This window comes from Fibrobacter sp. (assembly GCA_012523595.1).
In the GTDB taxonomy this organism is placed as follows: Bacteria; Fibrobacterota; Chitinivibrionia; order Chitinivibrionales; family Chitinispirillaceae; genus JAAYIG01.
Genome location: JAAYIG010000058.1, coordinates 1 through 57,671 on the forward strand (window position 1 = coordinate 1; position 57,671 = coordinate 57,671).

55 protein-coding genes (1 of these 55 running past the window's edge) are annotated in these 57,671 nt (G+C 44.7%); 25 read left to right on the plus strand and 30 right to left on the minus strand.

Translation table 11 applies throughout. The annotated features are described in order from the left end of the window. Window positions 1–243, minus strand: a 243-nt coding sequence (locus tag GX089_03280; protein ID NLP01491.1) for a hypothetical protein, incomplete at its 3' end; no start/stop codon positions are given. A gap of 406 nt (window positions 244–649) precedes the next feature. On the opposite strand from GX089_03280, the gene GX089_03285 reads away from it, so the two are divergent. From GX089_03285 to GX089_03295, 3 genes are all read left to right on the plus strand, one after another. Beyond that, entirely contained in the window at window positions 650–1,330 is a 681-nt protein-coding gene (locus GX089_03285; protein NLP01492.1) for a PEGA domain-containing protein, read from the plus strand. After that, window positions 1,327–2,076, plus strand: coding sequence for a formylglycine-generating enzyme family protein (locus tag GX089_03290; protein NLP01493.1), 750 nt, complete (start codon window positions 1,327–1,329; stop codon window positions 2,074–2,076). Before GX089_03285 ends, GX089_03290 begins: the two co-directional genes overlap by 4 nt. 83 nt (window positions 2,077–2,159) lie before the next feature. Next, the gene (locus GX089_03295; protein ID NLP01494.1) at window positions 2,160–2,789 is read left to right on the plus strand and encodes a hypothetical protein; all 630 of its coding nucleotides are present in this window, start codon (window positions 2,160–2,162) and stop codon (window positions 2,787–2,789) included. Here the strand turns inward: GX089_03295 and GX089_03300 are convergent. Next, complete coding sequence (locus GX089_03300; GenBank protein ID NLP01495.1) at window positions 2,743–3,009, minus strand: hypothetical protein; 267 nt, start codon at window positions 3,007–3,009, stop codon at window positions 2,743–2,745. The two genes, GX089_03295 and GX089_03300, sit on opposite strands and share 47 nt — an antisense overlap. 394 nt (window positions 3,010–3,403) lie before the next feature. Here GX089_03300 and GX089_03305 point away from each other — a divergent pair, with 394 nt between their 5' ends. From GX089_03305 to GX089_03315, 3 genes are read left to right on the plus strand one after another with little or no spacing between them, the layout of a single operon-like run. Further along, complete coding sequence (locus GX089_03305; GenBank protein NLP01496.1) at window positions 3,404–5,188, plus strand: hypothetical protein; 1,785 nt, start codon at window positions 3,404–3,406, stop codon at window positions 5,186–5,188. Continuing rightward, window positions 5,185–8,634: a DNA polymerase III subunit alpha gene (locus GX089_03310; protein ID NLP01497.1), complete on the plus strand. Its 3,450-nt coding sequence runs from the start codon at window positions 5,185–5,187 to the stop codon at window positions 8,632–8,634. Before GX089_03305 ends, GX089_03310 begins: the two co-directional genes overlap by 4 nt. Beyond that, the gene (locus GX089_03315) at window positions 8,610–9,368 is read left to right on the plus strand and encodes a 1-acyl-sn-glycerol-3-phosphate acyltransferase (protein ID NLP01498.1); all 759 of its coding nucleotides are present in this window, start codon (window positions 8,610–8,612) and stop codon (window positions 9,366–9,368) included. The genes GX089_03310 and GX089_03315 overlap by 25 nt, the downstream gene beginning before the upstream one ends. Window positions 9,369–9,647: 279 nt before the next feature. Here the strand turns inward: GX089_03315 and GX089_03320 are convergent, their stop codons facing one another. The 6 genes from GX089_03320 to GX089_03345 form a co-directional block, all read right to left on the minus strand. After that, window positions 9,648–10,304, minus strand: a complete 657-nt coding sequence (locus GX089_03320) for an HAD-IB family hydrolase (GenBank protein NLP01499.1) — start codon at window positions 10,302–10,304, stop codon at window positions 9,648–9,650. A gap of 22 nt (window positions 10,305–10,326) precedes the next feature. Continuing rightward, window positions 10,327–11,337 (minus strand): diacylglycerol kinase family lipid kinase, encoded by a 1,011-nt coding sequence (locus GX089_03325; GenBank protein ID NLP01500.1) that lies wholly within the window; start codon window positions 11,335–11,337, stop codon window positions 10,327–10,329. Window positions 11,338–11,454: 117 nt separating this feature from the next. After that, window positions 11,455–13,995, minus strand: a complete 2,541-nt coding sequence (gene ligD, locus GX089_03330) for a DNA ligase D (protein NLP01501.1) — start codon at window positions 13,993–13,995, stop codon at window positions 11,455–11,457. 11 nt (window positions 13,996–14,006) lie between these two features. After that, window positions 14,007–14,795: a Ku protein gene (locus GX089_03335; protein NLP01502.1), complete on the minus strand. Its 789-nt coding sequence runs from the start codon at window positions 14,793–14,795 to the stop codon at window positions 14,007–14,009. Between the two features lie 139 nt (window positions 14,796–14,934). Beyond that, window positions 14,935–16,329 carry a hypothetical protein gene (locus tag GX089_03340; GenBank protein NLP01503.1) on the minus strand — a complete coding sequence of 465 codons (1,395 nt, stop codon included), beginning with the start codon at window positions 16,327–16,329 and terminating at the stop codon, window positions 14,935–14,937. Continuing rightward, complete coding sequence (locus tag GX089_03345; GenBank protein NLP01504.1) at window positions 16,313–16,840, minus strand: L,D-transpeptidase; 528 nt, start codon at window positions 16,838–16,840, stop codon at window positions 16,313–16,315. Before GX089_03345 ends, GX089_03340 begins: the two co-directional genes overlap by 17 nt. Window positions 16,841–16,922: 82 nt before the next feature. Here GX089_03345 and GX089_03350 point away from each other — a divergent pair, with 82 nt between their 5' ends. The 3 genes from GX089_03350 (at window position 16,923) to GX089_03360 (ending at window position 20,408) form a co-directional block, all read left to right on the plus strand. After that, complete coding sequence (locus tag GX089_03350) at window positions 16,923–17,615, plus strand: TIGR00730 family Rossman fold protein (GenBank protein ID NLP01505.1); 693 nt, start codon at window positions 16,923–16,925, stop codon at window positions 17,613–17,615. A 207-nt stretch (window positions 17,616–17,822) separates the two neighbouring features. Beyond that, window positions 17,823–18,065 (plus strand): hypothetical protein, encoded by a 243-nt coding sequence (locus GX089_03355; GenBank protein NLP01506.1) that lies wholly within the window; start codon window positions 17,823–17,825, stop codon window positions 18,063–18,065. Between the two features lie 159 nt (window positions 18,066–18,224). Further along, window positions 18,225–20,408, plus strand: coding sequence for a S1 RNA-binding domain-containing protein (locus GX089_03360; protein ID NLP01507.1), 2,184 nt, complete (start codon window positions 18,225–18,227; stop codon window positions 20,406–20,408). On the opposite strand, the gene GX089_03365 is transcribed toward GX089_03360, so the two are convergent. The 6 genes from GX089_03365 to GX089_03390 form a co-directional block, all read right to left on the minus strand. Next, window positions 20,395–21,087 carry a hypothetical protein gene (locus GX089_03365; protein NLP01508.1) on the minus strand — a complete coding sequence of 231 codons (693 nt, stop codon included), beginning with the start codon at window positions 21,085–21,087 and terminating at the stop codon, window positions 20,395–20,397. The two genes, GX089_03360 and GX089_03365, sit on opposite strands and share 14 nt — an antisense overlap. 1 nt (window position 21,088) lies before the next feature. After that, a complete protein-coding gene (gene rsfS, locus GX089_03370) occupies window positions 21,089–21,466 on the minus strand; it encodes a ribosome silencing factor (protein NLP01509.1) in 378 nt (125 codons plus the stop codon). Beyond that, window positions 21,463–21,870 (minus strand): LytR C-terminal domain-containing protein, encoded by a 408-nt coding sequence (locus GX089_03375; GenBank protein ID NLP01510.1) that lies wholly within the window; start codon window positions 21,868–21,870, stop codon window positions 21,463–21,465. Before GX089_03375 ends, rsfS begins: the two co-directional genes overlap by 4 nt. Window positions 21,871–21,882: 12 nt before the next feature. Next, complete coding sequence (locus tag GX089_03380; GenBank protein NLP01511.1) at window positions 21,883–22,221, minus strand: aspartate 1-decarboxylase; 339 nt, start codon at window positions 22,219–22,221, stop codon at window positions 21,883–21,885. A gap of 152 nt (window positions 22,222–22,373) precedes the next feature. Beyond that, complete coding sequence (locus tag GX089_03385; GenBank protein ID NLP01512.1) at window positions 22,374–22,946, minus strand: bifunctional nuclease family protein; 573 nt, start codon at window positions 22,944–22,946, stop codon at window positions 22,374–22,376. A gap of 111 nt (window positions 22,947–23,057) precedes the next feature. Then, window positions 23,058–24,350, minus strand: a complete 1,293-nt coding sequence (locus GX089_03390) for an adenylosuccinate synthase (GenBank protein NLP01513.1) — start codon at window positions 24,348–24,350, stop codon at window positions 23,058–23,060. A gap of 384 nt (window positions 24,351–24,734) precedes the next feature. Here GX089_03390 and GX089_03395 point away from each other — a divergent pair, with 384 nt between their 5' ends. Next, window positions 24,735–26,405, plus strand: a complete 1,671-nt coding sequence (locus tag GX089_03395; GenBank protein ID NLP01514.1) for a DEAD/DEAH box helicase — start codon at window positions 24,735–24,737, stop codon at window positions 26,403–26,405. A gap of 4 nt (window positions 26,406–26,409) precedes the next feature. On the opposite strand, the gene GX089_03400 is transcribed toward GX089_03395, so the two are convergent. The 3 genes from GX089_03400 to GX089_03410 all read right to left on the minus strand — a co-directional run bounded on the left by GX089_03400 (window position 26,410) and on the right by GX089_03410 (window position 28,166). After that, window positions 26,410–27,222, minus strand: a complete 813-nt coding sequence (locus GX089_03400) for a DUF116 domain-containing protein (protein ID NLP01515.1) — start codon at window positions 27,220–27,222, stop codon at window positions 26,410–26,412. A 27-nt stretch (window positions 27,223–27,249) separates the two neighbouring features. Next, the gene (locus GX089_03405) at window positions 27,250–27,471 is read right to left on the minus strand and encodes a NifU family protein (protein NLP01516.1); all 222 of its coding nucleotides are present in this window, start codon (window positions 27,469–27,471) and stop codon (window positions 27,250–27,252) included. Window positions 27,472–27,587: 116 nt separating this feature from the next. Further along, entirely contained in the window at window positions 27,588–28,166 is a 579-nt protein-coding gene (locus GX089_03410; GenBank protein NLP01517.1) for a phosphoglycerate mutase family protein, read from the minus strand. 326 nt (window positions 28,167–28,492) lie between these two features. On the opposite strand from GX089_03410, the gene GX089_03415 reads away from it, so the two are divergent. The 3 genes from GX089_03415 to lnt all read left to right on the plus strand — a co-directional run bounded on the left by GX089_03415 (window position 28,493) and on the right by lnt (window position 33,286). Next, window positions 28,493–28,750 (plus strand): flagellar biosynthesis anti-sigma factor FlgM, encoded by a 258-nt coding sequence (locus GX089_03415; protein NLP01518.1) that lies wholly within the window; start codon window positions 28,493–28,495, stop codon window positions 28,748–28,750. A 160-nt stretch (window positions 28,751–28,910) separates the two neighbouring features. Then, entirely contained in the window at window positions 28,911–31,673 is a 2,763-nt protein-coding gene (locus tag GX089_03420) for a PKD domain-containing protein (protein NLP01519.1), read from the plus strand. Then, window positions 31,661–33,286: an apolipoprotein N-acyltransferase gene (gene lnt, locus GX089_03425; protein ID NLP01520.1), complete on the plus strand. Its 1,626-nt coding sequence runs from the start codon at window positions 31,661–31,663 to the stop codon at window positions 33,284–33,286. Before GX089_03420 ends, lnt begins: the two co-directional genes overlap by 13 nt. A 31-nt stretch (window positions 33,287–33,317) precedes the next feature. Here lnt and GX089_03430 read toward each other — a convergent pair whose 3' ends face one another. The 6 genes from GX089_03430 to GX089_03455 form a co-directional block, all read right to left on the minus strand. After that, window positions 33,318–34,109 carry a polysaccharide deacetylase family protein gene (locus tag GX089_03430; protein ID NLP01521.1) on the minus strand — a complete coding sequence of 264 codons (792 nt, stop codon included), beginning with the start codon at window positions 34,107–34,109 and terminating at the stop codon, window positions 33,318–33,320. Then, on the minus strand, window positions 34,087–34,887 hold the full coding sequence (locus GX089_03435; protein NLP01522.1) for a hypothetical protein: 801 nt from the start codon (window positions 34,885–34,887) through the stop codon (window positions 34,087–34,089). Before GX089_03435 ends, GX089_03430 begins: the two co-directional genes overlap by 23 nt. After that, on the minus strand, window positions 34,887–36,050 hold the full coding sequence (locus GX089_03440) for a beta-ketoacyl-[acyl-carrier-protein] synthase family protein (GenBank protein NLP01523.1): 1,164 nt from the start codon (window positions 36,048–36,050) through the stop codon (window positions 34,887–34,889). Before GX089_03440 ends, GX089_03435 begins: the two co-directional genes overlap by 1 nt. Window positions 36,051–36,058: 8 nt before the next feature. Continuing rightward, window positions 36,059–36,319, minus strand: coding sequence for an acyl carrier protein (locus GX089_03445; GenBank protein NLP01524.1), 261 nt, complete (start codon window positions 36,317–36,319; stop codon window positions 36,059–36,061). Between the two features lie 85 nt (window positions 36,320–36,404). Further along, window positions 36,405–37,175 carry a hypothetical protein gene (locus tag GX089_03450; protein ID NLP01525.1) on the minus strand — a complete coding sequence of 257 codons (771 nt, stop codon included), beginning with the start codon at window positions 37,173–37,175 and terminating at the stop codon, window positions 36,405–36,407. Beyond that, window positions 37,172–38,254 carry a hypothetical protein gene (locus GX089_03455; GenBank protein NLP01526.1) on the minus strand — a complete coding sequence of 361 codons (1,083 nt, stop codon included), beginning with the start codon at window positions 38,252–38,254 and terminating at the stop codon, window positions 37,172–37,174. Before GX089_03455 ends, GX089_03450 begins: the two co-directional genes overlap by 4 nt. 416 nt (window positions 38,255–38,670) lie before the next feature. Here GX089_03455 and GX089_03460 point away from each other — a divergent pair, with 416 nt between their 5' ends. Together GX089_03460 and rlmD are read left to right on the plus strand one after the other, a co-directional pair. Continuing rightward, on the plus strand, window positions 38,671–40,866 hold the full coding sequence (locus tag GX089_03460) for a glutamine synthetase type III (GenBank protein NLP01527.1): 2,196 nt from the start codon (window positions 38,671–38,673) through the stop codon (window positions 40,864–40,866). A 35-nt stretch (window positions 40,867–40,901) separates the two neighbouring features. After that, complete coding sequence (gene rlmD / locus GX089_03465) at window positions 40,902–42,065, plus strand: 23S rRNA (uracil(1939)-C(5))-methyltransferase RlmD (GenBank protein ID NLP01528.1); 1,164 nt, start codon at window positions 40,902–40,904, stop codon at window positions 42,063–42,065. Window positions 42,066–42,074: 9 nt separating this feature from the next. On the opposite strand, the gene GX089_03470 is transcribed toward rlmD, so the two are convergent. The 4 genes from GX089_03470 to GX089_03485 are packed head-to-tail and all read right to left on the minus strand — an operon-like array spanning window position 42,075 to window position 45,667. Next, window positions 42,075–43,235 (minus strand): FprA family A-type flavoprotein, encoded by a 1,161-nt coding sequence (locus GX089_03470; GenBank protein NLP01529.1) that lies wholly within the window; start codon window positions 43,233–43,235, stop codon window positions 42,075–42,077. Between the two features lie 36 nt (window positions 43,236–43,271). Next, window positions 43,272–43,523, minus strand: a complete 252-nt coding sequence (locus GX089_03475; protein ID NLP01530.1) for a hypothetical protein — start codon at window positions 43,521–43,523, stop codon at window positions 43,272–43,274. Further along, entirely contained in the window at window positions 43,520–44,365 is an 846-nt protein-coding gene (locus tag GX089_03480) for a ParA family protein (GenBank protein NLP01531.1), read from the minus strand. Before GX089_03480 ends, GX089_03475 begins: the two co-directional genes overlap by 4 nt. Window positions 44,366–44,386: 21 nt before the next feature. After that, the gene (locus GX089_03485) at window positions 44,387–45,667 is read right to left on the minus strand and encodes a hypothetical protein (protein ID NLP01532.1); all 1,281 of its coding nucleotides are present in this window, start codon (window positions 45,665–45,667) and stop codon (window positions 44,387–44,389) included. A 149-nt stretch (window positions 45,668–45,816) separates the two neighbouring features. On the opposite strand from GX089_03485, the gene GX089_03490 reads away from it, so the two are divergent. Then, window positions 45,817–46,674: a universal stress protein gene (locus GX089_03490; GenBank protein NLP01533.1), complete on the plus strand. Its 858-nt coding sequence runs from the start codon at window positions 45,817–45,819 to the stop codon at window positions 46,672–46,674. A gap of 108 nt (window positions 46,675–46,782) precedes the next feature. Here GX089_03490 and GX089_03495 read toward each other — a convergent pair whose 3' ends face one another. Both GX089_03495 and GX089_03500 read right to left on the minus strand, forming a co-directional pair. Continuing rightward, window positions 46,783–47,637, minus strand: a complete 855-nt coding sequence (locus GX089_03495; protein NLP01534.1) for a flagellin — start codon at window positions 47,635–47,637, stop codon at window positions 46,783–46,785. A gap of 344 nt (window positions 47,638–47,981) precedes the next feature. Further along, window positions 47,982–48,461, minus strand: coding sequence for a nucleoside deaminase (locus GX089_03500; protein NLP01535.1), 480 nt, complete (start codon window positions 48,459–48,461; stop codon window positions 47,982–47,984). Between the two features lie 156 nt (window positions 48,462–48,617). Here GX089_03500 and ffh point away from each other — a divergent pair, with 156 nt between their 5' ends. The 6 genes from ffh (at window position 48,618) to GX089_03530 (ending at window position 52,960) form a co-directional block, all read left to right on the plus strand. Further along, window positions 48,618–49,952: a signal recognition particle protein gene (gene ffh / locus GX089_03505; protein ID NLP01536.1), complete on the plus strand. Its 1,335-nt coding sequence runs from the start codon at window positions 48,618–48,620 to the stop codon at window positions 49,950–49,952. A gap of 61 nt (window positions 49,953–50,013) precedes the next feature. Then, window positions 50,014–50,361 (plus strand): 30S ribosomal protein S16, encoded by a 348-nt coding sequence (gene rpsP / locus GX089_03510; protein ID NLP01537.1) that lies wholly within the window; start codon window positions 50,014–50,016, stop codon window positions 50,359–50,361. Between the two features lie 5 nt (window positions 50,362–50,366). Next, window positions 50,367–50,900 carry a 16S rRNA processing protein RimM gene (gene rimM / locus GX089_03515; protein NLP01538.1) on the plus strand — a complete coding sequence of 178 codons (534 nt, stop codon included), beginning with the start codon at window positions 50,367–50,369 and terminating at the stop codon, window positions 50,898–50,900. A gap of 24 nt (window positions 50,901–50,924) precedes the next feature. Next, a complete protein-coding gene (gene trmD, locus GX089_03520) occupies window positions 50,925–51,644 on the plus strand; it encodes a tRNA (guanosine(37)-N1)-methyltransferase TrmD (protein ID NLP01539.1) in 720 nt (239 codons plus the stop codon). 38 nt (window positions 51,645–51,682) lie between these two features. Continuing rightward, window positions 51,683–52,015 (plus strand): 50S ribosomal protein L19, encoded by a 333-nt coding sequence (rplS, locus tag GX089_03525; GenBank protein ID NLP01540.1) that lies wholly within the window; start codon window positions 51,683–51,685, stop codon window positions 52,013–52,015. Window positions 52,016–52,246: 231 nt separating this feature from the next. Then, complete coding sequence (locus tag GX089_03530; protein ID NLP01541.1) at window positions 52,247–52,960, plus strand: RNA methyltransferase; 714 nt, start codon at window positions 52,247–52,249, stop codon at window positions 52,958–52,960. A gap of 14 nt (window positions 52,961–52,974) precedes the next feature. On the opposite strand, the gene GX089_03535 is transcribed toward GX089_03530, so the two are convergent. Beyond that, a complete protein-coding gene (locus GX089_03535; protein ID NLP01542.1) occupies window positions 52,975–54,117 on the minus strand; it encodes a sensor domain-containing diguanylate cyclase in 1,143 nt (380 codons plus the stop codon). A 192-nt stretch (window positions 54,118–54,309) separates the two neighbouring features. Between GX089_03535 and GX089_03540 the strand changes: the two genes are divergently transcribed. The 3 genes from GX089_03540 to GX089_03550 all read left to right on the plus strand — a co-directional run. Further along, window positions 54,310–54,693, plus strand: coding sequence for a DUF2294 domain-containing protein (locus GX089_03540; GenBank protein NLP01543.1), 384 nt, complete (start codon window positions 54,310–54,312; stop codon window positions 54,691–54,693). A 417-nt stretch (window positions 54,694–55,110) separates the two neighbouring features. Further along, complete coding sequence (locus tag GX089_03545) at window positions 55,111–56,910, plus strand: phosphoenolpyruvate carboxykinase (GTP) (protein ID NLP01544.1); 1,800 nt, start codon at window positions 55,111–55,113, stop codon at window positions 56,908–56,910. 47 nt (window positions 56,911–56,957) lie between these two features. Next, window positions 56,958–57,671 carry the 5' portion of an acetyl-CoA carboxylase carboxyltransferase subunit beta gene (locus tag GX089_03550; GenBank protein NLP01545.1) on the plus strand. The gene runs 123 nt beyond the window's last position, so the window shows 714 of its 837 coding nt (coding positions 1–714); its start codon is at window positions 56,958–56,960; the stop codon falls past the right edge of the window.

The window sequence follows — 57,671 nt, forward strand, 5'->3', positions numbered from 1 at the left end:
AAAGTTAACCCGCTGCATGAATTTGGAGATGGTTTCTTCGCTGGATTGAACCACCAGGTGATAGTGGTCATCCATGATAGACCAGGAGAAGCATTTAAAGGCATACTTTTCCTTGGAGATAGAGATCTGTTTGAGCAGGAATTTTTTCATTTTCTCACTGGAGAATGCTTTGAGTTCAGGGATGCAGGCGGATCTGATTTGGTAGAAGGCGTTCGGGACGATCATTCTTGGTTTAGTCGCCATGAGTCCTCCTTAGCTTTACAGGTGCTTATCCGGATGATTATTCAAAGTGGAAAAAAGAGTAGCAAAAATCGGGGCTGTTTTAAATCACAGATTTATCTCTGGGGTAGCCTTACCCGGGGATAACTTGCTGCCTTAAGTCTTAGTCACTATTTCATCTCTGAGGTAAAAGTCTCTGAGGTAAAAGTTCACCCCCCTGAGCAAATTCACCTCCAAGATGACCTATTGCTTCAAGACACAATAATGTTTGTCAATCTTGTGGGCGCAATGAAAAACCCCGAAGTAATAAGCAACCCTGAACGCTAAATCACTGAATCACCTCAAAGGGAAAACACGCACATCAATTCTTTTCTCCAAAATCCACCACTTATTGTATATTATTACCAGATTTTTTCTCTCAGGAGTTCTTATGAAACCATCTCTCTTCTCCATCTTTGCTCTGATTCTGGGGGCCTGCCTTAATATCCATGCCCAACCCCTTTCTGCTGACTCCCTTACCCCAGGCGATACATCAGAGGCCATTCCAGAAAAAAGTGTTACCCTGATCATAAAAACTGAACCCGCAGGTGCTGCTGTATACCTTAACGATTCTCTCCGGGGGCTTAGTCCGATTACTGCTGAAGACCTGGATACTGGCAGACATCTCCTTATTCTTAAAAAAAGTGGATACTACCAAAAGAAAGTTGAATTCAGAATAGACACTATCGGGACCACTGAACTGAACATAGTTCTCCAGCAACCTGGTGGATTGTCCATAACAACTGAACCATCAGGGGCAACTTTGTTTATCGATGATAAACAGGTAGGAGTGGCTCCATATTCTGACTCCCGCTTAAGACCAGGAGAGCATCTGGTTAGGGCCATCTTGACTAATCATGAACCCTTCCAAACGAAGGTGAATATTAAAAGTGGGGTTGCTGATCAATTGAAGATCTCCCTTAAGCTTTCCAAAGCCTATACAGATTCTCTTGAAAACGCACGGATAGAGAGTCAGCGCAATCGAAGACGGTTCAGTTCCATTCTGGTAATAGGGGCTTTTGTGGTCTTTGGAATAATCCTTTTCGCAGTTGAAAAACAGACCAGTCAATGAAAAAACTTCTGCTGGTGTTAATAAGTGTTTGTGCGCTTCCCTCTCTTGCGCAGACTGTTACTGTTCCGGCTGGCACTTTTGTAATGGGTGATAAAAATGGTGAAAGTGATGAGCGCCTGGAGCATCCTGTTACCCTTTCTTCATTTAAGATTGATCGATTTGAGGTCACAGAGGCGCAATATGATTCCTGTGTAAAAGCGGGGCACTGCACTCCAGCTCATTATGATGATGGGAAGTGCCTTATCTGGAATGGGAAGGAGTTTCAGAAGACAAGAGTGCCTTCGCAATACCGTAATCCTGGATATCCGGTTCAGTGCGTGACCTGGTATCAGGCGCAGGCATATTGTCGATGGAAGAAGATGAAACTGCCGACAGAGGCTCAATGGGAGTATGCTGCTGGTTGTGGTACAAAGTCCATTTATTCATGGGGAAACAGTACTCCGGATAAAAATAAATGTGTTTTTGCTGGAAACGGGGGGCCCGGACAGACAGGCAGGTGTGCTGCTAACAAATGGGGACTCCATGATATGACAGGGAACGCCTGGGAGTGGACAGCAGATAATTATGAAAAGGATTACTATTCCTATTCTGAGGAAAATAATCCCTCAGGTCCCCCGACAAGCCTCTACAAGGTGATAAGGGGTGGAGGTTGGTACAGCGGACCCATGCAACTGCGAATCACAAACCGTCACTGGTTTTCTCCGGATTTTGCCGAAGCCAGTATCGGGTTCAGATGTGTGCAATGATCTTAATATGGCAACGGATGTGATTTAATCATTGAGTTAGCTCTGAAGCAAAACTCATTTTCTCACAAAAAAGGAAAACTAAAATGTGGAAATTATCTGTTGCCCTCTATTGCCTCTCATTTTCCCTTCTTCTGTTTTCCTTTCCTGTTTTCTCATCTGAATCTTATAACATTGACAAATATGGCCGGCGAATTCAATTGGACGGTTTTCTGCTTGAATGGAGTGCCGAAACATCTAAGAAATGGGGGGATTCCTGGCGGTGGGATGCTCTGAGGACTCCTGAAGGGCTGGCGGGATATCTGCGTTCAGAGGGAAAACTAAAATGTACTGAATGGAAATTCAGTTTTGAAACACAAAAGGGTAATACCATCCCTGTAAGTATTCCCGTTCCTCCGGTCGACTCTGATTATTACAAGGTGGACCGCAAAACTTTAGACAGTCTCCAAACGGTTTCAATTGAATGGGTTATCCCATGGAACCGGATGGACACAACCGGCGCCGGGAAATTTACGCTGCTTGTCAATGGAGTCAGTGCCTGCGGCGATACACTGAAAGAGATAATGCTTACGGGTTCTGAGGAGAATAAAACCGGTATTATTACCTTACCGGTTGTAGTCCAGGGTATACTTATTGTGATTCTGGCTGCAATTTACATTGTTATAAAAATCAGGATTCGGAATCAAACTGCTCGAAAGGGATCGCCTCGTCGATAAGCATTATTGGAATATCCTCCCGGATAGGGTAGAGGTATTTGCGATCCTCTCTGAGCAAACCGGCATCTATCGGTTCACTTATTATCTCTCCCGCACGGTTTTTCAATTCACCTGATTTAATTCTGGAATTGATTGCTTGGATTGTTTTGCCACTGATCAGGACGAGATCCTGTTTTGTTTCAGGACAACATAATATATCCAACAATTCTTTATCGACCATAAGCTCTCCTGTTTAGAATACATAGAAATCTACTTTATTTTTCGTGAATCTGCAATTATAATGGAAGAGGGATGGTTTGTGTCTTAAAGATATATCGTTTTCAACCTTACCTCTGAGCTGAAATTGTGACATAAACCATAGATTCATAAAATTACCTCCGGGGTGAAAAAGTGCCTTAAGGCGTTTTCCCAACCCGGGTTACCTGGTTTGATTTGGTTATAGAGGCGGCATTTATGCCGCCGATATTACGCCACGAATGTGGCGAATAACATCAAACATCACAAATACCACCGAAAAATCCAATTCACCTAAAGTCGCCATTTTCACCGCCCCATACTCTGCCATTTCTTATTTTTACCATTGATGTTTCTTCTGATCGATTGAACGGGACACAGTGAGTAGCCAAATAATCTCCGGATTTGCACAATATATCGGGAAGCTGCCATCAGCTTGGGTTTTTGCCCATTTCCTGAAGGGTTCAGACACATCCAGAAGAATCCTTTCATCGAGCAAAATCGCCCAGGCAGCGGCTGAATTTTCCAGACCGGAATCTCTCAGAGACAGGTACCTCGGATTGGACAACAATAACCAGCTCCGATGTGCTCTGGCTTACCTGACCGGGGATACGGGGCTTGTATTGGAACAGGAGCCATTTGCAGATCCTCTGGTCCTTTCATTTCTGGTTTATGCTGCTAAAAACCAGTCCGGGACTGTACGCATCTTCGGATTTGATGAATTTGAGCAATCTCTGAGACCTTATATGATCAGGACATTGCTTGACAATGCGGCAGAACCGGTTGAAAGCCAGCCTGTCACAACCTGGGTCTGGCGGATGCTCAATGATATCACTGTCATTGCCGGTCTGGGTTTCCAGGGGCAGTTGAAGAAAAAAAAGACGGGTGGGCTCACAAGGACAGCTTCATCTCAGATAAAAAAGTTGACCGATGCAGGCTCGCAGCTTAAATCTGAAAGCGGTGATAGTATCTCCAGGCTGGGAATTGCCTACTGCAGAAGCAGAAAAATTCTTTACGAAACAGAACAGGAATTCCTTTTTAATCAACCAGCCTTCCGGTCATGGCTCGCTGAGAGTCCGGATCAGCGGTACAAAGATCTGGTGGAGTTTACATTCAGGTACTCCGGCGGGTGGCGGCAGGAGATGCTCCATGAGTTGATTAACAACAGCAGTGATAAATGGATCAGGACTTCGGTTTTTCCGGAACAGGACAGGCAGCAGGCAATAAATACGCTGTTGGCACTGAGGTTTTCTGGTGTTCTTGAACTAAGGAAAAAAGGTACCGGTCTTGTTTTTGGTAAGCCCCGTTTCATTGGTCCGGGTGACATCTCCAAAACAGAAATTGTCATCCCTGCTGATTTCACTGTGATTATTCCTCAGGAGGCTGACAGCTCAGATCTCTTCAGTTTCATGCAGGCAGGTGAGCTTGGTACTCTGGACCGGGTCTACAAAGGCAGAATAGAGAAAACGGTCATCGCGGATTCTCTGAGCAGAGGGGTGACTGGAGAGAGCATCCTTCAGTGGCTTACAGGATGGAATGCTCCTGTAAATGTCATAGAGACAGTCCGGGAATGGTTGAGGGAGTTTTATCGTCTTTACATTACAGAAAGAGATCTGCTCGTTTCAGGTGAAAAGAAGATTACCGGGCAGATCGAATCCTATGAACCGCTTCGTTCTCTGCTTGAACCGTTATCTGCTGATGCAGTTTATCTGATAAAAAGAGGCAACGAAAACAGAGTCAGGGAGATTCTTGCGGGGCTGGGGTTTGACTATCGCATGCCTGGACAGGATCAGTTCCCTGCAGTACCGGAGGCTGCTCTTTCCTCCGATCAGTCTCCTGTTCAGGAATTCTACCCTCTTACCCAACCCGATTCAGAGAAGCCGGAACCATCAGTCCAGATGAGGAATACAAAGTATGGAAGAGAACTGAAGCAGCTTGAAACAAGTGAGATGCTGCATGTGGTCGATTATGCGATCCTTACGGGTCAGTTACTGGTATTCGAGTATGAGGGGAGTCCATACATAAAGAAAAATACCTATGTGGTCGATCCCATATCTTGTCAAAAGGGTGTTGAGCCCATTGTGGAGGGAGAAGTCTCTCCCGGCAGATCTAAGAAACAGTTTTACTTGAAAAGAATAAGCAGGATCGGAGTCCTTCCAAAATGAGCGCTAATTTTGTCCATCTTCACAATCATACAGAGTACAGCTTTCTCGACGGGGCTATAAAAATTAAAGACCTGGTCAAGAAGGCTAAAGAGTTCGGAATGCCCGCACTGGCTATTACTGATCATGGCGGAATGTTTGGTGCAATTGAATTCTACGAAGCCTGCATGTCTGACGGTATAAAGCCTGTACTGGGTTTCGAAGCCTATGTGGCAGCAGGTTCGAGACATGACAGAATGATAAGCAAAGATGAACGCTCATACCATCATCTGATTCTGTTGGCCAAAGATAATACCGGATGGAAAAACCTGATGCGTCTCAGCAGTATCGGGTATCTCGAAGGTTTTTATTACAAACCGAGAATTGACATGGAGGTACTCCGGGAATACAGCCAGGGAATAATCGCGACATCAGCGTGTATTGCAGGAGCTATCCCCAGGGCTATTCTTGATGGGGACAGGGAAAAAGCGGTTAAAATCGCTCAGGAATACCTGTCAATATTCGGAGAGGGCAATTTTTATTTCGAGCTGCAGAATCATAATATTGATGAGGAAATTGTGGCCTTTGACGAGATGATAAAACTGGGAAGAGAACTGGGGATTCCGTTTATCGTTGCCAATGATGCTCACTATTTGCGGAAAGAGGACGCACAGTCCCATGAGGTGCTCCTGTGTATACAGACAGGGACAACCATGAACGACCCGAATCGGTTCAGATTCTCATCTGACCAGCTCTACTTCAAATCTCCCCAGGAGATGGCTGCCCTGTTTCCCGATATCCCCGAAGCCATGAGCAATACACTCGAAATAGCTGAGAAGTGTAATGTGACTGTCAAGATCAAGCCGCAACTTCCGGTCCCCGATGTTCCCCAGGGCTTTGAAAATCCCGAGAGCTACCTCTCTTCGATTGCAAAAGCCGGCCTGAAAGAGAAATACGCGCATATTACTCCCGGACTTACGGAACGGCTCGAATACGAACTGAAAGTCATCTGTTCCATGGGATTTGCAGGATATTTCCTGATTGTCAGGGACTTTGTTGCTACCGCACAGAAAATGGGAGTGATGGTGGGTTGCAGAGGGTCGGCAGCAGGAAGCTTGGTGGCCTATGTAATCGGGATTACCAGTGTTGATCCCATTAAATTCGACCTGATCTTCGAGCGTTTCCTGAATCCCGAAAGAGTGTCGATGCCTGATGCGGATATAGATTTTGCTGACCGTGACCGGTACAAGGTGATCGACTATGTTATCGGGAAGTACGGACGGGATGCGGTGTGCCAGATAATAAATTTCGGGCGAATGAAAGCCAAAATGGTGATCAAGGATGTTGCCAGAGCCATGGGTGTGCCTGTTGCGGAAGCCAACCGGCTCTCCTCGATGGTAAATGAGAAGACACTTGACGAATCTATAAAGGCAAACGGTGAACTTGCAAGAACCATCGAGGGAAACACCGTATATCAGGAGCTTTTCCGTCACGCGGGAGTTCTCGAGGGACTAGCGAGACAGGCGGGAATGCATGCCGGAGGAGTGATTATCGCCCCGGGTGAGGTTGTAAACTGGGCTCCGCTTTTCAAGCAGCCTGGTGCCGATACTGTAATGACCCAGTTTGATATGAATTTCGTGGAAAAGGTCGGACTCATCAAGATGGATTTTCTGGGGCTTAGAACCCTCACTGTTCTTCAGGAAACCATCCGGCTGATCAGGAAATACCACGGAAAAGTCATTGACTTGTGGAAACTTCCCGATGGTGACCAGACAACATACGAATTATTCGGTAAAGGAGAGACAACAGGAGTTTTCCAGTTTGAATCGCAGGGAATGCAGGATTACTTAAGAAAGCTTAAGCCGACCTGTGTGGAAGACCTTATCGCCATGGCCGCTCTTTATCGTCCGGGACCGATGGCCAATATCGACACCTTTATCAGACGTAAACACGGCAAAGAGGAAATTGCTTACCTTCATCCTATGCTCAAGGAAATCCTGGAGGTTACCTATGGAGTAATCATCTACCAGGAGCAGGTGATGCGTATTGCACAGAAAATGGGCGGATTCTCTCTTGGTCAGGCTGATGTTCTGCGGAAAGCGATGGGGAAGAAAAAAGCCGATGTTATGGAGGAGATGGGGAGCAAGTTTGTTGAGGGAGCCAAAGCAAAGGGCATCGATGCAAAGGTGGCACGGGAAGTATTCGAGTTGATGGCCAAGTTTGCGGAGTATGGTTTCAATAAAGCTCATGCAACAGTATACGCTCATGTTTCCTATCAGGCTGCTTATCTCAAGGCTCATTATCCCCTGGAATATATGACCGCCAACCTGACATCATGGATAGGAAACCAGGAGAATTTCCTTATAATCAAAAACGAATCTGAACGGATGGGTGTCAGGATTCTGCCTCCTGATATCAACAGAAGCGAAGGTGAATGCAGTATCGATAATGGAAATATCAGACTTGGCATGGAGGCTATCAAGAATGTCGGTAAAGCTGCGGATTCGATTCTTGAAGCACGGAGAACAAAAGGAAAGTTTACTTCGATCTTTGACCTCTGCAAATCGGTTGATCTGCGGATTGTAAATAAGAAATGTCTTGAATCACTGGTCTGTGCAGGTGCGCTTGATTCACTCCCGGGTACCCGTGCACAGCTCTTTGCAGCTATCGATAAAGCTATAGAATATGGCGGGAGCTTTCAGAAAGACCGTATCTCCGGGCAGGAAAACCTTTTTGAGGAACTCTTCACTACTACAGAAAGCGAGCAGCAGGCTTCAATACCGGAGCCTCCCCTTCCCGATGTACAGCCCTGGCCCTACAACCAGCTTCTGCAGCGCGAAAAAGAAGTCCTCAATTTCTATATCAGCGGTCATCCTCTGGACAGATTTCAGGATGAAATAAAGGGCTTCTCATCCATATCTCTGAAGCAGGAAGTATTAGCAGAAGTCAAAGACGGGGCGACTGTGACTGTGGGTGGGATGATAACAAGCCTCAAAACACATATCCAGAGGGACGGCAGACCGATGGCATTTCTGGAGATGGAGGAATTTGACGGCTCGATTGAATTGCTTGTGTTCGGAGATGCTTATGAGAAATTCAAACACCTGCTTGCAGTAGACTCGATGGTACTTGTTCATGGGCAAGTAAGCAAGCGGGAAGGTGATGAGAAGCCTAAACTCAAGCTTGATAACTGCATTTCACTGTCTGAATCAAGAGAGAAGCTTGCTAAAAGCGTGCATATCCGGCTTAACACTGCAGGGCTGGAAAAAGAATTTCTCCAGGAAATACATCAGCAGTGCAGCACTAACAAAGGAGAATGCTCATTGATAATACATATATTGACCGCAGATGGTAACGAGTACAAAATCCGCTCACGGAATACGAAACTGTCATCCGATCCTGAGGTGCTCAAGATGCTGCGAATGAAAATTGGAAAGGATAATGTATGGCTGGGAAAAACAGCGGCTTGAAAGAGAAACTTGACACTTTGCGTGTTCCGGTATTTATCCTGTGGATAGTTTTCAGCACGGTTTTATATGGTGTAATATGTATCATGTTAAGACCCTTTTCCATAAAGGCAGCCAGATTTGTTGCCCGTTTGTGGAATCTGCATCTGCTTGCGATAGGGGGGGTGAGAGTGAAAGTCTCCGGGGCTGAAAAGCTGGACAGATCAAAAAGGTATGTTTTTATTTCAAACCACCAGAGCGCTCTTGATATTCCGGTAATATTCGCCGGCTTGACCCATCCCATCAGCTTTATCGCTAAAAAAGAACTCTTCATGATTCCGTTCTTTGGATGGGGTATAGCAGCTCTGGGTCATATCTGGATTGATCGCAGTAATGCCCGGAAAGCAAAAGCCTCTATCGACAGGGCAGTAAGACATCTTCAGAAAGGAAACATCTCTCTGATTCTCTTTCCGGAAGGGACCCGGAGCGAGGATGGAAAAGTGGGGGGATTTAAACAGGCCAGTTTTACTCTGGCGATTCAGGCAGGTGTTCAGGTCGTCCCGGTGGCAATCAGAAATGCATGCAGTCTGCTGCCGAAAAAATCAGCGAAGATCAGGACCGGTACTGTATATCTGGATATTCTGCAGCCATTGGATGTAACCAAAGAGACTACAAAAACTGAACTGTGCGGCCGGGTTTATGAAATGATTAAAGAACAGGTCGAAGGGAATTTGAACGAATTCTCTGTTGTGGCATAAAGAGTATACAAAAGAAAAGGGGACTCTTTTAAGTCCCCTGTTTCCTTCAGGCTTTCCGCCTGAAACCCCATCATCATCACACACATCTGCCATTCTCATGGCATAACACCTGTCTTTTAACTACAGCAACCATCATGCCATTTACTAAAAAGCCCTAAATATCACATTCTAAGGGGAATGGGCTATAAAGGCTGGTTTATTAGGCTGGGTACAACTTGCTATTTTAGGGCAATATTACCGAAAAAGGTATTTAAGCCAAGGCCTGTAATGGATAATTTTTCATTTCACGTCCAGCATTTCCCAGCCAAGTTTTCTTGCGTAGATGCGTAGTTTTGCGTCTGGATTTACCGCTACAGGTCTCTCTACTGCATTCATGACATACCTGTCGGAAAAGACATTGGCATAGAGCGATGTTCTGTCCCGGTCAAAATGAAAGTTGTTCTTTAAATCACGTAGCACTTCCAGCTTACCGATTCCATAAGGAAGAATTCCTGTGATTCTACCGGTATATTTTCCATCCACAATTTCAAGAGTAGCTGCTCTGTACCCATCAAAACCCAGGACCCGTACAAAGCACTCTGCAATAAGATCCAGTGTCCCGGTCAGAAGAAGCAGTTTATCTCCGCAATTCCGGTGATCCTCAATTATCTCTACCATCCTGGGAAAAACAATCCTACTAATTTGAGGTTCAAAATATCTTCGTGCGGTATTTTGAAGATCCCTGACTCTTTTGTTGCGCAAATATCTCTTGTTGGCCTTTGTCATTTCATGGAGATTTCCTCTGGCGGTCCAGATCGCCGGGATCATCTGCAGCAGGTTAAATATGCTGAGATTCCCTTTCTTAAACAGATGGAAAAAGAATGCTATCTCCGCACTGGTATGTGGGATCAGGGTACCATCCAGGTCAAATATTGCGGCTGAATTCAGATCTGCCATTTAAAATAGACCTTGTTTCAGTTCAGCAAACCACTTTCAGTACAGAATGCTCAACAGTAATCTTTACAGGAGTTCTCCCGTAATACTCACCATCAAGGTGAATAAAATGCCGACCATGCTTTTCAATGTTAATTTCTTTACCCTGATAATACTCCACATCGGGAAGATCTGTCAGATTCCCTTTTCGTAAACTCCAGAGATACCTGATCATGTGAAAAATATTCCTGCTCTTCATGATTACCACATCGAGCTTGCCGTCGTCAATCTCTGCCTGGGGAGAAATTATAAGATTGTTGCTGTAGAATCTGCCGTTACCGATTATTACAATGTAGCCCGAGTGCTTTACAGGTTGAGAGTCAATAGAAAGGTGAATCGTGTGAAATCTGTATCTTATCAGATTTATAAGTCCATTCAAAATGTATGCACCTGCACCTGCTATCTTCTTCAGTCTGGAATCGGCAGTAGCAATCACATAGGCATCAAATCCAATTCCGGCAAGGCAGGAAAAATACTGGGTCTCTGCTTTTCCCAGGTCTATTTTCCTTACTCTGCCTTTTGCAATCAATTCACAGGCTGATCTCAGGTCCAAGGGCAGATTGAGTTGAATTGCGAAAACATTTACCGTACCCAGAGGAATTGCCCCGAAAACGGTTTCTGATCCAGCAAGTCCGTTTATAACAGCGTTTATGGTGCCGTCACCACCGGCTGCGATTACCAGATCATACCCGGAAATACTGCACTGACGGGCAATCCGGAGGGCATCTCCTGCACTGGCACTTTGAGATATCTCTGCTTTAATTCCGTATTCCTCAAGGTACTGCTTTATTTTTTTCTTGTACTGTTCCGATGATTTTAGAATGTCAATTGGACGTATAGGTATGCCAGGAATTCTCTTTATGAAAGAGCTTATTCCTGCATTTTTCCCGGCATAGGGATTAAATATCACCATCACCCTGGAAAAAGTATGATAGAACGGGGCAGAAAGCCTTTTTTGCGCCTCTGCAATTTCCTCATTTCTGCTTGTTCGCAACATATCTATCACCCATTCCAGGCAAGCTTGCCGTGAACAGTGAGCAGAGATGAAAGTAGATTTCTGGCCTCAGCGACAAGCCCGGTTTTTTATTCACGGTTACTACTGTATGAAACCTCCTCATTTCCTCCTATCCTTATCCCATCCGTATTTTTCCCAAAGAGAGGAGAGATACTTCTTCATATCGATCCCATCTCCCAGAACAGGTTTCCACAGGTCACCATATTTTGCCAGCCTGTGCATGACCTCCTCCCTTGTAAACTGCTGAGGATTCAGTCCGGCCTTTACCTCTTCCCAGTTTAACGGTGTTGAGACAGGTGCACCTGGTCTGGGGCGTAAAGAATACACCGAAGCCATCGTTTTGCCTTTTATATTCTGGAGAAAATCCAGATAGACTTTCCTCCTGCGCCTTTCCGGAGGTCGCTCCATGCTGGTAATCGAGGGTTCCATACCATTTACAATGGTACAGATAAGAGCCGAAAACTCACGAGCCTGACTGTAACTGTACAAAGCCCCCAGAGGAACAAATATATGCATCCCTGTTGAACCTGAGGTCTTTACATAATGGGGCATTTCTACACTTTGAAGAACTCTATGGACAACAAGTGCTGTTTCGATGACATCTTCGAAAGGACAATCAAGCGGATCAAGATCAATGACCATGTAATCAGGTCTGTCAAGTCTGCCGACCCTGGAAATCCAGGGATTTATCTCGATTGCGCCCAGATTGACCATGTACACCAGGGACGCCTCATCCTGGCAAAGAAGATACCGTACCCGCCCCTCAGGAATATCTGATTCCACGTATTCTGTTTTAATCCACTCAGGAACATCGCTCATATCCTTATGAAAAAAACTCTTTCCATTTATTCCATCCGGGAACCTGTGCAGGGACTCAGGCCGGTCAATGAGGTGGGGGAGAATAAAAGGAGCCACTTGCCTGTAGTAATCGATAGTGTCGCCTTTTGTGATTCCCTCTCCAGGCCAGTAATACTTGTTTAAATTTGTTAACTTGAGGGTTTTTCCGCTTACCTCCAGAAACTTATCACTGCTTTCGGGAACAGCATATCTTCCAATACCAGCTTTGCTTACTGGTATCTCTCTGCGAATCTGTCTTGCATCGACATCTTCCCTGAATCCCAGAAAAACCGGCTGACGCATCAGTCCTTCCGGTGTCCATTCAGAGAATTTTACTTCACACACAAAAACAGGATCCACCCAGGTAATATTGGTGTCGCTTTTCAGTGACTTTCTGAAAGGGGAGTCTTCTCTGATGAATCTGATTAGCTTCTCTCTTACCAGTGGCAGTTCATCATCTGTAAATCCACTACCCACACTTCCGGCATACACAAGTTCATCATCTTCATAGACTCCGCCCAGAAGCGCTCCTATTCCTGTCCGGCCGCCTCTGGGCTCGGTAAAACCTCCAATAACAATCTCCTGACTGAGAGTGGCTTTTATCTTCTGCCAATGCCAGGTGCGTGTTCCACCCATGTAACTGCTGCTTCCCTCCTTTGCCATTATTCCTTCCAGCCGGTTCTGCTTTGCAAGCTCGAAAAATGCCTTTCCGTTTTCATGAATATGATCGCTGTAACGGATACGGGGAAGAGCAGGAATAATAGTTTTCAGGATGCTCTTTCTTCTAAGTAAAGGCAGGCTGCGCAAATCGTAGCCTTCCAGGTATAAAAGATCGAAAATGTAGTAGGCGAGATCTCCGCTTCCTGTGCGGCGGTAATCCTGCAGGAGGTGAAAGTCAGAACGGCCTTCACTGTCTAACACCACAATCTCACCATCAAAAATCACCTGAAAAGATATCTTCTCAAGATCTCTTGCCAGTGGAGGATAGTCATTTAGAAAACTCTTTCCCTTGCGGGAATAGAGCTTTACTTTTCCATTCATCACCTCGGCTATCGCCCGGTAACCATCCCATTTTATCTCAAAGACCCATCCCTGACGGTCAAATGGTTCCCCAACCAGTTGAGAGAGCATGGGCTGGATTGGACCAGGGGGAGGGGGGGCCTTCTGTGATCCGGAAAGATCTATCTTCGATAAATCAATTGTAAAATTCTCATCCAGATAATCCTGACTGCGTATCTGTTCAAGTGTACGTCCACTCCGTGCGGAAAGTCCCTCATCCGGAATCTCTCTTTCAGTTGCAAACTGGTCATCTTTTTTTATCAGCAGCCAACTATTCTCCTGTGTACCTCTCTTCAGTCTGACCAGGTGAAAGGCCCCTTTGAGTTTCTTACCATCAAGAGTGAAATAAACATTGCCCCGGTCAAGCCCTTTTCTGATCTCTTCCTCTGTTCTTTTCTGTCCATCTGTCCCCGGAACTGAATATGTGCCCTCATCCCAGATCATCACTGTCCCGGCCCCGTAGTTTCCTTCCGGAATAGTGCCTTCGAAATCGCGATACTCCAGCGGATGATCTTCTACCATCACGGCAAGTCTTTTTCTGGATGGATCGAGTGAGGGACCCTTTGGAATAGCCCAGCTCTTTAATACTCCATCGAGCTCGAGTCTGAGATCATAGTGAAGATGGGAGGCTTTGTGTTTATGTACAACAAAACATAATGCACTGCTCTCTTTTTCCTCTCTCTCACCTGCAGGTTCAGGTGTGAGAGAAAAATCACGCTTCTTCCGGTATTTATCGAGTGACATCGGAATTGATTCTAAGCGGCTTTTTTATGCTTGGTCATTTCAAGACTCTGGCTCAGCCTTGAGAAGAGATCTGTAACTGCCTGAGGTACTTCCTCTGGCTTCACCGGCTCAGGAACTCTTCCTTCAACTTTCTGCTTGATAATCTCCTTCAGGTCTTCAAAATAGGTGTCATGATACTGTTCAGGTTTCCACTCCTCGCTTAATTGCTCTATGAGCTTTTTTGCCAGATCAAGCTCACGCTGCGAAACCTCTTCAGTTCCTTTTGCGGGAATGTCAAGTTCAGAGGAACTGCGTAATTCATCCGCAAAACGCATTTGGTTGAGTACCACTACCGACTCTTCCGCTTTTATCAATGCCAGGTGTTCCCTGGTGCGCATCACAAATCTTGCCACCCCTGCCTTCCCGCTCTCTTTCATGGCTTCTCGAAGAAGAACATAGGCTTTTTTTGCCCCCTTTACCGGTTCAAGATAGTATGGCTTTTCAAGAAACTTCTGATCGACATCTGATGCATTTACAAAAGCTACTATATCTATAGTCTGACTCTTATGCACATTCGCCCTCTTGAAATCCTCATCCTCCAGCACTACATAACTTCCTTTACGGTACTGGTAACCTTTTACTATCTGGTCAAAAGGTACCTCCTCACCTGTTTCTCTGCAGACCCTGGCATAGCGGATACGACAGTGATCAGACCTCCTCAGCATGTCAAAATCGATCTGGTGGCTCTTTGTTGCATTGTAAACTTTTACAGGTATATAGATTAAACCGAAACTTAATGCTCCTGACCAGATGGAACGCATTTGATGCCTCCTGGTTTCTTACATGAAACTGAACCCGGCTTCCTGAAGGAGTGTTGGCTAAATATTAAACAGCAAAAAACATGTCGAAACACATTTTTGCGTTTCAGAGGAGCAAAACTCGAGGGAATTCTAAGTCTGCTCAGGCAGTTTGAGTCTTTACGCCGCCAAAAAGTGATGCAATCTGTGATGCAAAGGAGGAAAGTGATGGATCCCGTGCGCCCATAAGTAAAATACAGTCACCCGAAACTACACTCCTCTTGAGCTTCTCAAGGAGTTCTTCACGGCTCTCAGGTGCACTTGCTTCAAACGCAACACTCCCCAGTGCATCGATAATATCCGATGAGGAGATATCCTTCTGGGCTGTGCCGCCTGCATAGTATATTGGAAGTAAATCCAAAGTGTCATCCGGTCTGATCTGGGTACGAAATACCTCTACGTATTCATCTTTCAGGAATCGTGTAGGACCGAAACCATGTGGCTGATAAATGATAAATAGTCTCTGCGAGATTCCTCTGGATGCTTTCACTGCTGCTTTTATTTTCTCTGGATTGTGAGCGAAATCATCCACAACAGTAACACCTCCGGCTGTATGAAGTACCGAAAATCTTCGCGCTACACCTTTGTATGATGAAACAGCTTCGCTTAGTGCGCTCTCATCACATCCAAGATAACGGCATACACTAAGTGCTGCAGTACAGTTTGACAGATTGTGTTCACCTGGGATGGGAAGACAAAAGCGGGTAGACCCAAGGACCATCGATGAACTGCATGGGGAAAGCTCAATATCACTGGCGGAAAAATCTGCCTCTTTGTGAATTGAGAATCTTAGGTCAGCTCTTAACTCTCCCAGTCCTGTATCATCGGCATTTATTACTGATATTTGCGAACGGGAAACAAGCTCCGAGAACATTTTAAGAATTTCAGGAATCGGTTTGTGATCTTTTGAGATATTAAGAAACACACTGATATAGGGAGAGTATTTCACAAGACTTCCATCACTCTCATCAGCTTCCACTACAAGAAGATCTGATTTCCCATAATATGCGTTCCCTGTGAAACCATCGCTCTGAAGACGTAGAAGATTTGCTCCACTTATAAGAGATGGTGATTTCCCGCAGTGGGAAAGAAATTCGAAGATCATGGCTGTGACTGTAGATTTTCCGCTTGTCCCTGCTACTGCTATTGTCTTTCGGGTACTGATTATTGCGGAAAGGAGATCAGAACGATGGATGACAGGAATGTTTAATTTGCGGGCTGCAGCAATATCCGGATTTGAATCCTCGATGGCTGTAGAAACACAGACCGCATCAGTTGATCCGTTTACTCCTGAACCATCCTGAGGAAAGAGAATACACCCGGCATCCTGAAGTCCTTTTTTTATTACGACAGTATCTTTGCTCTCTAACATCCTGTCCGAGCCGCTTACCGAAAGGCCCATCCATCTTGAGAACTGTGCAAGTGCGCTCATTCCGCTGCCAAGAATACCGGTGAAATGAATGCTGTTGCAGGGAGTTTTATTAATCAATAACGACAATCGTTTCCTCCTGTATCGAGTCATACAGCTCTATTATGTCTCTGTTACGCATACATACACATCCATGAGATATCGGTGTTCCGATCAGTTCCTCATGGTTGGTGCCATGAATATAGATATATCTTTCCCATGAATCGATTCCCGGTCCGCTGTTTATACCCGGTTCAAGGCCCCGCAGACGAAGTATACGGGTGAGAATCATGTTTTCTCCTCCCATCGATTCCTGCCAGTCTATACCGGTATCGAGACGGTCACGGAAGATTCTTCCGGACGGAGCACCATCTCCAATCTTCTCTCCGATGCAGTGGATGCCAGTCGGGGTTTGAGATGATCCCTCTTTGTTACCAATGCCTCTGCTCGATGTGGAAACAGGGAAACTCAGGATAGTTTTCCTTCCATTTATCAGATGCATCTTTTGTTCCGTGGTGTCAACCACTATGAATTTCTGAGGAACTGAACCGATTGCCCTTATTAGATTCTCACGGATGGAACGGAATTTTCTGCGATCCATTTCTATACCCTTGTAGACGTTCTTTTACAAAAATAATATAATGATTTTGATAATAGCAGTATTCAGGATTATCCTCTATTAAATGCAAAGAAAGGCGGAAGAAATGGAAAACGCTCTCTTAAATCAAGCAAACACCGAAGATACCTGGAGAATTTTCAGAATAATGGCGGAATTTGTGGAGGGATTTGAAACCCTCTCAAGTGTGGGACCCTGTGTTACTATATTCGGTTCTGCCCGCACTCCTGTGGAGCACGAGTTTTACAGGATGACTGTTGAGACAGCCAGACTTGCCGCCAGAAACGGATATGGTGTCATCACTGGCGGCGGTCCTGGAATCATGGAAGCAGCCAATAAAGGTGCTTCCATGGAGAATGGCATATCTATAGGGCTTAACATCCAGCTCCCCTTCGAGCAGATACCAAACCCGCATATTAAAACGATGCTTAACTTTAAACACTTCTTCTGTCGCAAAGTAATGTTCCTCAAATACACATCGGCAGTTATTATCATGCCCGGAGGTTATGGCACGATGGATGAAATGTTTGAGGTGTTGACACTTGTGCAAACACAGAAAGTTGTGACACTCCCGCTTGTGCTCATGGGTAAGGTTTACTGGGAGGGACTTGTCAATTGGCTGAGAGATACGATGCTTAAATACGGGTATATTGTTGAAACTGACCTCTCTTTGATCAAAGTGACTGATGATCCTGATGAGGCTATCGATTTCATTCTTAAAAGTGAATCAAAGAGAAAAGTGACAGCAAACTTTGTGTGAAAAAAATTACTTTTTCTAAAAAAATATTGACACGGTTTTTTTTTAGCTTATTATTATATCAAGATCAGTAAACAAAAGTGAAGAATTAGACATGAAAAGAAATGAACAAATGATAAAGGGGAGTGAACAAGGCGCAGACCGGATAGTAAATCATCAGGTCTGCATTCTTTTTTACACATAATATTTCCTTCAGAAGGAGGTAGTGAAGTGGTAGTTAAAAAAGCAGCCGCAAAGAAGAAAGCCCCTGCAAAGAAGACCGCGAAGAAAGCGGTAAAGAAAGCTCCGGCTAAGAAAGCGGTGAAGAAAGTTGCAAAAAAAGCTCCCGCGAAGAAAGCTGTAAAGAAAGCTCCAGTGAAGAAAGTTGCAAAAAAAGCTCCAGCGAAGAAAGCTGTAAAGAAAGCTCCGGCAAAGAAAGTTGCAAAAAAAGCGCCGGCAAAGAAGAAAAGGTAAGTTACCGAATTCAAGGGCGGAAAAGAAAAACTTCCGCCCTTGCTTTATTATCTCCACATTTTCTGAATTTCCTCAGTATTTTTTATTGCTTATCTTTTTTGCATCTTCTATTTTTAACTTCCAACAAGGATAAAAATTCTTTCCTCAACATTTGACTTCATGATTGAATTTTCTAAGCAGATTTCTGATAAGTGGAACATAACAACAGCTCTTTCAGAGCTGATCTGTGAGGCATTTGAAAAAGGTGATACTCCATATTACCTCTCAGAGTACAAACCTGAAATTGCCATTGAACTTCCAATTTCCACTCTATGGGAAATTTATGATTTCCTGCAGGGAATAGAGGAACTCTCTACCAAGAAGAAAAGACTTCTTTCTGCTTTGAAAAAAGCTGATAAATTGACTCCGGCTGTGGAGAGACGGGTTAATCTGACCACCAGTTCTTTTGATCTTGATGACCTGATGATTTCACTCAGGCCTAATCCAAGAAGCAAAGGGCAACTTGCCTCCAAAAAAGGACTGGATAGTCTGGCTGATATCATTCAGAAACAAGAGGAGGAAACTGCTCCTGTTGAAGAACTCGCCTCATCTTATATCGGAAAAGATCCTTCACTTAAAACTGCTGAAGATGTTATACAGGGAGTGAAGGATATTCTTGCTGAAAGATTCGCATACGATGAAACTGTAAGGGCCATGGCCAGAGAGTTTGCCTATGACGATGGTTTTATAGAGATAATTCCGAAAAATAAAAAGGATCCCTCATATTCACGCTACATCAATAAAATCATTCCAGTTCAGGAACTGACCAAAGAAGAAATTCTGAAATTCAGTATCGAAGAAGGTCAGAAACTTGTCCGGATGAAACTTGGTGTTCAGCTCTTTAGAATTACCGAACTTCTGCGCCATCATTTCATTCTGAATCCTGACTTCACCGGATTTGATCTTATTTGTGAAGCTATAGATGACAGTTGGATGAGACTGCTTCAGCCGATAGTTGAACGTGATGTCAAACAGCGGCTCAGAGAAGACGCAGAAGAGTGGGCCTGCAAAGTAGTAAGCAGCGAGCTGGAAAAACAGTATGTCTCTGAAAAAGAAAAAGGTCCATTGCTGATTTCCAGCGCCACAGATAAAAGTCTTCTGTTTCTGGCTGTGAATGGACAGGGTGGTCTTCTGGGCACAACTACAGAACGCAAACCTCTCCCTGGAAAGAATATCTCTACGGAAAGATTGCGTCAGTTCTTCTCCAGACATAAACCATCTGTAATTATTATCCCTGAAGGAACCGACGTAGAAAACATTAAAGCGGTTCTTACTCAGGCTGTTTCAGGAATGGAACCAGCTCCGGAGATCTCTACTTTTACTGCAGATACATCAGCATCTGATATCTCGCAATCCCAGTGGATGCAGAAGGGGTTCTCAACTCTTTTTACTGAAGATGCTCAACGTAAATTATATGGAACTGCTATCCAGTATTTGAAACCAATATCATTGATTCCAGAGATCGGTACTGGTTTTTTTCAGGTCCATCATTTGCAAAATTTGATTCCGGAACAGAAATTCATCCGGATTGTCAACAGAATATCAACCAGTGCCGCTCTTAAAGAGGGTATCTCTATAAAGGAAATTACCGATTCCCAGATCAAAGCACTGGATATCTTGAATGATAAAATCATTGCTGCAATCAGGACTGCTGATGCTCAGCGACAGATTCTCAGAAAAAATGATCTGCTGAAGGTTCAGGGCATTTCTGAAGTAATATTCAGGAATATCGCAGGTTTCATAATCATTCCTGGATCAGATGAGGTTCTTGATAAAACTCTTGTTCATCCAGACTTCTTTCCCTGGTTCTCAGATATCTGTGATCAGCTCAATGCCTCCATAGAAACATTAGTAAATGATCCTGCTGCACTAAGAGGATACAGCACAGAAGATTTCACTAAAAAAATCTATATAGAAAAGAAACTTATCGATCACCTCAGTGTCGGCAAACGATTTATATCAGGAGTTTCCCACAGAGTTAAACGCAACCTGAAACTGACAGAAGTTACTGAGGGAGCGATTGTTTCCGGAAAAGTCACCAATATCACCCCATTTGGTGTCTTTGTAAATATCAATGCGGTATGTGACGGCCTTATTCACATTTCGCAGCTTGCAGATGAGTATGTGGAAAGCCCTGAACAGGTTGTTTCGGTGGGGGACAGGGTTGATGTAAAGATTCTTAAAGTAGACGTGAAGAAACGCCGCATCTCTCTCTCCATGAAAAATTTGGGAGCAAAAGGTCCCAAGGTCAAACCCTCAAAAGGACAGCTTGATAATCTGGCTGAGCATTTCAAGAATCGCTGAGCGCTTCTTTCTCAAGTAGAAAACAGAGATGATTGTGAACTGCCCGTACCAGCAGTACGCGCGCACATGTCAGTTCTTCAGAATCAGAAAACACAGGATGTTTCAAATAGAAGTCATTGAAAGCCACCATAAGGCACTTCCGGAAAAAATTCGCCGGTTTCCCTCCCGTGAATGCGTCACTTCCTGATAAGGCAATTATCTTTTCAAGAAGTTTTTCCTCTTTTGTATTAAGGAGATCAAGTCTGGTTGCAGCCATTTTATCTGAGCTTTGAAAGTGCCCGGAGGCCTTCAGCAAAGATACAGTCCTTTCAAGCATTTTGTTGTTTGTACGAAAAGATGGAAGTGGCTTGCCGGTCTCCAGCAGAATCAGATGAAGGTATTCCTTGCTGATACGAAAGTTTAGAAATCCCCTCTTAATTGTCCAGATTAGCATTGGGTCGGGAACCACAAAGGAGTCAGCCCAATTAAAAACCGACATGATCCGTTCGGCTGCAGATTCCGCGGAAATTCCAGCCAACGATGAAATGCGAAGCGGGGCTGGATTGGAAAGATCACATTCCGGCTCTCTGCACAGGTAAAATGAATCGGGTGCAATTGTAAAATTCAGGGGCGGGAATACTGTATCGATTGCTGCTTGAAGACTGCTCCGCAGGTAGCTGCGCAGAGATAAGTTTGTCATTTCAGGCTGATTTTTCAGTAATGTCGGTCCTTATGCCTTTTGACCAGAGTTCTTCCAGGTTGTAGTAGGAACGGACTTCAGGAAGCATTATATGCACAACTACATCGGAGTAATCGATCAGAACCCATCTGCCCTCCTCGTTTCCCTCCTCGCGCCAGGGGCGGGTTCCAAGTTCTCTGGTTCCATCCACAATACCATCGGCAATAGCACTGTTGTGAACTGTATTGTCTCCCTGACAGATGATAAACCAGTCTGTGCTGCCGTGCAGCTTCCTGATATCTATCACAGTTATTTTTTCAGCAAGTTTGTCTCTGGCAAATCTCACAACTGCATCGACCAGTTCTTTCCCTGTCAGCAATTTTTCGCTGTCTTTTTTCACTTTATCCTCTCTGTAAAATCCGGTCCGATAATTACCGTGACATCGTACATGCTTTCATTGTTTCGCATGATAATTCTTTTATCGGTCTTCAGGGCATTTGAAACCTGAAAGGCTACTGTAGTGTCAAGGCTTCTGGAAATTACCATCGTGTAGGGATAATTCCAGGTCTGTGCGTTTCCAATATTCTTTACGTCAAAATTCCTTGAGCGCAGGAAATCAGCTACCTTGTTAGCAGCGCCTTCAATACCGCAACCATTGAGAATCTCTACTCTTCCGATATGAGGAACTGTGAGCTGAACCGTTTTTTTTTCAACTGGTGAGGGTCTGTTGGATAACACGGTTCCTATAAGTATCGACAATCCGGAAAAAAGTATGATCAATATCAGAGTAAAAACATTGTTCATACCGAAAAAATATTATTTACCGGGATTCACACACACGACTGTTGGCTTATGAGTGACTATTTCCTCAGGAGAAAGCATGGTGTATGTGAGAACCATGATTCTATCTCCAACCATTCCAAGACGGGCAGCCGGACCGTTAAGCTCAACTATACCAGAACCCCGTTGACCTTTGATTGCATAGGTGATAAGCCTTGATCCGGTGTCAGCGTTAAGAACATGTACTTCCTCGAAAGGAAGAATTCCGGCCTGCTCCAGATATGATTCGTCCAGTGTAATGCTGCCCTCGTACTCCAGATTGACACCGGTAATCCGGATATCCCTGATTTTGCTGTTTAGAAAAACCCGAAACATCTGCTGAATCCTGTTCTTTAAAGTTATATGCCGAAAATATCTGTCTGTGAATGCATGGCGGATGTCCGCTCAGTGCAGAGCGCCAGAGTCAAAATATAAATTATGAGCATCTTGAGAATCATGCTGAACAGGATGGACGATAGAAAATAAAGTCAGTTTGATTTGGCTAGCTTGTCTATTTCATCTTTGAGCCTGGCGGCATCCTCATAGCGCTCTTCCTCAATAGCTGCTTTGAGCTGTTTCTGAAGTGCCTCAAGAGGGGTAAGATCCTGGTCTTCGTCGATTTCCTCTTCAACACCAGGTTTTTCTTCAATGGATGATTCCTCGGAGATTATAACACCTGCTTCATCCATTACTTTTTCACCCACATAAATAGGGGCAGAAAACCGGAGTGCCAGCGCGATTGCATCACTTGGCCTTGAGTCTATCTCAAGCTCCTGATTGCCTTTTCTGATAATCAGTTTGGCATAAAATGTCTCATCTACAAGTTCTGTTATCTCTATTCGAAGCAGTTTGCAGTCAAGCTCCATCAACACGTTCTTGAAAAGATCATGTGTGAGCGGGCGGGGGAAAGGAATCTGGTTCAATTGAATAGCAATAGATTGGGCTTCCAGTTGACCGATGGAGATGGGGAGGCTGCGCTCGTCTCCATGGCCTTTCAACAGGATTACAAAATCTTTTCCCATATTTACCAGAAATGTGTTGGCGACTTCTACAAGAATCATTATGCTGCTCTTTATTAAAGATGATCCCGGGTAACCTCTTTTTGGGGTTGATCCGGTTATTTTTTAACTAAAATACGAATCCGGAGCCAGATTATTTTCTGGTCGATTCGTTTACTCCAGTGGCTCGACCTCTATTGTCTGGCTGCGGTCCGGACCGATTGAAAGAATCAGAACAGGAATGCCATAACAGAGGTCCTGGATTTTCTTTATATATTGGAGTGCATTTGATGGAAGATCACTCATCGATTTGCAGCCTGAAATATCACACTTCCACCCTTCCATTTCTGTGTAAACTGGAACTGCTTTCTCAAGATCGCTCAGACTAGATGGATACTGTTCAACCTTTTTGCCGTCGATTTCGTAATGAGTACAGATTTTGATCGTATCCAGCTTGTTAAGAACGTCAAGCTTTGTAAGTGCCAGTCGTGTAAGTCCATTTAGCTGAACTGCTTTTCTTACCATCACACTGTCAAACCATCCACACCTGCGTGGTCTGCCGGTTGTAGCCCCGAATTCACCACCTTCCTGACGCAGTTTTTCTCCTGTGGAGCAAAACAGCTCAGTAGGAAAGGGCCCGTTTCCTACTCTGGTGGTATATGTTTTCACGATTCCTATTACATGGTCAATTGCTGATGGCCCGATTCCGCAGCCGGCGCATGCACAACCGGAGAGTGTATTTGACGAGGTAACAAAAGGATAAGTACCATGATCGATGTCAAGGAAAGTTCCCTGTGCCCCTTCAAACAGCAGCCGTTTTCCCTTTTGGGAAGCATCAAAAATTAAAAAACCTGTATCGGCTATGAAAGGGAGCATGCGTTCCCTTATCATTTTGTATTGAGAGAGAATATAATCAAGTGAAAGATCAAATTTGCTCTGATACACCGATTCAATCAGCTTCTTCTTCAAGGCAAAATTGGCTGAAAATTTTTCTGCAAAGAAATCCCAGTTCCGCAGATCGCCAACTCTCAGGCCAGTTCTTGATGTTTTGTCGGAATATGCCGGTCCTATCCCCCTGCCTGTAGTGCCGATTTTCCCCTGGCCCATGTTGGATTCCGCGGCATTATCCTGCGCTTTATGGTAGGGGAGTACAAGATGAGTCAGATCGGAAACAAAGAGACGGTTGTCAACAGAAATGCCGAAACTGTTCAGTTCGTCAACTTCTCTCAGGAATTGCTCACAATCAAAAACAACACCATTTCCAACGACACAGGTTTTGTCGGAATACATTATTCCTGAGGGGACCAGATGGAAAATAAATTTCCTGCCATCTGCAATAACCGTATGCCCGGCATTTGCTCCGCCCTGGAAACGGATTATCAGATCAGAACGCTCTGTCAGGTAGTCGATTACCTTGGCTTTCCCTTCATCTCCCCACTGGGTTCCCACTATAACTGCATTGGCCATATCATCACCTAAGAAAAAAACAAAAAAATCAGCACTCCGGACACCCGGAATGCCGTAAAATGCAACCCTCTAAATTAAGTCATGTATCTCTGATGGTCAAATATTGAAATGCCTGTTTTACTTAATCAGGGTCGGAATCGACATCGGTATTGGAATCGATATTAAAACCGGCATTTTTATCGGTATACTTCTGTTCTTTTTATGTGCCCAAATATCGATACCGATTCCAAAAACCGATATAAGGGATGTCAAAAAAGACTCCATCCGGGCTCTAAATATATCGCTTAATATATCGAATTCCTCAGCTATAATTTATATTCATAAGTCTATTCAGTCCTCTGAATTCTGACTTCCAGCTCCTAACTCCTGGCTTTTGAGAAAGAGATGAATCCAGAAAATCCGTTAATTGTACAAAGTAACAGCACTCTGCTTCTTGAGGTCAACAATCCGCTCTTTGTTGAGGCTCGCAATGCAATAAGCCTTTTTGCTCACCTTGACAAAAGTCCGGAATATGTCCACACCTACTCCATCACACCTCTTTCCCTCTGGAATGCGGCTGCCCTGGGTTTGACTGCTCAGGATGTATTGCAGCAACTTCAGCGATTCACCAGATATCCGCTTCCTTCCAATGTCAGTGATGACATTGTAGAGCTTATGGGACGGTTTGGGAAAATTGTTCTTGAGAGCGCACCAGAGGGACTGGTTCTTAGCAGTGCTGACGCATCGATTCTTCACCATCTTATGCTGCATCTGAAAATGCGGCCTCTAATTATAAGGCAACTCGATCCCAACCGCTATCTTGTCTCTCCTGAAAACAGAGGTGTCATAAAGCAGGTACTTACAAGTATCGGATTTCCCGCTTACGACAAAGCCGGTTATGTGGATGGGGAGCCTTTTGAAATTGTATTGCGTAAGGAGATGCTGAGCGGGGGAGAGTTTAAAATACGTGAGTATCAGAAGCTTGCCGCGGAAAATTTCATTGGCAGTCCAGATGCGCCCGGGGGTAGTGGTGTAGTGGTGCTTCCCTGCGGGGCCGGAAAAACAATCGTTGGAATCTACGCCATGAGTCTCCTTCAGAGGCGCACTCTCATTCTGGTGACAAATGTTACTGCCGCACATCAATGGAAAAGGGAGATTCTGGATAAAACAGGACTCCAGGAAAATGACATCGGAGAGTACAGCGGTGAGCAGAAGCAGATAAAACCTGTTACCATAGCCACGTATCAGATCCTGACATACAGAAAGAAAAAAACAGATCCTTTTACCCACTACGCAGTGTTCAACTCGGAAAACTGGGGACTTATTATCTATGATGAGGTTCACCTGCTTCCTGCACCGGTTTTCAAATTTACTGCTGAATTGCAGGCCAGAAGGCGTCTGGGGCTAACCGCTACACTCGTGCGTGAGGACGGCCATGAGGATGATGTGTTTACTCTGATCGGGCCGAAGAAGTTTGATGTACCATGGAAAGACCTGGAGCGTCAGGGATGGATAGCCACAGCCCGCTGTGTAGAGATCAGGGTCGATCTTCCTCATGCAGAGAAGATGCACTATCTTTCCCTTACTCCTAAAAAGCAGATCCGTTTGGCATACGAGAATCCCTGCAAGATTGCTGTTGCAAAAGAACTGATTGAAAAGCATAAAAATGACCAGGTTCTTATTATCGGCCAATATCTGACCCAGATTGAGCAGTTTGCCAAAGAATTCGGTGCTCCTGTTATTACCGGTGCCACTCCAAATAAAAAGCGCGATGAGCTTTATAATGATTTCAGAACTGGTAAAATAAAGCTTCTTATACTGTCAAAGGTTGGTAACTTTGCCATTGATCTTCCAGATGCAAATGTGGCAATACAGATATCCGGCTCCTTTGGTTCACGTCAGGAGGAAGCGCAGAGGCTTGGAAGAATCCTGCGCCCCAAAAAATCCGATGAACCGGCTGTATTCTACTCTATTGTTACCAGGGAATCGAAAGAACTGGACTTTGCAATGCAAAGACAGCTCTTTCTCACAGAGCAGGGCTATTCTTACGAGATTGAGTTCAGGGAATTCAGCTGACGCGTTATTTTCTCTGGAAAAACTTTACTGCTTCCTCAACCAGAGACATATCAACACAGGTATTCAGGCAGGGACCATATGGTCTGTCATTTATTACACCAAACACAGGAACAGGATAAACATCCTGGATACCTAAAGTCAGGTCTCGTTCACAAGCCACCGCGATAATGCCATCAGGACGCATCTCTGCAACACGGCGGCGGGCCAGGGTTCCTCCGTTAACTACTTCGATTTTCAGCCCATGGCTTTCTCCCATCGCTACCAGTTCTCCAACCGGACATCTTCCGCAGCGGACACAATTGTTGATGTTGTTGGTGATCTTTCTGTTGCAGATGTCGATCTGAAGGCAATGGGGGAGGAGAACCAGAATTCTGTCCCCCTTGATACGCTTTGATTGTGCTTTAGTCAATGCATTGTTTACTTTGACAAAAGAAGTGCGCAGGGCATTGCGGTTAACCCGGAACAGTTGTGCCAGAAAAATCGCGATCGGAAAAAGAAAGTTCACTGTTACGGATTTTTTGCCGTGAGGGTACAGAAGGTCGATACCTGTGAGAGCAGTGATGGTTATCAGTGAGAGCCCGGAGAATAGAATAAGGAATACAAACAGCAGGAAAGATAAAACCAGTATAGCCAGAGGCTGACTCAGAGCTGAAAGCCGGGGCTGCACTAAATAAAAGACCACACCCTCAAGTGTACCGACAATTAGAAGACTGAGCCAGCAGAAAAACAGGAATGTAAACTTTTTATATGCTGAGCGCCAGCCGGATTCTTCAATACTACCGGTGATTGCCTGATTGAGGGCTTCGGTCTGGTTCATTTCCTTAACCGGAGGGATTGTGGTACTTTAAACGCTCTCAACGCCTTTGATTTCAGGAATACGACTTCTAAGTATTCTCTCCACACCCATTTTAAGGGTCATGGCAGCACCAGGACAACCCCTGCAGGCTCCCTGTAACTTTACCTTCACAATTCCGTCCTCTGTCACATCAACAAGCTCGATATCTCCCCCGTCAGCCTGCAGATTGGGGCGTATCTCCTGGATTACTTCATGTACTTTCTCTTTCATATTTCTCCCTTAAAATAAACTTCAAATCAGGAACATCTCCAAAATAAATACATCCAGGGTATCGGACAATTCTTTTTCCATATTACCTTTCCGGGTCATGAACCCGGCTGTTTCTGCTACTGGTGCTTCTCAAATGTGGTTACAGACCAGAATGAATTACCCCCCATCCTGTATATCGACCTCCATTTGCGTCTCAAGAGTTCTTTCCTTAACAGACGATTAACAAAACCATGAGCCATTATTACAATGTGTTTTGATCTGTTTTCATTCTTTTCGATCACATCAGCAGCTTTTTTAATTCTGAGTCTGAAACTTTTGAAAGGTTCGGCATTAGTGCTCAGTCCAAACCTCCATATAATCCTCAGTATAATCACCCATAAAAACAGGGGTAGTTTTAACTTCTTTCCAATTCCGCAAGGAATTTCTGCTTCCTTGAACAGTTCATCTGTTTCAAATGAGTCTACTCCTAAAAGGCGCAGGGACTCCATTGAGCGCCTTAGACCACTGCTTATAAACAGATCACCATCCAGAATGATTTTATTCAATTCAGGTGTAATACTGTTTGAAGGACTCAAGCCACAGGTATCATAAGAGACCCGGAATTTCTCTATATCATCTCCAGACAGGATAGAAAACATGGTATAATTGTCATGTATTTCCGGTTTTCCATGCCTTATCAGAGAGACTTTTCCCATTTATATCACCTTTAAACCTGATTGACGTACATTTTTTCCAGGTTAATAAATAAATTGTAAATAGCTATTTAAACTGGAGTATCAAGTGTTCACAGAAATGATACCATGAAAAGTTATAGAAAAAAAAGCAAAAAAAATTAAAGTACTCTTCTTTTCCTGCCGATAATAAGAATAGGGGGAATAGCATACAGGCCTGAAAAGAGGAAAAAAGAAAAAAAAAGACAAAAACACAGGGTTTTTGTCGAGGAGAGTAAAGCAGGAGAAACGGCAAATCCTTACATTCCTATTATCGGCAAAAATATGTTTCACTTTAGAGGGATCTTGCAATGCGTATCCAGGGACCAGGACACATCACCTCATTAGAGTCTAAAGCAAGGTTTTCCCCTAAAAAAAACCCTAAAGTGAATCCCGGTAAAGAAAAATTCCCTCAGGTTGATACTGTAGAGATAAGGAATACAGGAGTAATCAGGGCTGACCTGCTTGAGGAAATAAAAAAGAAGATTAATAGTGGTTTCTACAATTCGGATAGTGTTCTGGAAGATTTGAGTCACGGTTTTGCCAAGACAATGGGGCAGAGCCTCTGAAAAAAAACTCCTCCTGCTTGACTTGCTTAAGTCTGAACGATAAAATCTAAATTTACAATTCTTTATCTTTCCGCTGCATTACGTTTACCTGTGATGCATAAAGTTGTTTTTATGCCGCTGAAAATGATTTACTTTCCTTTAAAAAATGATGGAGTGATAGATGATAAAATCCCGGGGAGGGGTAATCTGTTTTCTGCTGGTTTTAAGCACCCTGTTACTGTGTTCAAATTCTGATTCAGGCCGTATTCCCTCAGTTTCAGTTGTTATCGGTAATGCTTTGTTGATCAGGAATGGTTCTAATATTCCTTTGGTCAACCGCTTGAAATTGATGAAAGGTGATACTGTTTCCCTCTCGATGAACTCAAAAGCAAAACTTTCATCCGGAAATGGAGCAGGCTTTTACCTCAATAAAGGCACAAAGCTGAGCATTGGTCCACTCAACAAGAAAAATCAGACACTTGTTTACCTGGTTCAGGGTGATGTTCATTTTATATCGGGTGATTCACGTAATGAAACAACCCCGTATATATTCATAACCAGGGCTGGAAGGGTTATGGCTTCTGATGCTCAGGTTTACATTAAATACAAAAGCAAAACAAATACACTGTCTGTCTTTACACTGTCCGGTTCGGTTTCTTTCTACAGTGTAAAGGGTGAGGAGATAATGCTGCCACCCTGTACCCGGTATCTGGTGGAGGGGGCTGCCCCAGGACAGATGCTTCCTCCATCAGAACTGGATATTGCAGAACTGAGGAACTGGGTAGGGAGTTCTTTGATCGATGGTGCACTTGTAAATACAGGATGCATAGTCAAGACTCCGGGAGGAGACAACCTGCCGCCGGAGTGGAAGAGAATACCAGGGGATATCTGCATGGCAGGGGAACTGCTTGTGGATACAATTGAAGCTTATGATCCTGAAGGTAGACATGTTTACTATCAATTGTTAAAGGGCCCGGAGGGTATGGTCATAGATGCATTCAGCGGTGAGATCCATTATCGCCCGCTTTCGTCCGGTGAAATGGATGTGCGTATCAGAGCCATGGATACAGATTCACAATTCTCCGATTATGAGTACACCCTGATAGTCTCATCTGGACTTGCTGCAACCTTAAATGTACCCAGAATTGTAAAACCCAGGCAGCCATTCAGGATTTCAGCCGCTCCCCTGCGTACAGGTGCAATCAGGTTTGAAGGACTTTCATACAGGTTTGATCTTGATGGTGACGGGAAATTTGAATACCCTCACCCCGGAAAGTTCGGCTCAACTTCAGTGGTCAAAGATATCTCTATCAATAAAGAGGGAGAAAGAAAGATAACAGTTGAGATAATGGATGCCCGGGGGCATACTGCCAGAGCAACCCGCACTGTGATGGTTAATGCTCCTCCCAGAGCAAAGCTTTCCATTACCCCTTCAAAGGGAAACACTGAGTCTGTCTTTGAACTTGATGCCGCAAGTTCAAGTGATACTCAGGATTCTTCTCGCTATCTGATGGTAAGATTTGATACAAACGGGGATGGTAACTGGGATCTCCCATCAGGAGGAAATTTCCTCCGGGAAAAGCGTGTTTATTATACCTGGAAAAATCCCGGGAAATACCGCGTTATTCTTCAGGTATTAGACACCCATGGTTTGTTTGACACCGATACCGCAGAAGTGTTGATTGGCAGAGACCTTGTTGTGGATATTGAGTCCAGGGACTCAGCTCACATTGGGGATTCTGTAGTGTTTTATTGCAAAACAGGTCCTAATGAGTATCCGATAGTAAAATACGAGTGGAGTTTTGACAATGATACTGTATTTGAAACGAAATCACTCAGCGAAAAGCATGTACAAATCTTTCAAAAAGCCGGCTTGTATACTATCCGGTGCAGTGTAGAGGATTCGATAGGGCAAACCGGGCAGTACTGGAAAAAACTGGTCATTGTGAATACATCCTGCAGTGTGGATGCCGGAGGGCCCTACAAGGCGCAGATAAATTCGCCGGTAAGATTAGAAGGATCTGCCAGCGATCCTGACAGCAGAATACTGGCTTATTACTGGGATTTCAACAATGATAATATCCCGGATACAACTTTAAAGCAGAACAGCAGTGTCACCCATGTGTTCAGAAGGTCCGGAAAACATACTGTTGTTTTAACAGTTGAGACTGAGGATGGGCAAAAGGTGAGTGATTCTGCAGAGGTGATCGTCACAAATATGCCTCCTGTTGCCAGAGCTGGTGAGGATGTGATTTCTAAAAAGGGTAGAAAGATCAGGCTTGAGGGCAAAGGAGAGGATCCGGACGGAGAGATTATTAGTTATCAATGGGATTTTGATGCTGACGGGGTATTTGACTGGTCCTCAGAGGAAAACGGAATAGTGGAGCACTCCTTCACTGAATACAGCTTTGCAATCTTTAAAGTTACCGATTCTGACAGTGCTGTTGCTTTTGATACTCTTCGGGTGATAATCTGTCCTGAAGGAATGCAACTGATTGAGGGTGGCAGATTTTGTGTCGATATCTATGAATGGCCAAACAAAAAGTATGAAATGCCTGTGGTAGATGTTTCCTATGAGGAAGCGGTTGAGACCTGTGCCAAAGAGGGAAAAAGGATCTGCACAGCAGAGGAATGGCAAATGGCTTGCAGAAATCAGAATGAGAGATCGAATTACCCCTATGGGAAAGAGTATCAGGTGGATCGCTGCAATACAATCGGTAATCCGACTGTGAAGAACAAGCTGAGCGCATCAGGAGTTTTCTTACACTGCGCAGGAGCATCGGGAATATTTGACATGAGCGGCAATGCCGCTGAATGGACCAGAGGAGCTTATGTATATGGTGGTTCCTGGCAAAGCGGTGAAGATGGCAGCAGATGTGATTCACATGTTCAGCTTCAAAAAGGCAGGAAGTATTTTTATGCAGGGATCAGATGTTGCAAATAATTTTACAGAAGATATTGGGATATTATAAAGAGGGAAACCGATGGTGGATTCCATTGCTTTCCGGATTACTGTTTTCTCTGTGTTTACCCCCATTTAACCATGAACAGAACATCCTTCTTGCCCCATTTCCGTTCCTTGGTTTTGCCATTCTGATACCGCTTTTTGCTTTTTCTGTGCAGACGCCTTTTAAACGTGCTATAGTACATACTTACCTGTTTTCAATCACAGCAGCACTCAGCCAGTTTTACTGGATCGGTTTTGTTACAGCAGAAGGACTCTGGCACATGGTCCTTATCGGTCTGGTGCTCGCTTCAGCAGTAATTGGTTTATTCTACCTTGCCGCTGGGCTTCTTTTTCGATATGTTTACAAACAGTTACCACGGATGTATATATTAGTTTTTCCCGCACTCTGGGTTCTGATCGATTATTCCCGCTCACTTGGCGATATCTCTTTTCCCTGGGCATTTCTGGGATATTCATTGATGCCGATTATTCCACTGGCTCAGGTTGCATCCTTCTCGGGTGTATGGGGTCTGACTTTTCTCATCGTGCTGGGAAATATGCTTGTCTGGGAGCTTGTTGTAAGCTACATAATAAACCGGAACCAGTCTCAGAAATGGCTCCACCTTTGCATTTTTACAGTTTTTATTATTATAGTCGGTTTTGCCGGCTGGATGAAAACCAGGGAAAAAATCACCGGTGAGAGCTTCAATGTTTCTCTTCTGCAAACCAATATCGACCAGTTCAACTGGGGAAACAGATCTCTGGACACTGCATTTACCATCACCGAATCGATGGTTTATCGTGCTTCCGAAACGAAACCGGATCTGATTATCGCTCCTGAAAGTGCCCTGCTCTGCTATCTTTCAAGGCGTCCCAATCTCAAATCAAGAGTAATTAGCTGGGCAGATTCTTTAGGTACCCCTATTATCCTTGGTGCACTTCACTGGGATAAATCGCCTGAGGGATCTATCTATGACTATTTTGTTTACAACTCGGCCTTTCTGGTTGATCCTGTTAAAAAGGATCTGTTGCCATATCATAAAAGCAAGCTTGTTCCTTTCAGTGAAGCGATCCCTTTTGAAGGGAAATTCCCCATATTATCAAGAGTTAATCTGGGGGAAGCTGATTTCAAAAGAGGACTGGAATCCACAATTTACAACCTGAGTGGGAATCTGAAAGCTGCACCGTTTATCTGTTATGAAATTATCTTCCCTGGTTTTGTCCAGAAACGGGTGAAACAGGGAGCCGATATGATAGTAACTATCACCAATGATGGATGGTTTGGAAAATCAAGCGGCCCCTTTCATCATGCAACGATGGCCAGAATGAGAGCTGTTGAAAATGGTGTACCCCTGGTAAGGTGTGCCAATTCCGGGATAAGCATGCTGGTAGATCAGTATGGGCGTGTGCTTCAGAAAACAGGACTTTATAAAAGAACGATCCTTTCCGGCAGTGTCGTTCCTGTAAAAAAAGAGACATTTTATTCCAGGTGGGGTGACTGGTTTATTTTTCTCTGCCTGCTTGTTACTTTCAGCAGTGCAATTTACATTGTAATCTCCCGTGTCAGGCCTGGAAAAAAGCAGCCCGGGCCACAGGCAGATACACCATAAGCTTCTCTTTAATTCAAATCATCCGAACTGATCAGGAATACGGTTTCAGACCGAAGATGGAATGAACAGGCGAGGGGATAAGACCTTTTTCTCTGATTGTCAGAAACAGTTTTTCCAGTTGAACCAGGAACTCATCTCTGATTTCCGGATCAGGAATTGTATCGTGGAGTAATACTACTGATCCTGGTCTGGCAAGCTCAGGAATGAGTCGGAAGGTTTTCCTGAACCGGTTGCCGCCATCCCTTACACTTCCACTCCATCCTATGCATTCCATGTCAAGTTTTTCAAGCGCTGCTTTCAGGTGCGGATTTGTAAGACCTACAGGCGGGCGGTAAAGACGCACTGTTTTTCCGGTGATGCGGCGAAGAATTTCCCGTGCCTCTCCGATCTCTCTGACCATCGCTGCGGTAAGGCGAAAATTGGATGTGTAGCGGTGGTCAAGATCATGACAGGCTATGGTGTGCCCTTCATCGATTATTCTGTGAATAATTTCAGGGTGCTTCTCTGCTTTTCTGGCAATGACAAAGAAAGTGGCCGTATATCCAAATCTGCCCAGCAGTTCCAGAATCTGTGGAGTGATCTGAGGGGCAGGCCCGTCATCAAATGTAAGCGCAATTGCAGTTTTTTCACCCTTTTTATGGCAGAATGTGGGACAGAAAAAAGAGTTCCTGATATCGATAATGCCCCATACCAGAACGGGTATGTGCAGAAGTAAAAAGGTAAGAAAAAGATATCTGTATTGCGGAATAACAATGGTAAGAAAAAGAAAAACAAGAAAAGAAACTAACCAGCGGAATGCTTTATTTTTTAATAAGTTCGACAAAAGCGGCTCCATCGGAAACCGGAGAGTATGAGCACACAGCAACATGTTTCTGATCAGAAGAATTCAGCCATTCGAAAACAGAAATAGCCGGCTTGACGTAAGAAGAATCGCTTTCACTCATCAGTTCACAACTGTCTCCGGCATTGTCTTTAACCAGTTTTCTGCAGGCTTCTTCGGGATCTTTTCCTGCGGCAGGGACCGGGCCAAAGGCACGGATCAGGTTTCCCTCCTGATGAAGAGATTTCCCAAGAAGAAATCCGACAGAAGCTTCCTCCCAGTCTGCGCTTAGATATCGTCTGCATTTTTCAGACATGAAAGGATGAATTCTGTCAAGGAGTTCGATTCTTTCATCGATTGCCAGCACCAGAGCCGGGAAATATTTGTCACTCAACAGTCCCGCAGCAATGATTGCAGAGGCCAGAGAATTCTGCCCTTCACACATTGTAAGGTTGGGACCTGTGATCCTGAATTCCAAGGCCAGCTTCCCGGCTATGCTGTTATGTACTGAGGCGATGAAATTACGGGGTGAACTGAAACCCTCTCCATATACTCCATCCAGCACGTTTTTTGTCTCATCAAGGGCACCAAGACCGGTTCCGATTACAATGGAATTCGGCTTCAAATCTGTTTTGCCAAGGGTGCGTGAGGCGGCAAGATAGGCCATCTGCCAGATTCTTGGATCACGGCGTTTCAGCGATGCCGGTACTTCTTTCTCCCATTCCGGTTCTCTGCGGGGAATTATGGCTGATGATGATAATACAGATAAGAATTGCTGCATTATTCTGCCTTTGTAAATACAGCGGCTGCATTGTTGCCGCCAAAGCCGAAGGAGTTTTTCAAAACATGCTTCAGGGGACGGTTCATCACCTGTGAAGGAGATACTCCTATCTCCTCGTCCTCTATTTCGAATCCGGCTGTAGGGGGTATTATTCCCTCTTGAAGTGCCTTTACAGCTAATACTGACTCCAGAATTCCTGATGCGGCAAGTGTGTGCCCCAGAGTTCTTTTCATCGAACAGAAAGGGGGCAGGGTATTGAAGATGGATTTCATCGCTTTGATTTCTGCCTTGTCATTGTCAGGGGTTCCGGTTCCGTGTGCCGCTATCAGATCGATCTGCTCTGGTGCAATACCCGCTTCGTCAATAGCATCTTTGACAGCCAATTGTGCCCCGAGACCTTCGGGGTGGGGGGCGGTCATGTGAAAACAATCCGCTGATGCACCCCATCCGCTGACCATAGCCAATGGTTTGCTGACGCATCTGGAGATAAACTTTTCTGTAGTCAGAAGCATCGCACCTGCACCTTCTCCAAGACTGATTCCTGCTCTTCGTTTATCAAAGGGACGGCATCCATTGGGGTCAAGAAGCATAAGGCTCGCAAAACCCCGGACAGTAAGTATCGAAAGAGCATCGGTTCCTACTGCCAGACAGGCATCGTATGTCCCCTGTTCCAGAAATCTTTTAGCCATTCCTATTATGTGAAGTCCGGTGGAGCAGGCGGTCGATACTGTGTGAAAGCCGCTTCCACCTGTGCGGCGGCAGATCTCTCCTGCCAGTACTGTGGGCTCATGCACAGCGAATTCTGTCGCTGAACGGTCGATAATGGATGGATCTTTTCTCAGTGCCTCATAAAATCTTTCTGTCTGAGATATTCCGGCAACAGTTGTTGCAACCAATATTCCGATCCGGAGGTTTTCTCTGTCAGGCATAGAATGCATGGCTTCATCGACAGCAGCCATCGCCAGAGCCAGAGATCTGTAAAGGTCTGAATATTTCTCCGGAATCTCTGCTATCTCTGCACAGAATGGAGGAACCTTGAGACGGGAATCGAAGATGGAAAGCGGTCTTATGCCATCACGACCCTGAACAATAGCGGAAAAACTATCCTGGACACTGTTTCCCGGAGAACTGACAGCACCCATCCCGGCTACAAATACCGACATACTCTAACTTATTCTTTCTGGCGGTTTTCCTGAACGTACTCTGCCAAAGCCCTCAGAGATGAGAATACTTTCCTGCCTGCATTTACATCCGGTACTGTTACACCGTAATCTTTCTCCAGCATAACAAGCAGCTCGAGTGTATCGATAGAATCGAGGCCAAGACCCGCTCCAATAAGGGGTGCATCTACATCGATATCTTCAGGTTTGACATCACTCAATTTTAAGGCGCTGATTATCTTGCCGCCCAGTTCATTCATCAGCTTTTCCATGAAAGCTCCACCTTGATTAATTGATTAAATGATTACCTTGTTTTAAAGTATGCCTTGATTTAAATATGGAAGATTTATTTCCATATTAATAACCATCGTATCGTAAAGAAATATAACCTCTGAAACCACTTCCCGGAACAGAAATAATCTCCTCCCTCTTTTTCATCAGTGAATTTATTACACTCATGAAAAACTCCTGTTCATTGCACTCCTGATCCTTAGATGTCAATAGCAGGTCAGGCCGGAATTCCATTTCAGCCAGATAACCGCTCTCCGGGGTGTTGGAAAGAAGAATGGCGATGGCACAATCGGTTTTCTTTTCTGGTGTTTTCGTAAAATCACCCGAAGATTCCCAGACTGCAACCCAGAGCACTCTTTCAGCTTTCCCCGACTTCAGCCAGTATGCAGCAGTGTCAATAGCGGAAAATCCTGGCAGATCTCCTCCGCAGAAAATCCTGTCAGGCCCCTTCAGTTTAAAGAATATGGCAATATCTGCAATAGTTGAGGAGGGGAGAGTAGCTGAGAAAAAAGCCGGACTGGGAAATCCGTTTAAAACTGAATCCATGTAAAGAAGGTCAGTCGAAAGCGATCCTTGTGGTATGCACATGCAAATCCCGGTTTTTTCTCCGACGGTCTGGTTTGTCCGGGATAGTGCCGAAGCGGCTGCGCTGAATGCAAGCCTGTCCGGGATGTTGAGCTTACCAAATGATGGATAGGGTGAGGGGAGAACCTGATTCCGTCTTACATCAAGAGGACCCTTCTGATCACTTTCCCATGGTGTTATCCCATCTGGTGTGTAAATCCCATCCGTATGGAGCGCTGAAAACCCGCTGATATATACCTTTACGGAGCTCATAATCCGTGCTCCTTCAATACGACAGCAGCATTTAGTCCTCCAAAACCTGCTGAAAGGCAGAGAACAGAATTACCGCAAAACTCCTGAATCTCTGAGCTCACAGGGATCTTCTCTTCAACCCCAGGCTCCTCAAACCCTGTTGTTGGAGGGACTTTTCTCTTCTTCAGAAACTCAGCGGCAAGCATTATCTCCAGAAGTGAACCAGCGCCGCTTGTGTGTCCGATTGCTCCCTTGATTGAATAAATGGGCGGGATTCTGTCAAACAGGGCTGTAATTGCTTTTGCCTCCATTGCGTCATTGTAAACAGTAGCTGTTCCATGACATTTTACCGCGCCTGTAATCGGTTTAAATGCGGAAGCATCCTCCAGGGCTGCCTGAGCAGCTCTCAGAAGGCCATCACCGGTCCTGGAGGGACCTGTTCGATGATTCGCATCATTGGAACAGCCTGCCCCGGCTACAATGATATCTCCCTGTGACGGAGTCTTATATGTCAAAACGGAAAGAGCGGCACCATCTCCAAGATTCAACCCATCGCGGGATTTGTCGAAGGGTTTTGCTCCTTTACTGCTAAGAGCATTTAAGGAATGAAATCCGCTTACCACAAACCTGGAGATCACATCGTACCCGAAAATCACCACATTTTCAAACATCTCTCTTTCGAGCACCTCTTTGGCCGTTTGTACCGCGATTGCCCCGGATGCGCATGCACTGGATACCACCATTATTCTTGAAGGTCTTATACCCAGAAGTTTGGCAACTTTTCTGGCCTGATGATCTAAAAGTGCCTGGGGAATATCTGTGCCTTTTTCAATCGGACCTATATCTCCTTTTGCAGCAGCATAAATAAAGAGAACACCGGGGCCCTCCGGAAGTTTTCCGCAAAGTGATTTGAGCGCATGCACAGATCCGCTCAGTGTTGCCCAGGAGCGGTCTGGAAAAGGTGCGCATACAGTATCGATATCAAAAAAAGGTCCCTTACAGATTGCAGATTTCCCGCTGAGGATCGATTCGCTGGCGGGTTTGAGAGTCCCTGAAGCACACAGAATCTCATTCTTCTGTAAAACTACTGCTTTGTCCAATTCTTCAATACCACCTTATCCAGAGAAGAAACATTTTGACCGGCTCCGGAATTTGTGTTGTGAAATCTGTTCTCATGATGTTTAGCCACTCAAAGAGAAATGGTTAATCCATGGAGAGTTGAAAAATACAATATGACCACGTTTATAGTAATTCTGCAGGCTTATGGCGCATCTTGATTAATCCCTTAAATCCCCAAACTAACTCTGAAATGGATGCCTGCATATTTATTGTTATAGATCGTATTATTGTTTTTCCTTCACCAGGGCTGTGAGAACAGGTATTTTTCAATATCAGGCTCCGGTTTTGTCTTTCGGCTTTTGTAATTCAGGCCTGCATTTGCCCCGGAGAGATCTCCTGATATAGATTTCCAAGCCATCTGCGCTGCTGGTGGTAGCGTTTTAAAGGAAGGGCCACGATGAGTATCCGCAATGAAGTAACTCAGAGAATAGAACCGGTCATTGTCCGGAAAACAGGTATTCCAGTACAGGTTTCAACCTACTATGGTGAGAATACTTTCAGTGAAATGACTATGAAGAGAATGATTTCTGAGGAGACTTTCGAATCTTTTAAGCGCTGGCAGGAGGAAGGCACCGTAATCACCATGGCTCAGGCCGATGAGATTGCGCATGCAATGAAAGAGTGGTCTATCTCAAAAGGCGCAACATCTTACACCCACTGGTTTCAGCCTATGACAGGCCTGACTGCAGAAAAACACGATTCCTTTATCAGTCTTAGCAATGACGGAAATGTAATCGAGAAATTTACTGGCAGTAAACTAATTCAGGGAGAACCCGATGCATCATCTTTCCCATCGGGAGGAATTCGGGCGACTTTCGAAGCCAGAGGCTATACTGCCTGGGATCCATCTTCTCCGGCTTTCATCACCTCGGTTGACAGCGGTAAAATCCTCTGTATACCATCTATATTCATATCCTACACAGGTGATGCGCTCGATAAGAAACTGCCGCTGCTTCGCAGTGATGCCGCATTGAATAAAGCCTGTCTGAATCTTCTTCGCCTTTTCGGCCGCACAGATGTAACAAGTGTGGTCCCCACATGCGGAGCTGAGCAGGAATACTTTCTTATCGATGAGGCTTATTACCGCATGAGGCCCGATCTTATGCTCACTGGGCGCACTCTTATAGGAGCAGCTTCTCCGAAAGGTCAGCAGCTTGAAGATCAGTATTTCGGTTCCATAAAAGAACGTGTGCTCAACTACATGCATGAGGTCGCGGAGGAAGCCTACAGGCTCGGTATCCCGGTAACAACCAGACACAATGAAGTAGCACCTCATCAGTTCGAGTTTGCTCCTGTCTTTGAGCGCTCCAACCTCGCTGCAGATCATAACCAGCTACTGATGGATATCATGAAGAAGATTGCGCGCAGGCATGGTCTGGTTTGTCTGCTGCATGAGAAACCTTTTGCAGGTGTAAATGGCAGCGGAAAACACCTGAACTGGTCTGTTGCGGATGACAAAGGAAACAATCTGCTTAATCCCGGAGACACACCTGAGGGGAATCTCCTCTTTTTAACAATGCTCAGCGCTGTGATTCATGCTGCTTTCAAACACTCCGGCCTGCTGCGCGCAGCCGTGGCCAGTGCCGGCAATGAACACAGACTTGGCGCCAATGAAGCGCCGCCGGCAATTGTAAGTATCTATCTCGGCGAACAACTGACAAAAATTGTCAATATGCTTGAGAGCGGTAAGATGGAAAAGGCTTCCAGGCAGGATCTTATCGATCTTGGTGTCAAACTTTTACCCAAATTTATCCGTGATACAACAGACCGTAACCGGACATCACCCTTTGCCTTTACAGGTGCAAAGTTCGAGTTCAGGGCTCTTGGAAGTTCCATGAATATCTCCACCTCCATAGCCATCATAAACACCATCGTAGCGGACTCGGTAAGTATTATTACAGAACAGATTAAAGCCGAACTCTCTTCCGGTAAAGATTTCAATAAAACCGTTCTGAAAGTACTCTCCGGGATTATTAAAGAATCAAAGCCGATACTTTTTGAAGGTAATAACTACTCAGATGAATGGGTAAAAGAGGCGGAAAAACGCGGGCTGCCAAATATCGCATCCTCAGCTGAGGCATTGAAGGCTTTTATCAGTCCCGATACTGTGGAGCTTTTTAAGAAGCATAATGTTTTCTCCAGCGTTGAACTGCAGTCAAGATATACGATCTGGCTGGAAATGTATGAGAAGGTAGTGGAAATTGAGGCTCGTACTCTTCTGGAGATGGTAAACACTCTTGTACTTCCTACGGCCTATCAATATCAAGCCGATATGGCAGACGGCCTGAATCTTCTCAAGGATCTCTCCGATTCAGGTTCGGTTAAATTTGTGGACGGGGCACTTGATGACAGAAAAGAAGCACTCGCCAAGTTGACTGCCGATATTTATTACATCCGTAAAAATATCAGGGAATTGGAAAGAATTCTGGAAAAGACCAGTTCCATGGATCTGGAATCCAGAGCAGCCTGTTACTTCTCTGAACTCAAACCTCACATGGAACATATCCGGCGCCATGTTGATGCACTGGAGAATGCGATGCCCGACTCATCCTGGCTGCTTCCAAAATACAGGGAAATGCTTTTTATCAGTTGAATGTATTAACCAGAATTCTCCGGGTCTATTAAAAAATGAATGTTGAAAACGAACATCCGGTAAAATGCAGGCATTTTGCCGAATGCGGCGGATGTTCCCTTCTGAATCTCTCCTGCAAAGAGCAGCTTGCGCGAAAAGCGAAGATGCTCAATAAGATATTTCCTGAATTCACAAATAATATAATCCCCAGTCCTGAGTCCTTTTACTACAGGCACAAAGTTCAGCTTCCCTTCGGAACTGCTGCAGGAAAAACTGTGTTAGGCTGTTTCACGCGTGATTCGCACAGGGTAATAGATCAGAAGGAATGTTATATTCAGGACAGGGATCTTACAGCAGTTGCCTTTGCGATCAGGGAATGGGCATGGAAATACAATCTTACCCCCTATAATGAGAAAAACAATACAGGGTTTCTGCGTCACATTCTTCTCAGAAAAGGCAAAGATACAGGAGAAATCTTAATCGGACTGGTTACCAATGGCAAAAGACCGGCAGGATCACGTTTCCTTTCAAGAAAACTTCTTGAACTTATCAGCGGTCGCCTGAGCCCGTCAGCAGAGATCGTCGGAATTGTTCAAAATGTAAACATGCGCAGAACTAACGTTGTGCTGGGTGAAGAGGAACACACATGGTGGGGGAGACCTTTTCTGAAGGAGAAACTGGGACAGTTAAAATTCAAACTTGGAATCTCCACATTCTTTCAGGTAAACCCGTTTCAGACCCCGAATCTTTATAACGAGGTACTGAAATGGATTCCGGAGAAATCAGACGTACTTGACATTTACAGTGGAACGGGTAGTATCTCTCTCTGGGTGTCATCCCGGGCATCGACTGTACTTGGAATAGAGGAAAACAGGGCCTCCGTTAATGCAGCCAAAGCAGCAGCCTCTCTGAACGGGATAAGAAATGTCAAATTCCTGGCAGGTGATGCCTCTGTGCTTTTCTCTGATATATCCGGAGCGGATTACACAGTTGCGATTGTGGATCCGCCCAGAAAAGGCCTTGAACAGCAAATGCTTGAGGAAATTAAAAAATCAGGACTTAAACGTCTGATATATGTTTCCTGTAACCCGGAATCGCTCGCCTCTGATATTGAGCACATTAAGCCGCAATTCCGGCTCATATCTATCCAGGGATTTGATATGTTCCCCAACACATCCCATATTGAATGTGTTGTAGTTCTGGATAGAGACCAGATGTAATCACCGACTTTATACGCTTTTTTCGATCTTTGATGTTATCTCTGAAAGAGTCTCCGGGGCCGGAATGTATTTGCAGCGTATCTTTTCAAGCATTTCAAATCCGCACATCTTCAGACCCTCATCCACCTGATCGATACTCTGTCCTCCCCAGCCATAAGAGCCGAATGCAAGCCCGGTTCTTTCTTTGGGAGAAAGTGCCCGAAGGTATGTCAGAAAAGCGGAAACTGACGGCAGCATGTTCGAGTTCAGAGTGGATGAACCGACACATATATATTTGGCCTCAACAACATCGGTCATAATATCGGAAATGTGGCTCTCCTTAAGGTTGAACATCTTGACTTTAATGTCGCGGTTTTCGAAACCATCACTTATTGCTTCCGCTATCATGGCAGTTGACTTCCACATCGTATCATAAATGATAAGAGCCCGTTTCTCTGTCTGGTTGTAGGCCCATTTGCTGTACTTGCTGACGATCTTCCCGATGTATGAACGCCAGATAAGTCCGTGGCTGGGAGCGATTGTATTAATTTCCAGGTGTGATGCTGCCTCAAGTTCCTTCTGTACCTGGGAATTATAGGAGAGCACTATATTCCCGTAATACTTCTGTGCCTCCTCGATCACAATCGCTTCACCAACTTCATCATCAAACCGCTCCGTTGTAGCAATATGCTGTCCGAAAGAATCGTTCGAGAAGAGAATTTTTTCCTCGGGACAGTAGCAGACCATATTGTCAGGCCAGTGGATCATGGGGGTAAGGATAAACTGGAGCGTATGCTTGCCAAGTTTTACGGAATCACCAGTTTTCACAACTGAGAAATTCCAGTCCTTGCGGTAGTGATCCCTGAGACCTTTCTCACCGTTAGGTGATGTGATCAGTCTGGCTTCAGGAATCAAATCCATGAGACGTGGTAGTCCGCCGGAATGATCCATTTCGACATGATTGGATATAATGGTGTTAATTTTTGCCGGGTCGATTACAGACGAGATCCTCGAGATCATCTCATCATAGAGATAATGCTTTACAGTGTCAATAAGCGTAATGTTATCATCAATTATCAAATAAGCGTTGTAGGTGGAACCCCTGGGGGTGAGATAGCCATGGAAGTTTCTTAAATCCCAGTCGATTCCTCCGACCCAGTAGATATTTTCCGTCAATCTCACTGCTTTCATGTTTCTCTCCTCACTCTAACCCTGATTATCCTTTATCTATTTGAATATTACCTGTTTTCGTTTATGACCGATAATCTGTTCTGCGCCCTTCAGGATCAGTAAAACAAGGAAAACCCACAGTAGAACCGTACTCACTCTGTGAAACCGGCTTGTTTTCTTCCGGGGAATATCTTCACGGGTAAAATCCTTTTCACTTGAGTCGATATTCTGCTTTGTCCGCCTGATCACCTTTTCAGAAAGGATACTGTCAACGTCCTGGAAAGCAGGTTCACCTTTTTCCGATTTCATGCCATGCTCCCCTGCTGTCTGTAATTTGAAAACCTTTCCCTTGCTTCGTCACTTAACCTCTTCTTACGCTTCTCCATGACCTTTTCCCAGATCTCTTCCTCATTCAAATCGAATAGCTCGTGTACAAGTTTAAGATAATAGGCGGCTCCCTTTGAGTAAAGCCTGTGCAGGAATAAGATCTTGCCCTCAGTCACCACTTCATCAAAGACCTGATCCAGAGGTATTGGTGTACTGGTGACCCTCCCGGGAAAAAGTCTCTTTAGTGCTTCTATAAAAGAGTTTTGTCTTATTGTGTTTTTGTAGAAATTGGGAATTATCCGTGTAATCTTTCCACCCTCAGGATATCTCGACTTAATTGTCTGCTCCATCTCAAGTAGCCCATCGACAGCAAACTGTTTCAATTCTGTCGGGACAAATATTTCGTGAGAAGCTATAATGGCTGATTCCTGCAGTTTCCCGATTCCTGGAGCGTTGTCGATAATAAGATAATCATAAAATCTCTCGAGCCTGCAGGCATCGAGGCATTGTTTCAATCTTCCTGTATCATTGACATCTGCATCACAGAGATCTCTGCATGATGTGATAAGATGAAGGCTTTCAAGCTCGGTTTTGACTATGGAACGGAGGAACTGTGCAGGAGCTCCTTCTTTATCAGATAAGTAAACATCACGGATACACGGTGACTTGACTCCTACACAAAAGAGCGAGGAGAGATTGTGCTGACTGTCATTATCAGCTGCAAGCACCCTGAATCCAAGAAGTGAAAGTGCCTGTGCGACTGATCCGGTGAAAGTGGTTTTGCCTACACCGCCTTTGTGGTTAAGAACCGAGATGATTTTCATAAATTTACCTCACTGTAATTTCTAACCCTGATTATCCGGAACCTTACTCCATAGTTTGTCAAGACCAAATTCTCTGCCTGCTTTAGATAAAAGGCTAAGATCCTCCACTGTTTTCAGCACCCTGTACATGTTCGGCTCCACAGTGAGTATCACCGGATTTCCGGCAAGAGGGAAAATGTCTGTTGCCGCGTAGCCGATTTTCGGGGAGCGGGGGAGTTCAGGCAGTATTTCCTTGGGCGGTGTAGCATAATCAGGAAGATCGCTTTTTTTCAAAAGCTCAGAATCGAAAGCGTAAAATCCTGTATTAAAAGGCAGATAATATTCCCCTGAATTGTCTTTTATTTGCCGTGTCTCCTCATTTCTGACTTCCTGTTCAAGAATTATCGTTGAGTCATGATCATTTCTTGTAAGTGTCACAAAAGTTCCAAACGGATCTTTTTCCGGAAATTCCTTTCTCAGAATGCCGACACCAAGACAATCATGTCCCTCAAGGGCACTGGCCATCGCAGGAAGGAGGCTCTGGTGATAGAGCGCGGTAGCCTGAACAACAATAATTTTCCTGCAGCCCAGTTTCTCAAGCCATTCCAGGGGGGATACACCTGAAGATTCTGAGGTTTGCTTAAGTTTCATCAGTGGCCCCCCGGTCTCATCAGGCTGGGTTACAGGCTGGGGTGAACCATCATCAGTGATAATGAACGCGGCTTTCTCATCATTTGTAAAATGGATCCGTTCATCCTGCTGAACAGTGATAATATTGCGTAATCCAAAATTATTATTTGCTTTCAGGATCTCTGGAATTACTCTGGCTGTTACCGAGTTCTCAGGTCCGGTAGTGACTATTACAGGGATGTCAATTCCGGATTCTGAGCAGAGGTGTGATATCATGGTAAGATTTATCTGAAGCGTACCCGAATTGTCTGGAAAGCCGGGAACAGGGTAGGTGGCTTTAGTAAAATCCTTTAATATAGAAGGGGAGATACCCTGTTTGAGAAGGCTTAACCTCAGACGCTCTCCCTCTCCGCCGGCTGTAAAGACAACCGCAAATCCCCTGAGTGCATCGATTGTGCGTTTTATTTTATTGATCTTGATAAAATGCGGGAAACACTGTGATGCATCTCTGAGCATTTCACGCGATTTGGCCATGTTTAGCAATGCATTACGCCTTTTTTCGATCTGGCTCTTAAAAATTGCGCATGGAAAACTCAGGTTCATTTTTTCCAGGAGAGTTTTTTGCTGCTGAGAGGATAATGAATCAAATCCGTGGATATGTTTGTGTAAACTTTCAAGATCCCAGTTTCTCATAATATTCTCCTGATTACCCTTTTTTCCTAAAAATACTAGCGGGAATGACTTTACGTGAAAGTAGATGAAATCCTCAGATGTTATTAAAAAACTACTACTTGCAACTGTTATCACTTAAATTAATCTTTTGTGAGCAGCAAGGAGCAGATATGGGTGAAAAACCGAAATTGGATTCCTCCCTGAAAACCTTGGTACCCTCTCTCAGTATTATTCTTCCCGTTCATCAACCCGATAACTCTATGATGCCTTTTGTGCATGCATTGAAATTAGCCTATGCATCAAAAGGTGAACTGGAAATAGTCGATGTAAGAAGGGAAGAGGAAGCAATTGAGCATATTGGGGTCAGAGATCTGCTGGAAAAGTGGGGAATTCTCCCGGGCAGTTCCAGTCGAAGCGATGTCGGGGAGATAGGACTCCGAATTAAAAAAATCGTTAAAACAGGAAATAAGAAAGCTGAAATTATAAAAAGACTGAAACGGCATTCCCATGATATACTGGTTATAGGAACCCAGTCCTCCTCGCGCATAGGTACACTATTGGGAAGAAACCTGGCTGAATATCTGGCTGTTTATTTCAGACGTATCACTCTTTTCATTCCCTCCGGAGCTAGGCCTTTCGTTGATATGGGGACCGGAAATGTAAATCTGCGGAACATTGTCATTCCAGTTGAAAGTCCCTCGTTTTTTTCCCTGATGACAGCACAGTTAAAGAAAATTCTATCACTCTTTCCTGAATCGAACCCCAGAATCATCGGATTGAAATGTGGAAACTGTTTCCCTGAACCGGATCCTTCTCTTCTTGAAAACATTCACTGGGAAACTGAACTGCATCGTGAATCCATGGCTCATTCTATACTGAGCAGTGCCAGAAAACACAGTGCCGATCTGATAGTTATGGCAGATAATGGAAGACACACTCTTCTTCAGAAATTGATTGGAAATAATACTGAGCAGGTACTCAGGTATTCGGAATGTCCAGTGTTATCTGTGTCTGTGCAGGAAAATTAAATCTGAGAAGCTGAATGCTTTGTAAATAGGAAACCTGTGGACTGCCTGAAATTATAAAGGCAGCAGCATCTTTACATGCTGCTGCCTCAGTCTCAGTAAGTGATATAATCAGCCAAGCAGTGACAGGACACTTTGTGGAACCATGTTTGATTGTGCAAGCATGGCTGTGCCTGACTGTAACAGTATCTGATTCCTTGTAAACCTTGTAGTCTCGTTTGCAAAGTTTACATCTCTGATCATTGATTCTGCAGACTGCTGGTTTGTTTCACTTACCATCAGGTTGTTTATAGCATGTTCGAGCCTGTTGATATATGCACCGATTTTGGCTCTGGAACTGTTCACGCTGTCCATAGCTGTATCGATATAGGATATGGCACTTGCAGCGTTACTTTGAGTTGTAAGGCTCGCAGTGTTAAGATTGGAGTTCAGACTGCTTACAGTCATTGTTTCCAGTGTGACTGTAATACTGTCAACTCCGGCTGTAGAGTCGGAATCGATCCAGAATGAAGTGTTTGTTGATGCTCCGGACAAACCAAACCGGCTGGCACTGCTGGATATCAGTTCCATACCGTTATAGTTTGTAACTGCAGAGATCCTGTCAATCTCTTTCCGAAGAGCATCAAACTCCTGGTTGGCGTAATTCCGTTCTGTGGATGTCAGTGTGTCGTTGGCTGCCTGGATTGCCAGTTCACGCATCCTCTGAAGAATCTCAGAAATCTCGTTTGTCGCCCCTTCAGCGATCTGCAGAAGTGCTGTTCCATCCAACGCATTACGCTGAGCCTGTGCTGCACCACGGACCTGTGCCCGTAAATTCTCGGAAATCGCCAGACCTGCTGCATCATCACTTGCTCTGTTGATCCGTAAACCTGTGGAGAGTTTTTCCAGAGACTTGCTCAGATCCCTGTTTGTTTTTACAAGGGCACCCTGGGTGTACATTGAATTGATGTTATGATTGATACGCATTTAGAACCTCCCTGTATTTTGATGATTAGACCCGATCAACAATCCTTGTTGACCTTATTACCTTGAACTTCCGGTTTTCAGCTCTGTTTTGCCTCCTTTCTCAGAGCAGGGAGATTCAGGATTTGCCGTTTCCCCTCCCTGCAGATTCATTTTCTCCTAAAATATTTATCGGTTGGTTTCAAAGAGCACTTTAGCTTTTTTTTTAAAGTTTTTTTTGAGGGCAGGAACAGGGGGTACTTTTTGGGCCGGAATAGGTTTTGGTTTCGATTACATTACAGGCCTGCATTTAAGTTCCAATATCCGATGCCGGACACGATAAGAAGGCTTGAGATGTGACCCGGGCTTTAATTTTTGCGGGAACTGTTGTTCTTGTCAGCTCTTACTTGTTTGAAAAAAGAGGACATCATTTGTGCGCACTCATATTCCATGATTCCGCTGATTACCTCAGGGAAGTAGCCAAATGAGCGTTCTATTTGCTGACGGTAGTAATGTGATTGGATGGCTCCGGTGCGTGGTTCTCCGGTCCCGTATACAATGGTTTTTATCCTGGAAAGTACCAGTGCCCCAAGGCACATCAGGCAGGGTTCGGCAGTGACATATATTGTGCAATCAGAGAGTCTCCAGGTTGAGAGTTTTGAAGAGGCGGCGCTGATGGCGATGATTTCGGCATGAGCGGTTGCATCAGAAAGGCTCTCAACCCTGTTGTAGCCTCTACCTATTATGTTGCCGTCTTTCTCGATGACTGCTCCGACAGGTACTTCCCCTTCATCAAAGGCTCTCATGGCTTCCTGGTAAGCACGGTTCATAAAAATATTGTGGTTCATTAATAATCTGCTCCTGTCTCCGTAAAATTATATCGCCCCGTAATAAACAGGCTAAAACAGTATATTCTTGTGCAATTATCAGTCCGAAACGTATCTTTAATAGATTTTCGGGCATTTTTTTCTCACATGCTCAAAATAAGATATTGTTGATTAATTATGTTTGAAGAACTTACCAATAGATTTGACGCCATTTTCAAGAAGCTCCGTGGACGCGGTAAGCTTAATGAGGAAAACATCGCCGAGGCTGTGCGTGATGTCAAGAGGGCACTGCTGGAGGCTGATGTCAATTATCGTGTAGTTAAGAAGTTCAGCGCGGCTGTTCAGGAGAAGGCTCTTGGAAGTGATGTTTTACAGAGCATTACACCCGGACAGCAGTTCGTTAAACTTGTCTATGATGAACTTGCTTCTCTTATGGGTGGTTCTGCCCGTCAAATTAAGCTGCACACAAACAGGCTTAATATAATCGTTGTAGCTGGTCTTCAGGGATCTGGTAAAACCACTGCCTGCGCTAAAATGGCACTACATTTCAGGAAAAAAGGTCATCGCCCGATGATGGTTGCCTGTGATACTTACAGGCCTGCGGCAGTTGATCAGCTCCAGACTCTTGGGAAATCTTTAGGTGTTCCTGTTTACTCAGAAAAATCATCAAGGCCTGTAGAGATAGCAGCTAATGCCATAAAGCAGGCCGAAGCTGAAAACATCTCTCTTCTTATTATTGACACGGCCGGACGGCTCCATATCGACGAAGAGATGATGGCGGAACTGAAAGAGATCTGTTCTCTTTCCAAACCCGATGAGATCTTTTTTGTGGCTGATGCCATGACTGGGCAGGATGCGGTGAATGTGGCCCAGCAGTTTCACCAGGAGATTAAATTTACAGGGGTGATCCTCACAAAGCTCGATGGTGATGCTCGCGGGGGTGCCGCACTGTCAATTCTTGATATTACCGGTGTACCGGTTCTGTTCGTGGGTGTGGGTGAGAAACCCGATGCTTTTGAGGTATTCCATCCCGAAAGAATGGTTTCCAGAATTCTCGGAATGGGTGATATTGTCTCTCTTGTGGAAAGAGCACAGGAGACAGTTGATATCGAAAAAAGCAGGAAACTCGAAAAGAAAATACGGAAAAACAACTTTACACTTCAGGATTTCCTCGATCAGTTAAGACAGATAAAGAAGATGGGCCCCCTCAGTGACCTTCTGGCTATGATTCCCGGAATAGGCGGAGCTCTTAAAAATACTGAGGTGGATAATGGAGCGATGAACAAAATCGAGGCGATTATCTGCTCCATGACCATGTTAGAGCGTGAAAAACCGCAGTTGATTGATGGCAGCAGGAAGCGCAGAATAGCATCAGGGAGCGGTACCACAGTTCAGGATGTAAATAAACTGCTCAAGCAGTTTGATTCGATGAAACAGATGATGAAAAGGATGAATAAGATTGCAGGAAAACGGGGACAGGCTGCGGCTTTCAGAAGTCTGTCTCCTTTTTAAAATAGATAACAATTAACCTGGTTTTTCCAGCAACATTTAACCTAAGTGCAAGGAGTGAAACTTGCCAGTAAAAATCCGTTTGGCCCGGATGGGCAGGAGCAAAATAGCAAAGTACCGTATTGTGGCCGCTGACAGCAGAATGAGGCGGGATGGGCGGTTTCTTGAGGCTGTAGGTACCTACGATCCTCAGGCTAACCCGAAGAAGTTTGAGTTCAATGCCGAGCGCATGAACCATTGGATCAAAAACGGCGCACAGCCTACTGTGACAGTCAAAAATCTGCTGAGGCAGGACCGTTTTTTTGAGAAGATGGAAGGTCTCGAAAAAGGGTTGACACCTGAACAGCTCGGAATTGAGCGTAAAGGGGAGCGTAAACGCAAACCAAAGCCTAAAAAAGAGAAAAAGAGCTAAATCCTGTGCCGCACTCTCCTTTGCACGGTGATATTGTAGCCGTGGGAAGAATAGTGAAAGCTGTGGGTATCGAGGGCTTATGCGGGGTTGAGGTGTTTGGCTCTTTTCTCCAGAATAAAAAACCGCCATTGCAGGTTTTTCTTGGAGAGAACCAGAACCAGACCACCCCTGCGATTTTAGAGGAAATCTCTTTTCGCCCGGGTATCGCCGTATGCCGTTTCCAGGGTGTAAACGACCGCGATGCGGCACAGATGCTCCATGACCGCCTGATTTTTGTTGAATCCGACTTGCTTCCGGAGCTCGATCAGGACGGTTATTACAGTTTCGAGTTGGAGGGAATGGTCGTGTATTCTGAGGAAGGGGATTATATTGGTTCAGTCCAGCGGGTACACAGCTATCCTTCTGCAGATACTCTGGAAATTAAAAGGAGAAATGGTGCAGAGTTGATGATTCCACTGATAGCTGATGCGATACTGAATGTCGACAAAAGTAAACAACGCATCACTGTAAAGAAAAGCTTTATAGAGGAATTACTGTAGGCCTGAATCACCGGATCAATAAAGATGTTCTTTGATATTCTTACGCTTTTTCCCTCGATGTTTCAGGGAGCATTCTCTGACAGCATAATCAAACGTGCTCTGGAAAAAGGTATCATTTCCATTGATATCCGCAATATCAGGGATTACTGTGATGCTGATGACCGCCATAAGACAGTTGATGATTATCCTTACGGCGGTGATGCGGGGATGCTTCTGAAACCGGAACCTCTTGCCAGAGCAATAATTGATGCCAGGGAGAGAAACCGTGAACGGGACCCGCTTGTGATTTTTCTCTCCCCACAAGGAGAACTGTTAAATCACTCTATCGTGGAGAGCCTTACAAAAGAGAAATCACTGATTCTTCTGTGCGGGCGGTACAAGGGAATTGATGAGAGAATAAGGCAGAAGTATGTCGACAGGGAGATATCGATCGGGGATTATGTCCTCTCCGGAGGTGAGATCCCTGCCATGGTGCTGGTTGATGCGATTACAAGGCTGATTCCCGGTGTGCTGGGGAATAGAGACAGTGCAGAAGGGGACACTTTTTACAGTGGATTGCTGAGTCATCCGCAGTATACCCGCCCTGAGGAGTTTGAGGATATGAGAGTGCCGCCGGTTCTTCTGAGTGGCCATCATGCAAATATCCTGAAATGGCAGGAGGAAATGTCTATCGAATTAACAAGGAACAAACGTCCCGATTTGTGGGAAAAGTATGTGAAAGAAAATAAAACGATAAAGGAATAATTCATCAGATTCGTGAGGAGGTATCTGTGCAGGAGTTAATGAGGTCAATCGAAAAAAAACAGATGGCGAACCGTAAGGTCGATTACGGTCCTGGAGATACCATTACTGTTTCTTTCCGTATTAAAGAAGGTGAGAAGGAAAGAATTCAGCAATTCCAGGGTGTTGTGATTCAGACACGGGGAACAGGGACAGGGACTACTGTTACTGTCAGAAAATCTTCCAATAATGTGTATGTGGAGAGAATTTTTCCCGTTTATTCACCTCTTGTCTCAGATATCAAAGTTTTAAAGCGGGGAAGAGTACGCAGGGCAAAGCTTTTTTACCTGCGCGGAAGGACTGGAAAGTCAACTCGTATCAAAGAAAAGAAATAGCCTTTCCGAATCAGATATCACTATAGTGTCGAGGAGAAGACAGAAGTCTTCTCCTTTTGTATTTTTATCATATTTACTGACCGGCAGTATCAAACATGTGACATTCTGTGCATTGTAAAGCAGTGGATAGAGGGATTACTCTGGTTTGTCGATTCTGAGGGAGAATAGCTGCTGGTTTTTCAGGAGGAGATTATACTGAGATCCCTTAAATGGTACAGGTCTCTTTCAAGAATGAAAGAGCGTGTTGAAAGCGGCTTTTTTCTTCTTGAAGGTGTAAAGGCGATAGAACAGGTTTCCTCTGTTAAAGGTAGTATCGATGAGATCCTGATTACCCGGGGAATGAACATTGATGGGGATCGGTTTGGATGTCCTGTCCGGGAGATCTCAAGTTCTCAATTCCTCTCAATAAGCAATGCCAGAGCTCCTCAGGGCATAATTGCTGTAGTGAAGCTTCCTTCTGAAACATACAGTTCTGGATTGCCCCCTGAGCCCGGTTCAAAGATCCTGCTCCTTGAAAACATACAGGACCCCGGAAATATAGGCACTCTGCTCCGCACTGCTGTTGCATTCGGTTTTTCGGGTGCTTTACTGTCGCTTCAGTCTGCTGACCCTTTTTCTCCAAAAGCCGTACAGGCTACAGCCGGAACAGTTTTGTCGTTGTGGATAAGACGCTCTGACAACTACCTTCAGATCGCATCATCGCTGAAACAGATGGGGTATTCTATTCTTTCAGCAGATGTAAAAGGAGATTCGGGTATCGATTTCTCCCGAACAGAAAAAATGGTAGTTGCACTGGGGAATGAGGGATCAGGTCTGACCGCTGAGATTCTGAAGCTCTCAGAAAAAAAATTCAGAATACCGATAAGCAGTAACGCAGAATCTCTTAATGTTGCCGTATCAGGAGCGATAGCGATGTTTTGTGCAAAGATGGGTTACGGGTGTTAGAATTTGACGGCGGTTCAGTTCAGTTCGTAAACAGAAATCCTTGCCCGTCCCTCTTTTTTCGAGCGGTACATCGCTTCATCAGCCCGCTTTATAAGAGACTCCTGATCCTCACCGGGTATGGCCTCGGTGATACCGACTGAAAGACTCGTTTTACCAAACTTCAGAGTTCCAAACTGTTTCTGAATTCTCTCTGCAACTACTACAGCCTGGGATTTATCAGTATCGGGCAGAACTATTACAAATTCATCACCACCATAACGTGCTCCGGTGTCGATATCCTGACGTATGCAGGATTTGATCACCTGGCCTAAAAAACGAAGGACCTCATCTCCCTTCTGGTGGCCCTCTGTATCATTAAGAGCCTTAAAATGATCGATGTCCAGCAGAATAAGAGACAGTTTCAGAGATGGATTTCGTTTAATACGGGTCAATTCCCGCTTGATCTGATCATGGAAATATCGTGAGTTGTAAAGGTTTGTAAGATTATCTGTAATGGCAAGCTTGCTCAGCAGTTCGTTTTTCTTTTCAAGTTCAAGCAGAAGTTTTTTCTTCTCAGTTATATCTTTGGCTGTTACGACAAGACCGATTATCTGGTTGTTGTCGCTTTTCATCTCCGACATGCTCAAATCAACCAGAATTGTTTCTCCGCTTTTTGTCTTCATCGCTATTTCTTCATTTACTGATTTCCCCGACATGAGAACCGTACTGAGGACTTTCCGCTGATCTGATTCATTTTCAAAAAGGCAGGAGAGCGGTTTCCCCACGATCTCTTCCTGGGTGTAGCCAAAATGAAGCTGTGAGCCCTTGCTGAATTTCAGAATGTAACCATCTGTATCCATGGAAAAGATTATATCCGTGGAATCCTGAAGAATACTTTCAAAGTATTTGGAAATATTCTGGAACCTGCGCGTAATCAGTTCCCCTTTAGAGACTTTCTGTGCGTATTCTGATATGGTTTTCTGTAATCCGATCGTCAAAATGGCGCAGAATGAAGCTGAGAGAAGGGACAGGATAACAGTAAGAGTAAGACTGAGAAAAAAGTAACCAGCAGCAACAACAAAAGCGCTGATCAGGAATACCAGAGAGGCCAGGAGGTAAGTTTGTTTTGATGTTAAATTGTTGAGTCTGGTAAGAATAGAAAAAATATTACGGTGCATTCTGGTATCAGGTTTTAAATAGAAGCCTTATATAAACAAATGATCTGATTTATATTACAACTGTTCAGGTTAATCAACAAGTAAACATTAGTGGTCTGATAATTCAGGCATCTATATAGTTACTTACAGCATAAAATAAGTATATAATTGTATAAAGTCTACAATTAAGAAGTGTCGGGTTAATTTTGCATTATGATAAGGGGAACATTGAAAAAAAGTAAAGGACAACTTGAAGCGGAGATCTCCGATGCTCTTACTCGTTTTGAAAAGGAGCACATGGGGCGGGGACCGCTTGAAATAAGGACTTATATTGTCGATGACATGGTCATTGTCAGGCTTAAAGGCGTGCTTACTAAAGCGGAACTGAATCTGGTAAAATCAGATCGTAATGTTCGTGCCAGAGAATTGATTAAACAGGTACGGATAGAACTCATCGAAAACGGGCGCTCATTGCTCGAGGATATGATTAAAGGAATCACTCGCCGTAAAATCAGAAGCCTGCATACGGATGTAAGTACTATTACTGGTGAAAAACTGATTGTTTTTTCATTGGATCGGGCCCCGGAGATAGGATAATTACCTTGGAGTCCGCTTTGAGCAGATTAAGGTTTGGTCTAATTGTTCCCCTGTGAGGAGAGTTTGTGACTTAGTTGTTATCTCAGTCACAAAATTACCTTTGTGTTAAGTCCTGGAATTACCTCTGAGAAGAAATCCTGACTTAAATCATTAAAATAACCAAATCGTCCCGGGATGAATATCTGTATTCATTTCCCTTGATCAGAGTTCAGTTCTTTTATATCTTTATTATTTCGGTTGATATCGGGATGACAATAATTTCTGGTCAGCTCTGATATAGGCCGGAAAATAAGGTTTTATCAAGTCTATCTGGCCTTGGGAACAGGGCAGAGCGGAAGTGAGGGGACCAAAGAACTGCAACCGCATTTCTCTGGTCTTTTTTTTGCCTGAAAGAAATTTCTTTTTCGAAAGGGTTTTATGTCTAATCAGAAATTGCTCAACTGGGTTAAAGAGTGGACTGAATTATGTCAACCCGAATCGGTCGAATGGGTTGATGGGTCAAAAGCTGAGTATGACAGATTACTTAAGTTGATGGTTGAGGAGGGGCTTGCAACACCTCTTAACCCTGAGAAATTGCCCGGCTGTTATCTTTTCCGTTCAGATCCTTCCGATGTTGCACGGGTAGAAAACCGTACCTATATAGCATCAAAGAGTAAGGAAGATGCCGGACCTACCAATAACTGGATCGACCCAGTCCAATTAAAGGAAACAATGAAGGGACTTTATAAAGGATGTATGAAGGGAAGGACGATGTATGTTATTCCTTTCAGCATGGGACCTATTGGCTCTCCCATTTCCAAAATTGGGGTTGAGATTACAGACTCTCCTTATGTTGTGGTAAATATGGCTATAATGACGAGGGTCGGTTCTAAAGTTCTTGAAGTATTGGGGGATGATGGTGAATTTATCCCTTGTGTGCACTCTATCGGGAAACCGCTTGCAAACGGTGAAAAAGATGGTGGGAAGTGGCCATGTGCTCCGATTGACAAGAAATATATATCCCATTTTCCGGAAGAACGGGCGATCTGGTCCTATGGGTCAGGTTATGGAGGAAATGCGCTGCTTGGGAAAAAGTGTCTGGCTCTTCGTATCGCATCCTCAATTGCCCGTGATGAAGGTTGGCTGGCTGAACACATGCTTATTCTGGGTATTACCAATCCTCAGGGAAAGAAAAGATATGTAGCCGCGGCTTTCCCCAGTGCCTGTGGAAAGACAAATCTGGCCATGTTGATTCCCACCATTCCTGGATGGAAAGTGGAGACCATTGGCGATGATATCGCCTGGATGAAATTTGGAAAAGACGGACGTCTTTATGCTATCAATCCGGAAGCGGGTTTCTTTGGTGTCGCTCCCGGAACATCTATGTCATCCAATCCTAATGCGATGAAATCCATCGGCAAGAACACTATCTTTACCAACGTCGCCCTTACATCCGATGGAGATGTCTGGTGGGAGGGGATAGGGTATGATGCACCCGGGAAGCTTATTGACTGGACCGGAATGGAGTGGAATACTGCAACAGCAGCCAAGCCTGCGGCTCATCCTAATGCCCGTTTCACTGCTCCGGCGGTTCAATGTCCGGCAATTGCTCCGGAATGGGAGGATCCAGAAGGTGTTCCCATCAGTGCGTTTCTCTTTGGAGGAAGGCGTCCAAGCACAGTCCCGCTGATTCATCAGGCCTTTAACTGGGAGCATGGTGTGTTCATGGGATCGATTGTTGGATCAGAAGTTACTGCTGCTGCTCTGGATTTAAAGGCCGGCACAATCCGTCGTGATCCTTTCGCGATGCTTCCGTTCTGCGGATATCACATGGGAGATTACTTCCAGCACTGGATCAGCATGGGCCAGAAATCGAGTCCGGATAAACTGCCTGGAATTTTCTATGTTAACTGGTTCCGCAAATCATCAGATGGAAAATGGCTGTGGCCCGGCTATGGCGATAACAGTCGTGTGCTTAAATGGATCTTCCAGCGTTTGGAGGGGGAGGTTGATGCAGTAGAAACCCCCATTGGATATGTCCCGCAAATGAATGACATCGATGTGCAGGGATTGCAGATATCTGAATCAAATATCAGAGAATTGCTGGAGATCAATTCGCAGGAATGGTTAAAAGAAGTTGAATCTATAAAGGAGCATTATATTACTTTTGGCTGCAGGCTTCCCAAAAAACTCTGGGAAGAGCTTGAAGCTCTTGAGTCAAGATTGAAAAAAGCATAATTTTACTAATTCAGGTGATTATTATCTGAATTTACAGGAGGCTTACAATGCCCTGGTTTATTAAAACCAAGTCGGAGCGCGAAGCCCGGAAAAAATTGGCAGATGATATCTGGGTCAAATGCCAGTCGTGCAATGCTCATGTTTTCAAGCAGGATTTTCTGAACAATATGAGCGTTTGTCCCAAGTGCAACTGGCATGGAAAACTCACTGCCTACGAGAGAATCGGCATCACCTTTGATTCCGGCACCTTCAAGGAATTCAATGAGACAATCTGCCCATCTGATCCCCTTTCATTTGTTGATGGAAAGGGACCTTATACTGAGAAAGTGGATCAGGCTAAAAAGAAAACTGGATTGAATGAGGCAGTGATAACTGGTACAGGGAAGATATGCGGCACATCGGCTGTAATCGCAGTAATGGATTTTCGCTTTCTGGGTGGGAGCCTTGGCTCTGCAACAGGGGAGAAGATCCTTCTTGCGGCAAATTACGCCTGTGAGCATCGCCTCCCATACATCGTCTTTTCTGCTTCTGGTGGAGCCAGGATGCATGAGGGAATTCTTTCTCTTATGCAGATGGCCAAAACTTGTGCTGGCATAGCACGGATGAATGAAAAGAAGTTGCCCTACATATCCGTGATGACTGATCCTACTACCGGTGGAGTCTCAGCATCTTATGCTACTGTAGGAGATGTAAATCTTGCTGAACCAGGAGCTTTGATTGGTTTCGCAGGAAGACGGGTGATAGAGCAGACAATCAAGCAG

Bases quoted from the DNA above. Each gene is read 5' to 3' on its own strand.
- GX089_03285 (NLP01492.1), top strand. From the start codon at position 650: ATGAAACCATCTCTCTTCTCCATCTTTGCTCTGATTCTGGGGGCCTGC.
- GX089_03290 (NLP01493.1), top strand. From the start codon at position 1,327: ATGAAAAAACTTCTGCTGGTGTTAATAAGTGTTTGTGCGCTTCCCTCT.
- GX089_03295 (NLP01494.1), top strand. From the start codon at position 2,160: ATGTGGAAATTATCTGTTGCCCTCTATTGCCTCTCATTTTCCCTTCTT.
- GX089_03300 (NLP01495.1), bottom strand. From the start codon at position 3,009: ATGGTCGATAAAGAATTGTTGGATATATTATGTTGTCCTGAAACAAAA.
- GX089_03310 (NLP01497.1), top strand. From the start codon at position 5,185: ATGAGCGCTAATTTTGTCCATCTTCACAATCATACAGAGTACAGCTTT.
- GX089_03315 (NLP01498.1), top strand. From the start codon at position 8,610: ATGGCTGGGAAAAACAGCGGCTTGAAAGAGAAACTTGACACTTTGCGT.
- GX089_03320 (NLP01499.1), bottom strand. From the start codon at position 10,304: ATGGCAGATCTGAATTCAGCCGCAATATTTGACCTGGATGGTACCCTG.
- GX089_03325 (NLP01500.1), bottom strand. From the start codon at position 11,337: ATGTTGCGAACAAGCAGAAATGAGGAAATTGCAGAGGCGCAAAAAAGG.
- ligD (NLP01501.1), bottom strand. From the start codon at position 13,995: ATGTCACTCGATAAATACCGGAAGAAGCGTGATTTTTCTCTCACACCT.
- GX089_03335 (NLP01502.1), bottom strand. From the start codon at position 14,795: ATGCGTTCCATCTGGTCAGGAGCATTAAGTTTCGGTTTAATCTATATA.
- GX089_03345 (NLP01504.1), bottom strand. From the start codon at position 16,840: ATGGATCGCAGAAAATTCCGTTCCATCCGTGAGAATCTAATAAGGGCA.
- GX089_03350 (NLP01505.1), top strand. From the start codon at position 16,923: ATGCAAAGAAAGGCGGAAGAAATGGAAAACGCTCTCTTAAATCAAGCA.
- GX089_03360 (NLP01507.1), top strand. From the start codon at position 18,225: ATGATTGAATTTTCTAAGCAGATTTCTGATAAGTGGAACATAACAACA.
- GX089_03365 (NLP01508.1), bottom strand. From the start codon at position 21,087: ATGACAAACTTATCTCTGCGCAGCTACCTGCGGAGCAGTCTTCAAGCA.
- GX089_03375 (NLP01510.1), bottom strand. From the start codon at position 21,870: ATGAACAATGTTTTTACTCTGATATTGATCATACTTTTTTCCGGATTG.
- GX089_03380 (NLP01511.1), bottom strand. From the start codon at position 22,221: ATGTTTCGGGTTTTTCTAAACAGCAAAATCAGGGATATCCGGATTACC.
- GX089_03385 (NLP01512.1), bottom strand. From the start codon at position 22,946: ATGATTCTTGTAGAAGTCGCCAACACATTTCTGGTAAATATGGGAAAA.
- GX089_03390 (NLP01513.1), bottom strand. From the start codon at position 24,350: ATGGCCAATGCAGTTATAGTGGGAACCCAGTGGGGAGATGAAGGGAAA.
- GX089_03395 (NLP01514.1), top strand. From the start codon at position 24,735: ATGAATCCAGAAAATCCGTTAATTGTACAAAGTAACAGCACTCTGCTT.
- GX089_03400 (NLP01515.1), bottom strand. From the start codon at position 27,222: ATGAACCAGACCGAAGCCCTCAATCAGGCAATCACCGGTAGTATTGAA.
- GX089_03405 (NLP01516.1), bottom strand. From the start codon at position 27,471: ATGAAAGAGAAAGTACATGAAGTAATCCAGGAGATACGCCCCAATCTG.
- GX089_03410 (NLP01517.1), bottom strand. From the start codon at position 28,166: ATGGGAAAAGTCTCTCTGATAAGGCATGGAAAACCGGAAATACATGAC.
- GX089_03415 (NLP01518.1), top strand. From the start codon at position 28,493: ATGCGTATCCAGGGACCAGGACACATCACCTCATTAGAGTCTAAAGCA.
- GX089_03420 (NLP01519.1), top strand. From the start codon at position 28,911: ATGATAAAATCCCGGGGAGGGGTAATCTGTTTTCTGCTGGTTTTAAGC.
- lnt (NLP01520.1), top strand. From the start codon at position 31,661: ATGTTGCAAATAATTTTACAGAAGATATTGGGATATTATAAAGAGGGA.
- GX089_03435 (NLP01522.1), bottom strand. From the start codon at position 34,887: ATGCAGCAATTCTTATCTGTATTATCATCATCAGCCATAATTCCCCGC.
- GX089_03440 (NLP01523.1), bottom strand. From the start codon at position 36,050: ATGTCGGTATTTGTAGCCGGGATGGGTGCTGTCAGTTCTCCGGGAAAC.
- GX089_03445 (NLP01524.1), bottom strand. From the start codon at position 36,319: ATGGAAAAGCTGATGAATGAACTGGGCGGCAAGATAATCAGCGCCTTA.
- GX089_03450 (NLP01525.1), bottom strand. From the start codon at position 37,175: ATGAGCTCCGTAAAGGTATATATCAGCGGGTTTTCAGCGCTCCATACG.
- GX089_03460 (NLP01527.1), top strand. From the start codon at position 38,671: ATGAGTATCCGCAATGAAGTAACTCAGAGAATAGAACCGGTCATTGTC.
- rlmD (NLP01528.1), top strand. From the start codon at position 40,902: ATGAATGTTGAAAACGAACATCCGGTAAAATGCAGGCATTTTGCCGAA.
- GX089_03470 (NLP01529.1), bottom strand. From the start codon at position 43,235: ATGAAAGCAGTGAGATTGACGGAAAATATCTACTGGGTCGGAGGAATC.
- GX089_03475 (NLP01530.1), bottom strand. From the start codon at position 43,523: ATGAAATCGGAAAAAGGTGAACCTGCTTTCCAGGACGTTGACAGTATC.
- GX089_03480 (NLP01531.1), bottom strand. From the start codon at position 44,365: ATGAAAATCATCTCGGTTCTTAACCACAAAGGCGGTGTAGGCAAAACC.
- GX089_03485 (NLP01532.1), bottom strand. From the start codon at position 45,667: ATGAGAAACTGGGATCTTGAAAGTTTACACAAACATATCCACGGATTT.
- GX089_03490 (NLP01533.1), top strand. From the start codon at position 45,817: ATGGGTGAAAAACCGAAATTGGATTCCTCCCTGAAAACCTTGGTACCC.
- GX089_03495 (NLP01534.1), bottom strand. From the start codon at position 47,637: ATGCGTATCAATCATAACATCAATTCAATGTACACCCAGGGTGCCCTT.
- GX089_03500 (NLP01535.1), bottom strand. From the start codon at position 48,461: ATGAACCACAATATTTTTATGAACCGTGCTTACCAGGAAGCCATGAGA.
- ffh (NLP01536.1), top strand. From the start codon at position 48,618: ATGTTTGAAGAACTTACCAATAGATTTGACGCCATTTTCAAGAAGCTC.
- trmD (NLP01539.1), top strand. From the start codon at position 50,925: ATGTTCTTTGATATTCTTACGCTTTTTCCCTCGATGTTTCAGGGAGCA.
- rplS (NLP01540.1), top strand. From the start codon at position 51,683: ATGAGGTCAATCGAAAAAAAACAGATGGCGAACCGTAAGGTCGATTAC.
- GX089_03530 (NLP01541.1), top strand. From the start codon at position 52,247: ATGAAAGAGCGTGTTGAAAGCGGCTTTTTTCTTCTTGAAGGTGTAAAG.
- GX089_03535 (NLP01542.1), bottom strand. From the start codon at position 54,117: ATGCACCGTAATATTTTTTCTATTCTTACCAGACTCAACAATTTAACA.
- GX089_03540 (NLP01543.1), top strand. From the start codon at position 54,310: ATGATAAGGGGAACATTGAAAAAAAGTAAAGGACAACTTGAAGCGGAG.
- GX089_03545 (NLP01544.1), top strand. From the start codon at position 55,111: ATGTCTAATCAGAAATTGCTCAACTGGGTTAAAGAGTGGACTGAATTA.